Source organism: Streptomyces sp. NPDC058459 (genome assembly GCF_042721685.1).
Classification (GTDB): Bacteria; Actinomycetota; Actinomycetes; order Streptomycetales; family Streptomycetaceae; genus Streptomyces.
Genome location: NZ_JBHXLV010000026.1, coordinates 1 through 45,349 on the forward strand (window position 1 = coordinate 1; position 45,349 = coordinate 45,349).

At 70.6% G+C, this 45,349-nt stretch carries 54 protein-coding genes, 1 tRNA gene and 1 pseudogene; 45 read left to right on the forward strand and 11 right to left on the reverse strand.

The window, feature by feature from the left end:
- Window positions 1–60: 60 nt before the first annotated feature.
- From rplN to truA, 20 genes are all read left to right on the forward strand, one after another.
- Window positions 61–429, forward strand: coding sequence for a 50S ribosomal protein L14 (gene rplN / locus ACFWN1_RS07800; protein WP_003992364.1), 369 nt, complete (start codon window positions 61–63; stop codon window positions 427–429).
- A 2-nt stretch (window positions 430–431) separates the two neighbouring features.
- Window positions 432–755, forward strand: coding sequence for a 50S ribosomal protein L24 (gene rplX / locus ACFWN1_RS07805; RefSeq protein WP_384359238.1), 324 nt, complete (start codon window positions 432–434; stop codon window positions 753–755).
- Window positions 755–1,312, forward strand: coding sequence for a 50S ribosomal protein L5 (gene rplE, locus ACFWN1_RS07810; RefSeq protein ID WP_384359239.1), 558 nt, complete (start codon window positions 755–757; stop codon window positions 1,310–1,312). Before rplX ends, rplE begins: the two co-directional genes overlap by 1 nt.
- A gap of 5 nt (window positions 1,313–1,317) precedes the next feature.
- Entirely contained in the window at window positions 1,318–1,503 is a 186-nt protein-coding gene (locus ACFWN1_RS07815; protein WP_003948630.1) for a type Z 30S ribosomal protein S14, read from the forward strand.
- A gap of 212 nt (window positions 1,504–1,715) precedes the next feature.
- On the forward strand, window positions 1,716–2,114 hold the full coding sequence (gene rpsH / locus ACFWN1_RS07820) for a 30S ribosomal protein S8 (RefSeq protein WP_026248232.1): 399 nt from the start codon (window positions 1,716–1,718) through the stop codon (window positions 2,112–2,114).
- Window positions 2,115–2,138: 24 nt separating this feature from the next.
- Entirely contained in the window at window positions 2,139–2,678 is a 540-nt protein-coding gene (gene rplF, locus ACFWN1_RS07825; RefSeq protein WP_384359240.1) for a 50S ribosomal protein L6, read from the forward strand.
- 3 nt (window positions 2,679–2,681) lie between these two features.
- Window positions 2,682–3,065, forward strand: coding sequence for a 50S ribosomal protein L18 (gene rplR / locus ACFWN1_RS07830; protein WP_018543917.1), 384 nt, complete (start codon window positions 2,682–2,684; stop codon window positions 3,063–3,065).
- Between the two features lie 63 nt (window positions 3,066–3,128).
- Window positions 3,129–3,734, forward strand: coding sequence for a 30S ribosomal protein S5 (gene rpsE / locus ACFWN1_RS07835; RefSeq protein ID WP_350745509.1), 606 nt, complete (start codon window positions 3,129–3,131; stop codon window positions 3,732–3,734).
- Entirely contained in the window at window positions 3,734–3,913 is a 180-nt protein-coding gene (gene rpmD / locus ACFWN1_RS07840) for a 50S ribosomal protein L30 (RefSeq protein WP_052580766.1), read from the forward strand. Before rpsE ends, rpmD begins: the two co-directional genes overlap by 1 nt.
- Before the next feature lie 2 nt (window positions 3,914–3,915).
- Window positions 3,916–4,371, forward strand: a complete 456-nt coding sequence (gene rplO / locus ACFWN1_RS07845; protein WP_384359241.1) for a 50S ribosomal protein L15 — start codon at window positions 3,916–3,918, stop codon at window positions 4,369–4,371.
- Between the two features lie 200 nt (window positions 4,372–4,571).
- Window positions 4,572–5,885, forward strand: coding sequence for a preprotein translocase subunit SecY (gene secY / locus ACFWN1_RS07850; protein ID WP_384359242.1), 1,314 nt, complete (start codon window positions 4,572–4,574; stop codon window positions 5,883–5,885).
- Window positions 5,885–6,535 (forward strand): adenylate kinase, encoded by a 651-nt coding sequence (locus ACFWN1_RS07855; RefSeq protein WP_384359243.1) that lies wholly within the window; start codon window positions 5,885–5,887, stop codon window positions 6,533–6,535. Before secY ends, ACFWN1_RS07855 begins: the two co-directional genes overlap by 1 nt.
- A gap of 134 nt (window positions 6,536–6,669) precedes the next feature.
- A complete protein-coding gene (gene map, locus ACFWN1_RS07860) occupies window positions 6,670–7,506 on the forward strand; it encodes a type I methionyl aminopeptidase (protein WP_384359244.1) in 837 nt (278 codons plus the stop codon).
- Between the two features lie 167 nt (window positions 7,507–7,673).
- Window positions 7,674–7,895 (forward strand): translation initiation factor IF-1, encoded by a 222-nt coding sequence (gene infA / locus ACFWN1_RS07865; RefSeq protein ID WP_003948620.1) that lies wholly within the window; start codon window positions 7,674–7,676, stop codon window positions 7,893–7,895.
- A 60-nt stretch (window positions 7,896–7,955) separates the two neighbouring features.
- Window positions 7,956–8,069, forward strand: a complete 114-nt coding sequence (gene rpmJ, locus ACFWN1_RS07870) for a 50S ribosomal protein L36 (RefSeq protein ID WP_003974245.1) — start codon at window positions 7,956–7,958, stop codon at window positions 8,067–8,069.
- 188 nt (window positions 8,070–8,257) lie between these two features.
- Window positions 8,258–8,638 (forward strand): 30S ribosomal protein S13, encoded by a 381-nt coding sequence (gene rpsM, locus ACFWN1_RS07875; RefSeq protein WP_384359245.1) that lies wholly within the window; start codon window positions 8,258–8,260, stop codon window positions 8,636–8,638.
- Window positions 8,639–8,702: 64 nt separating this feature from the next.
- The gene (rpsK, locus tag ACFWN1_RS07880) at window positions 8,703–9,107 is read left to right on the forward strand and encodes a 30S ribosomal protein S11 (protein WP_003956432.1); all 405 of its coding nucleotides are present in this window, start codon (window positions 8,703–8,705) and stop codon (window positions 9,105–9,107) included.
- Window positions 9,108–9,247: 140 nt separating this feature from the next.
- Entirely contained in the window at window positions 9,248–10,270 is a 1,023-nt protein-coding gene (locus ACFWN1_RS07885) for a DNA-directed RNA polymerase subunit alpha (RefSeq protein WP_384359246.1), read from the forward strand.
- Window positions 10,271–10,448: 178 nt separating this feature from the next.
- On the forward strand, window positions 10,449–10,934 hold the full coding sequence (rplQ, locus tag ACFWN1_RS07890) for a 50S ribosomal protein L17 (RefSeq protein ID WP_384359247.1): 486 nt from the start codon (window positions 10,449–10,451) through the stop codon (window positions 10,932–10,934).
- A gap of 71 nt (window positions 10,935–11,005) precedes the next feature.
- Complete coding sequence (truA, locus tag ACFWN1_RS07895) at window positions 11,006–11,860, forward strand: tRNA pseudouridine(38-40) synthase TruA (RefSeq protein ID WP_384359248.1); 855 nt, start codon at window positions 11,006–11,008, stop codon at window positions 11,858–11,860.
- Between the two features lie 57 nt (window positions 11,861–11,917).
- Here the strand turns inward: truA and ACFWN1_RS07900 are convergent, their stop codons facing one another.
- The gene (locus tag ACFWN1_RS07900) at window positions 11,918–12,790 is read right to left on the reverse strand and encodes a hypothetical protein (protein WP_384359249.1); all 873 of its coding nucleotides are present in this window, start codon (window positions 12,788–12,790) and stop codon (window positions 11,918–11,920) included.
- A gap of 341 nt (window positions 12,791–13,131) precedes the next feature.
- Here ACFWN1_RS07900 and rplM point away from each other — a divergent pair, with 341 nt between their 5' ends.
- The 3 genes from rplM (at window position 13,132) to glmM (ending at window position 15,676) form a co-directional block, all read left to right on the forward strand.
- A complete protein-coding gene (gene rplM, locus ACFWN1_RS07905; protein ID WP_030811719.1) occupies window positions 13,132–13,575 on the forward strand; it encodes a 50S ribosomal protein L13 in 444 nt (147 codons plus the stop codon).
- A 42-nt stretch (window positions 13,576–13,617) separates the two neighbouring features.
- Window positions 13,618–14,139, forward strand: a complete 522-nt coding sequence (gene rpsI / locus ACFWN1_RS07910; RefSeq protein ID WP_384359250.1) for a 30S ribosomal protein S9 — start codon at window positions 13,618–13,620, stop codon at window positions 14,137–14,139.
- Between the two features lie 178 nt (window positions 14,140–14,317).
- Complete coding sequence (gene glmM / locus ACFWN1_RS07915) at window positions 14,318–15,676, forward strand: phosphoglucosamine mutase (protein WP_384359251.1); 1,359 nt, start codon at window positions 14,318–14,320, stop codon at window positions 15,674–15,676.
- A gap of 151 nt (window positions 15,677–15,827) precedes the next feature.
- Here the strand turns inward: glmM and coaA are convergent, their stop codons facing one another.
- A complete protein-coding gene (coaA, locus tag ACFWN1_RS07920; protein ID WP_384359277.1) occupies window positions 15,828–16,796 on the reverse strand; it encodes a type I pantothenate kinase in 969 nt (322 codons plus the stop codon).
- A 212-nt stretch (window positions 16,797–17,008) separates the two neighbouring features.
- On the opposite strand from coaA, the gene ACFWN1_RS07925 reads away from it, so the two are divergent.
- The 9 genes from ACFWN1_RS07925 to ACFWN1_RS07965 all read left to right on the forward strand — a co-directional run bounded on the left by ACFWN1_RS07925 (window position 17,009) and on the right by ACFWN1_RS07965 (window position 25,160).
- Window positions 17,009–17,797 (forward strand): hypothetical protein, encoded by a 789-nt coding sequence (locus ACFWN1_RS07925; protein ID WP_384359252.1) that lies wholly within the window; start codon window positions 17,009–17,011, stop codon window positions 17,795–17,797.
- Between the two features lie 71 nt (window positions 17,798–17,868).
- A complete protein-coding gene (locus ACFWN1_RS07930; RefSeq protein WP_384359253.1) occupies window positions 17,869–18,048 on the forward strand; it encodes a hypothetical protein in 180 nt (59 codons plus the stop codon).
- Window positions 18,049–18,118: 70 nt separating this feature from the next.
- On the forward strand, window positions 18,119–19,966 hold the full coding sequence (gene glmS, locus ACFWN1_RS07935; protein WP_384359254.1) for a glutamine--fructose-6-phosphate transaminase (isomerizing): 1,848 nt from the start codon (window positions 18,119–18,121) through the stop codon (window positions 19,964–19,966).
- Between the two features lie 23 nt (window positions 19,967–19,989).
- Window positions 19,990–20,361: a holo-ACP synthase gene (locus ACFWN1_RS07940; protein ID WP_384359255.1), complete on the forward strand. Its 372-nt coding sequence runs from the start codon at window positions 19,990–19,992 to the stop codon at window positions 20,359–20,361.
- Window positions 20,362–20,407: 46 nt separating this feature from the next.
- A complete protein-coding gene (locus ACFWN1_RS07945) occupies window positions 20,408–21,850 on the forward strand; it encodes an NAD(P)H-hydrate dehydratase (RefSeq protein ID WP_384359256.1) in 1,443 nt (480 codons plus the stop codon).
- Window positions 21,851–21,914: 64 nt separating this feature from the next.
- Window positions 21,915–23,069 carry an alanine racemase gene (gene alr / locus ACFWN1_RS07950; RefSeq protein ID WP_384359257.1) on the forward strand — a complete coding sequence of 385 codons (1,155 nt, stop codon included), beginning with the start codon at window positions 21,915–21,917 and terminating at the stop codon, window positions 23,067–23,069.
- 85 nt (window positions 23,070–23,154) lie between these two features.
- Entirely contained in the window at window positions 23,155–24,396 is a 1,242-nt protein-coding gene (locus ACFWN1_RS07955; RefSeq protein ID WP_384359258.1) for an alpha/beta fold hydrolase, read from the forward strand.
- Complete coding sequence (gene tsaE, locus ACFWN1_RS07960) at window positions 24,362–24,874, forward strand: tRNA (adenosine(37)-N6)-threonylcarbamoyltransferase complex ATPase subunit type 1 TsaE (protein WP_384359259.1); 513 nt, start codon at window positions 24,362–24,364, stop codon at window positions 24,872–24,874. The genes ACFWN1_RS07955 and tsaE overlap by 35 nt, the downstream gene beginning before the upstream one ends.
- A gap of 127 nt (window positions 24,875–25,001) precedes the next feature.
- Complete coding sequence (locus tag ACFWN1_RS07965; protein ID WP_384359260.1) at window positions 25,002–25,160, forward strand: hypothetical protein; 159 nt, start codon at window positions 25,002–25,004, stop codon at window positions 25,158–25,160.
- 6 nt (window positions 25,161–25,166) lie between these two features.
- Here ACFWN1_RS07965 and ACFWN1_RS07970 read toward each other — a convergent pair whose 3' ends face one another.
- The gene (locus ACFWN1_RS07970; RefSeq protein WP_384359261.1) at window positions 25,167–25,718 is read right to left on the reverse strand and encodes a hypothetical protein; all 552 of its coding nucleotides are present in this window, start codon (window positions 25,716–25,718) and stop codon (window positions 25,167–25,169) included.
- Between the two features lie 141 nt (window positions 25,719–25,859).
- On the opposite strand from ACFWN1_RS07970, the gene tsaB reads away from it, so the two are divergent.
- The 5 genes from tsaB to ACFWN1_RS07995 all read left to right on the forward strand — a co-directional run bounded on the left by tsaB (window position 25,860) and on the right by ACFWN1_RS07995 (window position 28,525).
- Window positions 25,860–26,516 (forward strand): tRNA (adenosine(37)-N6)-threonylcarbamoyltransferase complex dimerization subunit type 1 TsaB, encoded by a 657-nt coding sequence (gene tsaB / locus ACFWN1_RS07975; RefSeq protein ID WP_384359262.1) that lies wholly within the window; start codon window positions 25,860–25,862, stop codon window positions 26,514–26,516.
- Between the two features lie 17 nt (window positions 26,517–26,533).
- Complete coding sequence (gene rimI / locus ACFWN1_RS07980) at window positions 26,534–27,028, forward strand: ribosomal protein S18-alanine N-acetyltransferase (protein WP_384359278.1); 495 nt, start codon at window positions 26,534–26,536, stop codon at window positions 27,026–27,028.
- Window positions 27,021–28,112 (forward strand): tRNA (adenosine(37)-N6)-threonylcarbamoyltransferase complex transferase subunit TsaD, encoded by a 1,092-nt coding sequence (tsaD, locus tag ACFWN1_RS07985; protein WP_384359263.1) that lies wholly within the window; start codon window positions 27,021–27,023, stop codon window positions 28,110–28,112. Before rimI ends, tsaD begins: the two co-directional genes overlap by 8 nt.
- Window positions 28,109–28,363, forward strand: a complete 255-nt coding sequence (locus ACFWN1_RS07990; protein ID WP_384359264.1) for a hypothetical protein — start codon at window positions 28,109–28,111, stop codon at window positions 28,361–28,363. The genes tsaD and ACFWN1_RS07990 overlap by 4 nt, the downstream gene beginning before the upstream one ends.
- An 89-nt stretch (window positions 28,364–28,452) precedes the next feature.
- Window positions 28,453–28,525, forward strand: a tRNA-Gly gene (locus ACFWN1_RS07995).
- A gap of 208 nt (window positions 28,526–28,733) precedes the next feature.
- On the opposite strand, the gene ACFWN1_RS08000 is transcribed toward ACFWN1_RS07995, so the two are convergent.
- Entirely contained in the window at window positions 28,734–30,053 is a 1,320-nt protein-coding gene (locus ACFWN1_RS08000) for a methyltransferase domain-containing protein (RefSeq protein WP_384359265.1), read from the reverse strand.
- Between ACFWN1_RS08000 and ACFWN1_RS08005 the strand changes: the two genes are divergently transcribed.
- The 4 genes from ACFWN1_RS08005 to groL all read left to right on the forward strand — a co-directional run bounded on the left by ACFWN1_RS08005 (window position 30,036) and on the right by groL (window position 33,869).
- Window positions 30,036–30,998 (forward strand): polysaccharide deacetylase family protein, encoded by a 963-nt coding sequence (locus ACFWN1_RS08005; protein WP_384359266.1) that lies wholly within the window; start codon window positions 30,036–30,038, stop codon window positions 30,996–30,998. The two genes, ACFWN1_RS08000 and ACFWN1_RS08005, sit on opposite strands and share 18 nt — an antisense overlap.
- Window positions 30,995–31,552 (forward strand): hypothetical protein, encoded by a 558-nt coding sequence (locus ACFWN1_RS08010; protein WP_384359267.1) that lies wholly within the window; start codon window positions 30,995–30,997, stop codon window positions 31,550–31,552. The genes ACFWN1_RS08005 and ACFWN1_RS08010 overlap by 4 nt, the downstream gene beginning before the upstream one ends.
- Window positions 31,553–31,820: 268 nt before the next feature.
- Window positions 31,821–32,129: a co-chaperone GroES gene (gene groES / locus ACFWN1_RS08015; RefSeq protein WP_381101379.1), complete on the forward strand. Its 309-nt coding sequence runs from the start codon at window positions 31,821–31,823 to the stop codon at window positions 32,127–32,129.
- A 117-nt stretch (window positions 32,130–32,246) separates the two neighbouring features.
- Window positions 32,247–33,869 (forward strand): chaperonin GroEL, encoded by a 1,623-nt coding sequence (gene groL / locus ACFWN1_RS08020; RefSeq protein ID WP_384359268.1) that lies wholly within the window; start codon window positions 32,247–32,249, stop codon window positions 33,867–33,869.
- A gap of 151 nt (window positions 33,870–34,020) precedes the next feature.
- On the opposite strand, the gene ACFWN1_RS08025 is transcribed toward groL, so the two are convergent.
- The 4 genes from ACFWN1_RS08025 to ACFWN1_RS08040 all read right to left on the reverse strand — a co-directional run bounded on the left by ACFWN1_RS08025 (window position 34,021) and on the right by ACFWN1_RS08040 (window position 37,530).
- A complete protein-coding gene (locus ACFWN1_RS08025) occupies window positions 34,021–34,686 on the reverse strand; it encodes a hypothetical protein (RefSeq protein WP_384359269.1) in 666 nt (221 codons plus the stop codon).
- 30 nt (window positions 34,687–34,716) lie between these two features.
- Window positions 34,717–35,931 (reverse strand): helix-turn-helix domain-containing protein, encoded by a 1,215-nt coding sequence (locus ACFWN1_RS08030; RefSeq protein WP_384359270.1) that lies wholly within the window; start codon window positions 35,929–35,931, stop codon window positions 34,717–34,719.
- A gap of 103 nt (window positions 35,932–36,034) precedes the next feature.
- A complete protein-coding gene (locus tag ACFWN1_RS08035) occupies window positions 36,035–36,808 on the reverse strand; it encodes an SDR family NAD(P)-dependent oxidoreductase (protein WP_384359271.1) in 774 nt (257 codons plus the stop codon).
- 53 nt (window positions 36,809–36,861) lie between these two features.
- Window positions 36,862–37,530 (reverse strand): MOSC domain-containing protein, encoded by a 669-nt coding sequence (locus ACFWN1_RS08040; protein ID WP_384359272.1) that lies wholly within the window; start codon window positions 37,528–37,530, stop codon window positions 36,862–36,864.
- 80 nt (window positions 37,531–37,610) lie between these two features.
- Here ACFWN1_RS08040 and ACFWN1_RS08045 point away from each other — a divergent pair, with 80 nt between their 5' ends.
- A complete protein-coding gene (locus ACFWN1_RS08045) occupies window positions 37,611–38,510 on the forward strand; it encodes a LysR family transcriptional regulator (RefSeq protein ID WP_384359273.1) in 900 nt (299 codons plus the stop codon).
- A 53-nt stretch (window positions 38,511–38,563) separates the two neighbouring features.
- Here the strand turns inward: ACFWN1_RS08045 and ACFWN1_RS08050 are convergent, their stop codons facing one another.
- Window positions 38,564–38,887 (reverse strand): WhiB family transcriptional regulator, encoded by a 324-nt coding sequence (locus ACFWN1_RS08050; protein WP_384359274.1) that lies wholly within the window; start codon window positions 38,885–38,887, stop codon window positions 38,564–38,566.
- Window positions 38,888–39,268: 381 nt separating this feature from the next.
- Between ACFWN1_RS08050 and ACFWN1_RS08055 the strand changes: the two genes are divergently transcribed.
- From ACFWN1_RS08055 to guaB, 3 genes are all read left to right on the forward strand, one after another.
- Window positions 39,269–39,880: a response regulator transcription factor gene (locus ACFWN1_RS08055; RefSeq protein ID WP_003948568.1), complete on the forward strand. Its 612-nt coding sequence runs from the start codon at window positions 39,269–39,271 to the stop codon at window positions 39,878–39,880.
- A 767-nt stretch (window positions 39,881–40,647) separates the two neighbouring features.
- Window positions 40,648–41,235, forward strand: a complete 588-nt coding sequence (locus ACFWN1_RS08060; protein ID WP_384359275.1) for a sigma-70 family RNA polymerase sigma factor — start codon at window positions 40,648–40,650, stop codon at window positions 41,233–41,235.
- Between the two features lie 238 nt (window positions 41,236–41,473).
- On the forward strand, window positions 41,474–42,982 hold the full coding sequence (guaB, locus tag ACFWN1_RS08065; protein WP_384359276.1) for an IMP dehydrogenase: 1,509 nt from the start codon (window positions 41,474–41,476) through the stop codon (window positions 42,980–42,982).
- A 116-nt stretch (window positions 42,983–43,098) separates the two neighbouring features.
- On the opposite strand, the gene ACFWN1_RS08070 is transcribed toward guaB, so the two are convergent.
- Together ACFWN1_RS08070 and ACFWN1_RS08075 are read right to left on the reverse strand one after the other, a co-directional pair.
- Window positions 43,099–43,470, reverse strand: a complete 372-nt coding sequence (locus tag ACFWN1_RS08070) for a ricin-type beta-trefoil lectin domain protein (protein WP_384359279.1) — start codon at window positions 43,468–43,470, stop codon at window positions 43,099–43,101.
- A gap of 33 nt (window positions 43,471–43,503) precedes the next feature.
- Window positions 43,504–44,697: pseudogene (locus ACFWN1_RS08075) on the reverse strand (glycoside hydrolase family 64 protein); the annotation flags it as partial.
- Between the last annotated feature and the right edge of the window lie 652 nt (window positions 44,698–45,349).

The window sequence follows — 45,349 nt, forward strand, 5'->3', positions numbered from 1 at the left end:
CGGCAGGGGTGCTCGTACTGAGCCCCCTGCCGGGAACCGGCAGACAAACAGGAGATAGACGTGATCCAGCAGGAGTCGCGGCTGCGTGTCGCCGACAACACTGGTGCGAAGGAGATCCTTTGCATCCGTGTGCTCGGTGGCTCCGGTCGCCGCTACGCGGGCATCGGTGACGTCATCGTCGCCACCGTCAAGGACGCGATCCCCGGCGGCAATGTGAAGAAGGGTGACGTCATCAAGGCGGTCATCGTTCGCACCGTCAAGGAGCGCCGCCGTCCGGACGGCTCGTACATCCGCTTCGACGAGAACGCCGCTGTCATTCTCAAGAACGACGGCGACCCTCGCGGCACCCGTATCTTCGGCCCCGTCGGCCGTGAGCTGCGCGAGAAGAAGTTCATGAAGATCATCTCGCTCGCGCCGGAGGTGCTGTAAGCATGAAGATCAAGAAGGGCGACCTGGTCCAGGTCATCACCGGTAAGGACAAGGGCAAGCAGGGCAAGGTCATCGCCGCTTTCCCGCGCGACGAGCGTGTCCTGGTCGAGGGTGTCAACCGGGTCAAGAAGCACACCAAGGCCGGCCCCACCGCCAGCGGTTCGCAGGCGGGCGGCATCGTCACGACCGAGGCGCCCGTCCACGTCTCCAACGTCCAGCTGGTCGTTGAGAAGGACGGCAACAAGGTCGTCACGCGTGTCGGCTACCGCTTCGACGACGAAGGCAACAAGATCCGCGTTGCCAAGCGGACGGGTGAGGACATCTGATGGCTACCACCACCACTCCGCGTCTGAAGACGAAGTACCGCGAGGAGATCGCGGGCAAGCTGCGTGACGAGTTCAGCTACGAGAACGTCATGCAGATCCCCGGCCTCGTCAAGATCGTGGTCAACATGGGTGTGGGCGACGCCGCCCGCGACTCCAAGCTGATCGACGGCGCGATCCGCGACCTCACCACGATCACCGGTCAGAAGCCGGCCGTCACCAAGGCCCGCAAGTCCATCGCGCAGTTCAAGCTGCGTGAGGGTCAGCCGATCGGTGCCCACGTCACGCTCCGTGGCGACCGCATGTGGGAGTTCCTCGACCGCACCCTGTCGCTCGCGCTGCCGCGCATCCGCGACTTCCGCGGCCTGTCCCCCAAGCAGTTCGACGGCCGTGGCAACTACACCTTCGGTCTCACGGAGCAGGTCATGTTCCACGAGATCGACCAGGACAAGATCGACCGCGTCCGGGGTATGGACATCACCGTGGTCACCACGGCGACCAACGACGCTGAGGGCCGCGCGCTCCTTCGTCACCTCGGCTTCCCGTTCAAGGAGGCGTGAGCGAGATGGCGAAGAAGGCTCTTATCGCTAAGGCTGCTCGCAAGCCCAAGTTCGGGGTGCGAGGCTACACGCGCTGCCAGCGCTGCGGCCGTCCGCACTCCGTGTACCGCAAGTTCGGCCTCTGCCGCGTGTGCCTTCGTGAGATGGCTCACCGTGGCGAGCTGCCGGGCGTGACCAAGAGCTCCTGGTAATCCCCCTCATCAGGGATTCCCGAAGCTCTCGGTAAGCAACTGGGCCGACAGGGGCCCGTCCCTCCATGCCGTAGGCTGGGGAGGTCGGGCGCCTGTCGCGCCCGTACGACTTACTACGCCGTAGGTCCACCGCGCCGCACCCGCCCCGTCTCGGATCGGGGAGAGGGATGGCGCACCAGGAAACCCCGGCGAGAGAGGCCGAAGGCCAATTCATGACCATGACTGATCCGATCGCAGACATGCTTACGCGTCTGCGTAACGCGAACTCGGCATACCACGACTCCGTGACGATGCCGGCGTCGAAGATCAAGTCTCACATCGCGGAGATCCTCCAGCAGGAGGGCTTCATCACGGGCTGGAAGACCGAGGACGCCGAGGTCGGCAAGAACCTCGTCCTCGAGCTGAAGTTCGGCCCGAACCGTGAGCGCTCCATCGCGGGCATCAAGCGGATCTCCAAGCCCGGTCTCCGGGTGTACGCGAAGTCCACCAACCTGCCCAAGGTGCTGGGTGGCCTCGGCGTGGCGATCATCTCCACGTCCCACGGGCTCCTCACCGACAAGCAGGCCGGCAAGAAGGGCGTAGGCGGAGAAGTTCTCGCCTACGTCTGGTAGCGGAAGGGAACGGAGGAAACAGCTATGTCGCGTATTGGCAAGCTCCCCATCACGGTTCCCGCCGGCGTGGACGTCACCATCGACGGCCGTACGGTCTCGGTCAAGGGCCCCAAGGGCACCCTGACCCACACCGTCGTGGCGCCGATCGACATCGCCAAGGGTGAGGACGGCGTGCTGAACGTCACCCGCCCCAACGACGAGCGTCAGAACAAGGCCCTGCACGGCCTGTCCCGCACGCTGGTGGCGAACATGATCACCGGCGTGACCCAGGGTTACGTGAAGAAGCTCGAGATCAGCGGTGTCGGTTACCGCGTCGCGGCCAAGGGCTCGAACCTCGAGTTCGCGCTCGGCTACAGCCATTCGATCACCGTCGAGGCGCCCGAGGGCATCACCTTCAAGGTCGAGACCCCGACCCGCTTCCAGGTCGAGGGCATCGACAAGCAGAAGGTCGGCGAGGTTGCGGCGAACATCCGCAAGCTGCGCAAGCCTGACCCGTACAAGGCCAAGGGCGTCAAGTACGAGGGCGAAGTTATCCGCCGCAAGGTCGGAAAGGCGGGTAAGTAAGCCATGGCATACGGACAGAAGATCCTCAAGGGCGACGCCTACAAGCGCGCCGCGATCAAGCGCCGCCACATCCGGATCCGCAAGCACATCTCGGGTACGGCTGAGCGTCCGCGTCTCGTTGTGACGCGCTCCAACCGCCACATCGTGGCCCAGGTCATCGACGACATCAAGGGTCACACCCTGGCGTCGGCGTCGACCCTGGACGCCTCGATCCGCGGTGGAGAGAGCGACAAGTCGGCGCAGGCCAAGTCCGTCGGCGCGCTCGTCGCAGAGCGCGCCAAGGCCGCCGGTGTCGAGGCTGTCGTATTCGACCGTGGTGGCAACCAGTACGCCGGGCGCATCGCCGCCCTGGCGGACGCCGCCCGCGAAGCCGGACTCAAGTTCTGAGTCCCCGTCGCGCAGCGACTCAGGTCACTGCGTAGCTAGCGGAAAAAGAGAGAGGTAATTCCAATGGCTGGACCCCAGCGCCGCGGTGGCGGTGCCGGTGGCGGCGAGCGGCGGGACCGGAAGGGCCGTGACGGTGGCGCAGCTGCCGCCGAGAAGACCGCGTACGTCGAGCGCGTCGTCGCGATCAACCGCGTCGCCAAGGTTGTGAAGGGTGGTCGTCGCTTCAGCTTCACCGCGCTGGTCGTGGTGGGCGACGGTGACGGCACCGTGGGTGTCGGTTACGGCAAGGCCAAGGAGGTGCCGGCCGCCATCGCCAAGGGTGTTGAGGAGGCCAAGAAGCACTTCTTCAAGGTCCCCCGTATCCAGGGCACCATCCCGCACCCGATCACGGGTGAGAAGGCTGCCGGCGTCGTGCTGCTCAAGCCCGCGTCCCCCGGTACCGGCGTCATCGCCGGTGGTCCGGTGCGCGCCGTGCTCGAGTGCGCCGGTATCCACGACATCCTGTCGAAGTCGCTCGGCTCGTCCAACGCGATCAACATCGTGCACGCGACCGTGGAGGCCCTCAAGGGCCTGCAGCGTCCCGAGGAGGTCGCGGCCCGCCGTGGCCTGCCCCTTGAGGACGTCGCTCCCGCGGCTCTGCTCCGTGCGCGTGCCGGGGCTGGTGCGTAATGGCACAGCTCAAGATCACGCAGGTCAAGTCGTACATCGGCAGCAAGCAGAACCACCGCGACACCCTGCGGTCCCTTGGTCTCAAGGGGATCAACACGCAGGTCGTCAAGGAGGACCGCCCCGAGTTCCGCGGCATGGTGCACACCGTCCGCCACCTCGTGACGGTTGAGGAGGTCTGATCATGGCGGAGAACAACCCGCTCAAGATCCACAACCTCCGTCCGGCCCCGGGCGCCAAGACCGCCAAGACCCGTGTCGGTCGTGGTGAGGCGTCGAAGGGTAAGACGGCTGGACGTGGTACCAAGGGCACCAAGGCCCGCTACCAGGTTCCGCAGCGCTTCGAGGGTGGCCAGATGCCCCTCCACATGCGTCTGCCGAAGCTCAAGGGCTTCAAGAACCCGTTCAAGACCGAGTTCCAGGTCGTGAACCTCGAGAAGCTGGCGTCGCTCTACCCCGAGGGTGGCGAGGTCACCGTCGAGGGTCTGGTGGCCAAGGGTGCCGTTCGCAAGAACAGCCTCGTCAAGGTCCTGGGCCAGGGCGAGCTGTCCGTGGCGCTGCAGGTGACGGTCGACGCCGTCTCCGGTTCCGCCAAGGAGAAGATCACCGCCGCCGGCGGTACGGTCACCGAGCTGGTCTGAGGCCCTCAAGGGTTTCTCAAGGTCTCTCGATGACGTAGACGATCCCGACCGGGGATACCTCACAATGGGGTATCCCCGGTTGGTCGTTCCTAGGGGGGCGGTGTCGCCGGTAAGGTGGCTGCGCTGTTCCCTTCCACTTATTCGTCGAACCTCTAGACCGTCACCCTTGACGCAGTTGCGCGGGGGTCGCAGGAGGCACCGTGCTCACCGCGTTCGCCCGGGCGTTCAGGACGCCCGACCTGCGCAAGAAGCTGCTCTTCACGCTGGGCATCATCGTGGTCTACCGGGTCGGTACCCACGTCCCGATCCCCGGCGTCAACTACAAGGCCGTCCAGACCTGTGTGACCGAGGCTTCCGGCAATCAGGGTCTGTTCGGTCTGGTCAACATGTTCAGCGGCGGCGCGCTGCTCCAGATCACGATCTTCGCCCTCGGCATCATGCCGTACATCACGGCGAGCATCATTCTGCAGCTGCTGACCGTGGTGATCCCGCGTCTGGAGGCCCTCAAGAAGGAGGGACAGGCCGGCACCTCGAAGATCACGCAGTACACCCGCTATCTGACCGTGGCGCTCGCCATCCTGCAGGGCACCGGCCTGGTGGCCACCGCCCGCAGCGGCGCCCTGTTCAGCGGCTGCACGGTCGCCGGGAACATCGTCCCGGACCAGGCGATCTTCACCACCATCACCATGGTCATCTGCATGACCGCGGGTACGGCAGTGGTGATGTGGCTCGGTGAGCTGATCACCGACCGCGGTATCGGCAACGGCATGTCGATCCTGATGTTCATCTCGATCGCCGCGACCTTCCCGTCCGCGCTGTGGGCCATCAAGAAGCAGGGCACCCTGGCAGACGGCTGGATCGAGTTCGCCACCGTCATCCTGGTCGGCCTGGTCATGGTCGCCCTCGTGGTCTTCGTGGAGCAGGCCCAGCGCCGCATCCCGGTGCAGTACGCGAAGCGCATGATCGGCCGCCGGTCCTACGGGGGTACGTCGACGTACATCCCGCTGAAGGTCAACCAGGCCGGTGTGATCCCGGTCATCTTCGCCTCGTCGCTGCTCTACATCCCGGCGCTGGTGGCGCAGTTCGCGGGCGGGGACTCGGGCTGGAAGCGCTGGGTCACGGCGAACCTGACCAAGGGCGACCACCCGATCTACATCACGCTGTACTTCCTTCTCATCGTGTTCTTCGCGTTCTTCTACGTGGCGATCTCCTTCAACCCCGAGGAAGTCGCCGACAACATGAAGAAGTATGGTGGCTTCATTCCGGGTATCCGTGCAGGTCGGCCGACCGCTGAGTACCTGAGCTACGTACTCAACCGGATCACCTGGCCGGGCTCGCTGTATCTGGGTCTGATCGCTCTCGTACCGACAGTGGCGTTGGTGGGCTTCGGAGCAAGCCAGAACTTCCCCTTCGGCGGCACCAGCATCCTGATCATCGTGGGTGTCGGCCTGGAGACGGTGAAGCAGATCGAGAGCCAGCTCCAGCAGCGCAATTACGAAGGGTTCCTCCGCTGATGCGTATCGTCCTCGTCGGGCCGCCGGGTGCCGGTAAGGGAACGCAAGCCGTCCGTCTCGCAGAGAAGCTGGTCGTCCCGCACATCTCCACGGGCGACCTGTTCCGGGCCAACATCAGCCGGCAGACGGAACTGGGCAAGCTGGCCAAGTCCTACATGGACGCCGGCAATCTGGTCCCCGACGAGGTCACCATCGCCATGGCCAAGGACCGCATGGAGCAGCCGGACGCGGAGAACGGCTTCCTGCTGGACGGCTTCCCGCGCAACGTGTCCCAGGCCCAGGCGCTGGACGAACTGCTGCAGAGCGAGGGCATCAAGCTGGACGCCGTCCTGGACCTGGAGGTCCCGGAGGACGAGGTCGTGAAGCGGATCGCCGGCCGGCGCATCTGCCGCAACGACTCCGCGCACGTCTTCCATGTGACGTACAGCGCGCCGAAGCGGGAGGGCGTCTGCGACGTCTGCGGCGGTGAGCTGTACCAGCGTGACGACGACTCCGAGGACACCGTCCGCAAGCGGCTGGAGGTCTACCACACCCAGACCGAGCCGATCATCGACTACTTCAAGGCGCAGGGCCTGGTGGTCACGATCTCGGCGCTCGGCAAGGTGGACGAGGTCACCAAGCGCGCGGTGGAGGCGCTGCCGGCCCCCTGAGAGGGTCGCAGGAACGACGACAGAGGCCGCTCCGGCCGGACCGGGGCGGCTTCTGCCTTTCCGGGGGCGGTTCCGGCTGCCGGTAGTGTTGTGGTGTACATAACCGGACTCGCGCGCGTGAGAAGGCAGAGCTGATGGTGCAGATCAAGACCCCCGAGCAGATCGCCAGGATGCGGGCGGCGGGCCTGGTCGTCGCCGCGATCCACGCGGCCACCCGAGAAGCGGCGGTGCCCGGCGCGTCCACGAAGGATCTGGACCAGGTGGCCCGCAAGGTGCTCGACGAGCACGGCGCGAAGTCGAACTTCCTCGGGTACGGCGGTTTCCCCGCGACCATCTGCACCTCGGTCAACGACGTCGTGGTGCACGGCATCCCCTCCGAGGACGTCGTCCTGAACGACGGCGACATCATCTCCGTCGACTGCGGCGCGATCGTGGACGGCTGGCACGGTGACGCCGCCTACACCGCCTTCGTCGGCTCCGGCCACGCCCCGGAGCTGCTGGAGCTGTCCCGGGTGACCGAGGAATCCATGTGGGCGGGGATCGCCGCGATGAAGCCGGGCAACCGGCTGGTCGACATCTCCCGCGCCATCGAGACCTACATCCGCCGCCAGCCGAGGCCGGGCGGCGGCAAGTACGGCATCGTCGAGGACTACGGCGGCCACGGCATCGGCACCGAGATGCACATGGACCCGCACCTGCTGAACTACGTCGAGCGCCGCCGCGGCAAGGGCCCCAAGCTGGTCCCCGGCTTCTGCCTCGCCATCGAGCCCATGGTCTCCCTCGGCACCCCCCGCACGAAGGTCCTTGAGGACGACTGGACAGTCATCACCACGGACGGCACCTGGTCCTCCCACTGGGAGCACTCGGTCGCCCTCACGGAGCAGGGTCCGCTGGTCCTCACGTCCCCGGACGGCGGCAGGGCGAAGCTGGCGGAGCACGGGATCACCACGGCCCCGGACCCGCTCGCGTGAGGATCGGCCGCATAAGGATCAGTGGTATGGGGCAGGATTGTGCGATTCGTTTTTCCGGGTGCGCTGACGTAGACTGACTCGTCGGCTCTCGTGCACCCGCATGTCCGCATGCGCCCGCAAGGGAAAGTGTGAGAGTCGATCAAGGTAGTCGATTCGAAGGGCGAAGCGTGGCCAAGAAGCAAGGTGCCATCGAGATCGAGGGCACTGTCGTCGAGTCTCTGCCGAACGCCATGTTCAAGGTTGAGCTCCAGAACGGCCACCAGGTTCTGGCACACATCAGCGGCAAGATGCGTATGCACTACATCCGCATCCTCCCTGACGACCGGGTCGTGGTGGAGCTGTCTCCGTACGACCTGACGCGTGGCCGGATCGTCTACCGGTACAAGTAGATCTTGCCCGCATCCCGGCGCGAGCCGGGGTGATGGCACTGACCCGGAGAACCTCACCCCATGAAGGTCAAGCCGAGCGTCAAGAAGATCTGCGACAAGTGCAGGGTGATCCGCCGTCACGGCCGGGTCATGGTCATCTGCGACAACCCGCGCCACAAGCAGCGCCAGGGCTGACGCACGGCCGAACCCTCTGCACTCATCGCAGAGTTTCGCGCGACGCAAGCAGAATTCGTTCATACGCAGAGCCCGAGCCAACCAGCTCGACACCCCCGGTCGGAGGCCGAGGACCCGGTTCGTACCTCGTACGGCGGCCGGGAGCAGGTTCTGCGGAAGACCTCCGAAGAATCACCAGGAGCCATTGAATGGCACGCGTTTCCGGTGTTGACATCCCGCGCGAAAAGCGCGTGGAGGTCGCCCTCACCTACGTGTTCGGCATCGGCCGGACCCTGTCCCAGGAGACGCTGGCCGCGACCGGCGTCGACCCGAACACCCGCGTTCGTGACCTGACCGAAGAGCAGCTGGTCTCGATCCGCGAGTACGTCGACGGCAACATCAAGACCGAGGGTGACCTCCGTCGCGAGATCCAGGCCGACATTCGCCGCAAGGTCGAGATCGGCTGCTACCAGGGTCTCCGTCACCGTCGCGGTCTGCCCGTCCGCGGTCAGCGCACCAGCACCAACGCTCGTACCCGCAAGGGCCCGCGTCGCGCCATCGCCGGCAAGAAGAAGCCGGGCAAGAAGTAGTCCGAAGCGGACGACTGTCCACGGTCTTCGCTGAAGGACCGACCACCTCCCGTAGGAGTAATAGATGCCCCCCAAGGGTCGTCAGGGCGCTGCCAAGAAGGTGCGCCGCAAGGAAAAGAAGAACGTCGCTCACGGCCACGCGCACATCAAGAGCACGTTCAACAACACGATCGTCTCGATCACGGACCCGTCCGGCAACGTGATCTCCTGGGCCTCCGCCGGCCACGTCGGCTTCAAGGGTTCCCGGAAGTCGACGCCGTTCGCCGCGCAGATGGCCGCCGAGTCGGCTGCCCGCCGCGCCCAGGAGCACGGCATGCGCAAGGTCGACGTGTTCGTCAAGGGTCCGGGCTCCGGTCGTGAGACCGCGATCCGCTCCCTGCAGGCCACGGGCCTCGAGGTCGGCTCCATCCAGGACGTCACCCCGACCCCGCACAACGGCTGCCGCCCGCCGAAGCGCCGCCGCGTCTGACGCACAGCGCGTCTGAGGCACAGCGCTCCGCCGGTTTCGCGGGTCCGGGCGGTACGGCTCTTCGGGGTCGTGCCGCCCGTACCCTTGCAGTACTGAGTCGGGCGTCAAATAGCGGGCGCCCCTGACTGAAGGATGCACACATGCTGATCGCTCAGCGTCCCTCGTTGACCGAAGAGGTCGTCGACGAGTTCCGCTCCCGGTTCGTGATCGAGCCGCTGGAGCCGGGCTTCGGCTACACCCTCGGCAACTCCCTCCGCCGTACCCTCCTCTCCTCGATCCCCGGTGCCGCTGTCACCAGCATCCGGGTCGACGGTGTCCTGCACGAGTTCACCACCGTGCCGGGTGTCAAGGAGGACGTCACCGACCTGATCCTCAACATCAAGCAGCTGGTCGTCTCCTCGGAGCACGACGAGCCGGTCGTGATGTACCTGCGCAAGCAGGGTCCCGGTCTGGTCACCGCCGCCGACATCGCGCCCCCGGCCGGTGTCGAGGTGCACAACCCCGACCTGGTCCTCGCCACGCTCAACGGCAAGGGCAAGCTGGAGCTGGAGCTGACCGTCGAGCGCGGTCGCGGCTACGTCTCCGCCGTGCAGAACAAGCAGGTGGGCCAGGAGATCGGCCGTATCCCGGTCGACTCCATCTACTCGCCGGTGCTCAAGGTCACGTACAAGGTCGAGGCCACGCGTGTCGAGCAGCGCACCGACTTCGACAAGCTGATCGTCGATGTCGAGACCAAGCAGGCGATGCGTCCCCGTGACGCCATGGCGTCCGCCGGCAAGACGCTGGTCGAGCTGTTCGGTCTCGCCCGCGAGCTGAACATCGACGCCGAGGGCATCGACATGGGTCCGTCTCCGACGGACGCCGCGCTCGCCGCCGATCTTGCGCTGCCGATCGAGGAGCTGGAGCTCACCGTCCGGTCGTACAACTGCCTCAAGCGTGAGGGCATCCACTCCGTGGGTGAGCTGGTCGCCCGCTCCGAGGCGGACCTGCTGGACATCCGCAACTTCGGTGCGAAGTCCATCGACGAGGTCAAGGCCAAGCTGGCCGGTATGGGCCTCGCGCTCAAGGACTCGCCTCCCGGGTTCGACCCGACCGCCGCCGCGGACGCCTTCGGTGCGGACGACGACGCGGACGCCGGGTTCGTGGAGACCGAGCAGTACTGAGCGCTCCGCGGGGAGGCCGTACTGCGTCTGCGGGCCGGTTGTGGCCGGTCGCGCTGTTCCCCGCGCCCCTTCCGAGCGGGCCTCTTCGAGGCCTCTCGGATCTCCGAAGAGCAACCGCTCGCTCGGATACTGACCTCGGTACCTGACACGGCCGGGGCAGACACTTAGGAGAGACATCATGCCGAAGCCCGCCAAGGGTGCCCGTCTGGGCGGCAGCGCCGCGCACGAGAAGCTCCTCCTCGCGAACCTCGCGAAGAGCCTCTTCGAGCACGGCCGTATCACCACCACCGAGGCGAAGGCGCGCCGTCTGCGTCCGTACGCCGAGCGTCTGGTCACCAAGGCGAAGAAGGGCGACCTTCACAACCGCCGTCAGGTGCTCCAGGTGATCACGGACAAGGGCATCGTGCACACGCTCTTCACCGAGATCGGCCCGCGCTACGAGAACCGCCCCGGTGGTTACACCCGCATCACCAAGATCGGTAACCGTCGTGGCGACAACGCGCCCATGGCTGTCATCGAGCTGGTCGAGGCGCTGACCGTCGCGCAGCAGGCCACCGGTGAGGCCGAGGCCGCCACCAAGCGTGCGGTCAAGGAGTCCGACGAGGCGAAGGCCGAGCAGACCGAGGCCACCGAGGCTCCCGCCGAGGAGTCGAAGGACGCCTGAGGCTGACGCCCCGGAAGCGGGTCCGTCCCTGTGGGGGCGGGCCCGTTTTCGTGTTCTGAGAGGATTCCCGCGTGAGTGACGAAGCACAGCCCGGCCATGTCCGTATCCGCCTCGACCTGTCCTACGACGGCAGCGACTTCCACGGGTGGGCCAAGCAGGCCGGCGGGCGGCGGACGGTGCAGGGCGAGATCGAGGACGCCCTGAGCACGGTGACCCGGTCGAAGGAGACGTACGAGCTGACGGTCGCCGGGCGGACGGACGCCGGGGTGCACGCGCGCGGCCAGGTCGCCCATGTCGACCTGCCGGAGACGGTGTGGGCCGGGCACCGGGAGAAGCTGCTGAAGCGGCTGGCCGGCCGGCTGCCCAAGGACGTGCGGGTGTGGTCCCTGACCGAGGCGCCGCCCGGCTTCAACGCCCGTTTCTCCGCAGTCTGGCGGCGTTACGCCTACCGCGTCACCGACGACCCCGGCGGTGTCGACCCGCTGCTGCGCGGCCATGTGCTGTGGCACGACTGGCCGTTGGACGTGGACGCGATGAACGACGCGGCCCGTCTCCTGCTGGGCGAGCACGACTTCGCCGCGTACTGCAAGAAGCGCGAGGGTGCCACCACCATCCGTACCCTCCAGGACCTGAGCCTGGTACGGGGGGCGGACGGTGTGATCACGGCGACGGTGCGCGCGGACGCCTTCTGCCACAACATGGTGCGCTCGCTGATCGGCGCGCTGCTGTTCGTCGGTGACGGACACCGGGGGCCCGACTGGCCGGGGAAGGTGCTCGGCGCCGGGGTGCGGGACTCCGCCGTGCATGTGGTGCGGCCGCACGGGCTGACACTGGAGGAGGTCGGCTACCCCGCCGACGAGTCGCTGGCCGCGCGGAACAAGGAGGCCCGCAACCGGCGCTCGCTGCCGCCGGCGGGGTGCTGCTGAGCGGAGCGGGTGAGCAGGGCGGGGAGCGGGGCGGGGCGGGGCGGGGGAGCGGGGCCGCTACCGGGCCGCCGCCGACGCCTGGGCCTCGCCGCGCCGCCGGAGCTGGCGGAAGGAGAACTGGGCCAGGTCGTTGCCGGCCGCGAAGACCTTGGTGTCCTTGGTCGTCACGTCCTTGCCGTCGGTGAAGCCGGCGATGGTGAAGTAGGCGTACCGGCCCAGGGTGTTGGTGGTGGAGCGGCAGATCGCGGAGTCGCAGAACGCCTTCACGCCCTTGCCGGGCAGCGCGGCCACGATGCTCTTCTTGTCGGCCCGGTCCTTGAAGCGCTGGGCGTCGGTGTCGTTGTCGAACACCGCGACGCCGACCGTGACGGCGACGCCGTCCTTCACGTAGCTGACCCGCATCAGCCGGGTGCACTTGGCCGCCGCGAGTGCCTCGGGCAGGGTGCCGCCCGCGCCGGACGCGCAGTTCTGGCTGTCGCCGGTGGCGCCCTTCTTGTACACCGTCCCGCCCATGGTGAGCTGGGTCCCCGGGAACAGGGTCTCCGGACTCAGCGGGGCGGTGTCCTTGTTGGCGCTGGCTATGAAGTCCCTGGGGTCCAGCGGCGGTGGCGCGCTGGTCGGCGCGAAGGACGGTGCGGTGGCGGCGCCGCCCGGCAGGGAGGCGGTGGCGGGCAGGCCGGCGGAACCGCCGGCCCGGCTGTCGCCGCCCGTGTTCGACACGGCCATGGCGACGGCGGTGCCGATCGCGCCGGTGGCGAGCACGCCGCCCGCGATGAGCAGCACCTTGCGACGCTTCTGCCGGTTCTCCGAGGCGTCCGCCAGCGCGGCCCAGTCCGGGGTTCCGTCGTCGGCGCCGCTCTTCCACGGCTGCTCTGATTGAGGTGTCCAAGGGTCCCACTGAGACTGGGGACCCCCCTGCCCGTAACTCATGGGGCGCATCTTAGAGGGGGGCGGAGGGTCCGGGTACGCCCGAGGGGAGGCGAGCCGGGGGCGATAGGGGGACCTTCGGCGCACGGGGGAACATCTTGCCGGAACGACGCCGGGGAGTGATCCCGGCAAGCTCGTTTTGACCCGTGCGGGGGCGGGCCGGTAAGCTCGTCCCTCGTTGTGTATTGGCTTGCTCATTCTCACGGGACGGGCCCTTACACCGGTCCACCGGGCCGATGACCAGCGATCAGCACGCGGTTGCGTCACCGCAGTGCGATCCAGGCTGTCGTGATCGTTTCGGTGACCTGTTCAGGACCATTCACTCGAAGCGAAGGCTACGAACCGTGCGTACGTACAGCCCCAAGCCCGGCGATGTGACGCGCCAGTGGTACGTCATCGACGCTCAGGACATCGTCCTGGGTCGTCTCGCCACCACCGCCGCGACCCTTCTCCGGGGCAAGCACAAGCCGATCTACGCGCCGCATGTCGACACCGGTGACTTCGTCATCGTCGTCAACGCCGACAAGGTGCACCTGTCCGGCAACAAGCGGACCCAGAAGATGGCGTACCGCCACTCCGGCTACCCGGGTGGTCTGCGCTCGGTCCGTTACGACGAGCTGCTCGACAAGAACCCCGAGAAGGCCGTCGAGAAGGCCGTCAAGGGCATGCTCCCCAAGAACTCCCTGGGCCGTCAGATGCTCTCGAAGCTGAAGGTCTACAAGGGTGACCAGCACCCGCACGCTGCCCAGCAGCCGGTGCCGTTCGAGATCACCCAGGTCGCGCAGTAATTCCGGCCACCCTTTAAGACTGAAGAGAATCTGAGGAGAATCGTGGCCGAGACCACCCCCGAGCAGCCGCTCGAAGAGACCGAGCTCGTCGACATCGAGAGCTACACCACCGAGAGCGAGCTGCCCGTCGAGGGCGAGTACACCTCGGAGTCCCTCGCGTCCCACTTCGGTGAGCCCCAGCCGGCCGCCGGCCTGGGCCGCCGCAAGAACGCCATCGCCCGCGTCCGGATCGTCCCGGGCACCGGCAAGTGGAAGATCAACGGTCGCACCCTTGAGGACTACTTCCCGAACAAGGTGCACCAGCAGGAAGTCAACGAGCCCTTCAAGGTGCTCGAGCTGGACGACCGCTACGACGTCGTGGCCCGCATCGCGGGTGGCGGTGTCTCCGGTCAGGCCGGTGCGCTCCGTCTCGGTGTCGCCCGTGCGCTGAACGAGGCGGACGTCGACAACAACCGCGGCGCCCTGAAGAAGGCCGGCTTCCTCAAGCGCGACGACCGTGCGGTCGAGCGCAAGAAGGCCGGTCTCAAGAAGGCCCGCAAGGCCCCGCAGTACAGCAAGCGCTAACCAGCGGCGCTTCGCGCGTACTCCGAACGCCCCGGCGGCACGCTCCGTGTGCCCCCGGGGCGTTCGTTTATCTCCGCCAAGGGCGTATAACGACACAAGACGCTCAAAGGCTTGTGTGATCGAACGCTCGGGCACATGCCATGATCCTGGCAGCAGTGACGCTTCCTTGGGAGGACAAGTGGGACGACTCTTCGGTACCGACGGCGTGCGTGGCGTCGCCAACGCGGACCTGACGGCCGAGATGGCGCTCGGCCTGTCCGTCGCGGCGGCGCACGTGCTGGCCGAGGCGGGCACGTTCGAGGGGCATCGGCCGACCGCGGTGGTGGGCCGTGACCCGCGTGCGTCCGGAGAGTTCCTGGAGGCGGCCGTGGTCGCCGGGCTGGCCAGCGCGGGCGTGGACGTGCTGCGGGTCGGCGTGCTGCCGACGCCCGCCGTGGCCCACCTGACCGGCGTGCTCGGTGCCGACCTCGGTGTGATGCTGTCCGCCAGCCACAACGCGATGCCGGACAACGGCATCAAGTTCTTCGCCCGGGGCGGCCACAAGCTGGCGGACGAGCTGGAGGGCCGGATCGAGGCCGTCTACGAGTCGCACCGCCACGGCGAGCCCTGGGAGCGTCCCACCGGCGCCGGGGTCGGCCGGGTCCGTGACCACGAGACGGGCTTCGAGACCTACGTCACCCACCTGCTGTCGGTGCTGCCCAACCGGCTGGACGGGCTGAAGATCGTCCTGGACGAGGCGCACGGCGCGGCCGCCGGCGTCTCCCCGGAGGCGTTCACCCGAGCCGGCGCGACGATCGTCACGATCGGCGCCGAGCCGGACGGCCTCAACATCAACGACGGCTGCGGCTCGACCCACCTGGGCCTGCTGAAGGCGGCCGTGCTGGAGCACGGCGCTGACCTCGGCATCGCGCACGACGGCGACGCCGACCGCTGCCTGGCCGTGGACCACACCGGCGAGGAGGTGGACGGCGACCAGATCCTCGCGGTGCTCGCGCTGGCGATGCGGGAGCGCTCCGCGCTGTCCGCCGACACCGTGGTGGCCACCGTCATGTCCAACCTGGGCTTCAAGCTCGCCATGGAGCGGGCCGGCATCCGCCTGGTGCAGACGGCCGTCGGTGACCGGTACGTGCTGGAGGAGATGAAGGAGCACGGCTACACCCTCGGCGGCGAGCAGTCCGGGCACGTCATCATCCTGGACCACGCCACCACCGGTGACGGCACGCTGACCGGCCTGCTGCTGGCGGCGCGGGTCGCCGAGACCGGGCGGGCGCTGCGCGAGCTGGCCTCGGTGATGGACCGGCTGCCGCAGGTCCTGGTCAACGTCCCGGACGTGGACCGCTCTCGGGTGCGCACCTCGGCCGACCTCGCGGCGGCCGTGGGCGAGGCCGAGCGTGAACTCGGTCAGACGGGACGGGTGTTGCTGCGTCCCTCGGGCACCGAGCCGCTGGTCCGGGTCATGGTGGAGGCCGCCGACATCGACCAGGCCCGCACGGTCGCTGGCCGGCTGGCCGACGCGGTGAAGTCGGCGCTGGGCTAGACCGACCTGTGCCTCCTGGCCCAGAACGCCTTCTGGGCCAGGAGAGGGCGGAACGCCGGCCGGGGCTTCCCGCACCGGCGTCGTACCGATGCCAGCCGGCGGGCCGAACTCGGGGTCCACCGCTCGCCGGGCGCCCCGTCCGACGGCCGCGCTACAGCTTGCGCAGACGCAGCCGTTGCACGGTGTGGTCGGCTCCCTTGCGGAGCTGGAGGGTGGCGCGGCCGCGGGTGGGGGCGATGTTCTCGGTCAGGTTGGGCTTGTTGATGGTCCGCCACAGGCCGCGCGCGTAGTCCACCGCCTCCTGCTCGGAGACCTGGGTGTACTTGCGGAAGTACGACGACGGGTTCTGGAAGGCGGTCTGACGCAGCTTCTTGAACCGCTCCAGGTACCAGCGTTCGATGTCCTCGCCGCTCGCGTCGACGTACACGCTGAAGTCGAAGTAGTCGGCGAGTCCCACCCGGGTGCGGCCGTCGCTGCCGGGCAGGGCGGGCTGGAGGACGTTCAGGCCCTCGACGATGAGGATGTCCGGGCGGCGGACGGTGAGGCGCTCGCCGGGGACGATGTCGTAGATCAGGTGGGAGTAGACGGGCGCGGTGACCTCGTCCTTGCCGGCCTTGATGTCGGCGACGAAGCGGGTCAGGGCGCGGCGGTCGTAGGACTCGGGGAAGCCCTTGCGGGACATCAGACCGCGCGCCCGCAGCTCCTCGGTGGGCAGCAGGAAGCCGTCCGTGGTGACCAGCTCGACCCGGGGGTGCTCGGGCCAGCGGGACAGCAGGGCCTGGAGCAGCCGGGCCACGGTGGACTTGCCGACGGCGACCGAGCCGGCCACGCCTATGACGAAGGGGGTGCCGGACTGGGAGCCCTTCTCGCCGAGGAAGGTGTTCAGGGCGCCTCTGAGGCCGTCGGTGGCGCCGACGTAGAGGTTGAGCAGGCGGGAGAGCGGGAGGTAGATGTCCCGCACCTCGTCGAGGTCGATGACGTCGCCGAGGCCGCGCAGCTTCTCCACCTCCTCGGCGGTGAGCGGCTGCGGCGTCTTGTCGCGCAGGGCGCTCCATTCGGCGCGGGTGAGATCGACGTAGGGAGTCGCCTCCGGCCTGTGCCGGTGGGCGCTCCGGGGCATCGCGGAGACCGGTGAGATCACGTTCCATTGTTAACGCTGTTTGAACGGGGGCGGGCGTGGGGTGCGTCACGCGTCCCGTCGTGAAGATCACATCGCCGTCACGGTCGGGTACCGAGTGGCGCCCAGGTGATCATCTGTGCCGCCGCTGTGCGTAATGTGCATGGCAACTGTGCGCAAAGCGCGGGGAAAATACCGAAGAGAAGAGCGTTCACGTGAGTGCCACCGCCGTCCGCCGTACCGTCCTCGCCGCGTCCGCCGCCGCGCTGGCCCTGCTCGCCACCGCGTGCGGCGGCTCGGACGACGCGGACAAGGCGGCCGAGGGCAAGGGTGACGGCGCCTCCCCCGCCGCCGCGTCCGCCCCGGCGGCCAAGGCGCTGACCGCCGCCGAGCTGGAGAAGACCGGGCTCGCCCAGTCGGACGTGAAGAGCGGCAAGGTCACCACCAAGGTCCCGGCCGGCGACGACATCGCCGCGGCCAAGGTCACCGCCGCCGACGCGGCCTGCCTGCCGCTGGCCCGCGCCCAGGCGGGCGTGGCGCAGGGCGAGCCCGCGTCGACGGCGAAGCGGTCCTGGCTCGGCACGCCGAAGAAGCCGGCGTCCGGCACCAAGCCGGAGGACGCGCTGCTGGCCGCGCTCGACGTGAACAAGACGCTGATCGGCCTCGCCTCCTACGACGGCGGTGCCGCCGAGGCCGCTGTCGAGGGCCTGACCACCGCCGCGCAGAAGTGCGCGGGCGGCTTCACGGCCACCGTCGACGGCGAGAAGACGAAGTTCCTCGCGGTCGCCACCGCCGCCGCGCCGCAGGGCGGGGACCAGGGCCTCGCGGTGACCCTGACCATGGCCGCCGACGAGGGCGTCAAGGCCCCGGTCAAGATCGTCGTCGTCCGCGAGGGCGCCACGGTGGCCACCTTCAGCACCGTCAACTTGGCCGCGATGGCCTCGGGCAAGGACTACCAGGCCCCGGCCGACATCATCGCCGCGCAGGTGGCCAAGCTGGGCTGACGGCCCGCTCACCCCGCGAGGTCGAGCCGGCCGGCGAGTTCCGCTACCAGGAGCGGACGGGGGAGCGGAGCGTGAGGGGAGTCCTGTGGCGCAGGGCGCTCCACTCCACGCGGGTGAGGCCGACGTGGGGAGTCGGGTGGCGCGGCCAAGCTTCCTACGACGGCGGCGCCGACGAGGCCGCCGTCGAGGGCCTGACCACCGCCGTGCAGAAGTGCGCGGGCGGCTTCAGGGCCACCATCGGCTTCGTATGACCGTGGGAATTACCGAATTCGGGCACGCTGCGCCTCTTTTGAGCCCGGGTTTGATCGTAGGCTGCCGCGCATGTGCGGAATCGTGGGATACGTGGGAGCGCGGTCGGCGCTCGAAGTCGTGATGGCCGGGCTGAAGAGGCTGGAGTACCGGGGGTACGACTCGGCCGGGGTCGCGGTGCTCGCGGACGGGGGGCCGGCCACGGCCAAGCGGGCCGGGAAGCTGGTCAATCTGGAGAAGGAGCTGGCGGAGCGGCCGCTCCCGGCCGGGACGACCGGCCTCGGGCACACCCGCTGGGCCACGCACGGCGGTCCGACGGACGCCAACGCCCACCCGCACCTGGACGACGCGGGCCGGGTCGCGGTCGTGCACAACGGCATCATCGAGAACTTCGCCGTACTGCGCGCCGAACTGGCCGAGCGGGGCCACGGCCTGGTCTCGGAGACGGACACCGAGGTGGTCGCGCATCTGCTGGCGGAGGAGTACTCCGCGAGCGCCGACCTCGCGGAGGCCATGCGGCTGGTGTGCCGCCGTCTGGAGGGCGCGTTCACCCTGGTCGCGGTGCACGCCGACGAGCCGGACGTGGTCGTGGGCGCCCGCCGCAACTCCCCGCTGGTGGTGGGTGTCGGGGAGGGCGAGGCGTTCCTCGCCTCAGACGTGGCCGCGTTCATCGCGCACACCCGCGAGGCCGTCGAGCTGGGCCAGGACCAGGTGGTCGAGCTGCGCCGCGAGAGCGTCACGGTGACCGGCTTCGACGGCAGCCCGGCCGAGGTCCGCGCCTACCACGTGGACTGGGACGCCTCGGCCGCCGAGAAGGGCGGCTACGACTACTTCATGCTCAAGGAGATCGCCGAGCAGCCCAAGGCCGTCGCGGACACCCTCCTCGGCCGCATCGACCCCGCCGGCTCGCTCACCCTGGACGAGGTGCGGATCGGCGCTGCCGAGATGCGCGAGGTGGACAAGGTCGTCATCGTCGCCTGCGGCACCGCATTCCACGCCGGGATGATCGCCAAGTACGCCATCGAGCACTGGACCCGCATCCCCTGCGAGGTCGAGCTGGCCAGCGAGTTCCGCTACCGGGACCCGATCCTGGACGGGCGTTCGCTGGTCATCGCCATCTCCCAGTCCGGCGAGACCATGGACACCCTGATGGCGCTCAGGCACGCCCGCGAGCAGGGTTCCAAGGTGCTGGCCATCTGCAACACCAACGGCTCGACCATCCCGCGCGAGTCCGACGCCGTGCTCTACACGCACGCCGGCCCCGAGGTCGCCGTGGCCTCCACCAAGGCGTTCCTGACCCAGCTGGTCGCCTGCTACCTCGTCGCCCTCTATCTGGGCCAGGTGCGCGGCACCAAGTGGGGCGACGAGGTCCGGGACGTCGTGCGGGACCTCTCCCGCATCTCGAACGCGGTCGAGAGGGTCCTTGAGACCATGGAGCCGGTACGGGAGCTGGCCCGCTCGCTCGCCGACAAGAACACGGTGCTCTTCCTGGGCCGCCACGTGGGTTACCCCGTCGCCCTGGAGGGCGCCCTCAAGCTCAAGGAACTCGCCTACATGCACGCCGAGGGCTTCGCGGCGGGCGAGCTGAAGCACGGCCCGATCGCGCTGATCGAGCAGGACATGCCGGTCGTCGTGATCGTGCCCTCCCCGCGGGGCCGCTCGGTGCTGCACGACAAGATCGTCTCCAACATCCAGGAGATCCGCGCCCGCGGCGCCCGCACCATCGTCATCGCCGAGGAGGGCGACGAGGCGGTCGTCCCGTACGCCGACCACCTGATCCGCGTCCCGGCCACGCCCACCCTGCTCCAGCCGATGGTCTCCGCGGTGCCGCTCCAGGTGTTCGCCTGCGAACTCGCCACCGCGCGCGGCAACGAGGTGGACCAGCCGAGGAACCTGGCGAAGTCGGTGACGGTCGAGTAGCGGGCCCGCCGTAGGCTCCCGGCATGAGCATCATCGGGGTCGGGATCGATGTGGCCGAGATCGACCGGTTCCAGGCGGCGCTGGAGCGCACACCCAACCTCGCCGCCCGGCTGTTCGTCGCGGCGGAGCTGACGCTGCCGGGCGGGGAGCGGCGCGGGATCGCCTCGCTGGCCGCACGGTTCGCTGCCAAGGAGGCCCTCGCCAAGGCGCTGGGCGCGCCCGCCGGGCTGCTCTGGACCGACGCCGAGGTGTTCGTCGAGGACAACGGGCGGCCCCGGCTGCGGGTCAGGGGCACCGTCGCGGCCCGTGCGGCCGAGCTGGGGGTGCGGTCCTGGCACGTGTCGCTCAGCCATGACGCGGGTGTCGCCTCCGCCGTGGTGATCGCCGAGGCGTGACCCATCCGGGTGCGAGCGCCCGCGCATCGGGGGCAGACTCGGACCCATGCGACGTGCGTACAGCGTGGAGACGGTACGGGCCGCCGAGCGCGCCCTGATGGCCCGGCTGCCCGAGGGCGCCCTGATGCAGCGGGCGGCCGCCGGACTGGCCGCCGCCTCGGCGGAGTTCCTCGGGGTCCTCGGGCGGGTGTACGGCAGCCGGGTGGTGCTGCTCGTCGGCAGCGGCGACAACGGCGGCGACGCGCTGTACGCCGGGGCCCGGCTGCGCCGGCGCGGCGCCGGGGTCACCGCCGTGCTCCTGTCGCCCGACCGCGCCCACGAGGGCGGCCTCGCCGCGCTGCGCCGGGCGGGCGGCGCCGTCATCGGCCCGGAGCGTGCCCCCGCCGCGATCGAGCGGGCCGACCTCGTGATGGACGGCGTCACCGGCATCGGCGGCCGGGGGGGACTGAGGCCGGTCGCCGCCCGGCTCGCCTCGGCCGCCGAGCGCTCGCGGGCCGCGGTCGTCGCCGTGGACCTGCCCAGCGGGGTCGACGCGGACACCGGCGAGGTGTCCGGGGCCGCCGTACGCGCCGACCTCACCGTCACCTTCGGCGCCCACAAGCTCGGCCTGCTGGTCGACCCCGGCCGGGAGTACGCCGGGACGGTGCGGCTGATCGAGATCGGCCTCGACCTGCCCCCGGAGCCGGTGCTTCAGGCCCTTCAGCACGAGGACGTGGCCCGGCTGCTGCCCCGGCCCGGCGCCCAGAGCGACAAGTACCGGCGCGGGGTGGTGGGCATCGCCGCCGGCTCCGCGCGCTACCCCGGCGCGGCCGTCCTCGCCGTCTCCGGCGCGCTGCGCGGCGGCGCGGGCGCCGTACGGTACGTCGGTCCCGCCGGGGACGCGGTCCTCGCCCGCTTCCCCGAGACCCTCGTCTCCGACCAGGGCCCCGGCCACGCGGGCCGGGTGCAGGCATGGGTGGTGGGACCGGGCGCCGGGGAGGACGCGGCGACCGTGGCCGAGGTGCTCGGCGCGGACGTACCCGTGCTGCTGGACGCCGACGGGCTGCGGCTGGCCGGCCGGGACGCCGTACGCGGGCGCACCGCGCCGACCCTGATGACCCCTCATGCCGGTGAGGCCGCCGCCCTGCTGGGGGTGCGCCGCGAGGAGGTCGAGGCGGCCCGGCTGGCCTCGGTGCGCGAACTGGCCGCGAAGTACCGGGCGACGGTGCTGCTGAAGGGCTCCACCACGCTGGTCGCCGACCCCGGCGGCGGCCCGGTCCGGGTCAACGCCACCGGCACCGGCCGGCTGGCCACCGCGGGCAGCGGTGACGTGCTGTCAGGGCTCGCCGGCTCGCTGCTCGCCTCCGGGCTGTCGGCGCTGGACGCGGGCAGCGTCGCCGCCTACCTGCACGGCCTCGCCGGGCGCCTCGCCTCACGGGGCGCCCCCATCGCCGCGCTGGACATCGCCGAGCGGGTCCCCGAGGCGTGGCGGGACGTCGTACGGGACTGAGCGCGCGGATCGCCGAGGAGTGCGGCCGGGGGCCGCCGGCGCCCTCTGAGAGACTGGGGGCGCCATGAACGAGACTTCCGCTGTGCCGACCGCGCCCCTGCGCGCCCGCGCCGAGATCGATCTGGGTGCCCTGCGCGCCAACGTCCGGACGCTGCGCGCCCGCGCGGGAGGCGTGCACCTGATGGCCGTCGTCAAGTCGGACGCGTACGGCCACGGCGCCGTGCCGTGTGCCCGCGCCGCCCTGGACGCCGGCGCGACCTGGCTCGGCACCGCCACCCCGGAGGAGGCGCTCGCGCTGCGCGCGGCCGGGCTGCCGGGCCGGATCATGTGCTGGCTCTGGGTGCCCGGCGGCCCCTGGCGGCAGGCGATCGAGGCCGACCTCGACGTCGCGGTCAGCGGCATGTGGGCGCTGCGCGAGGTCACCGCCGCCGCCCGCGAGGCCGGCCGTCCCGCGCGGGTGCAGCTCAAGGCCGACACCGGCCTCGGCCGCAACGGCTGCCAGCCCGAGGACTGGCCCGAACTGATCGGCGCGGCCCTGGAGGCCGAGGCCGCCGGGCTGATCGAGGTCACCGGACTGTGGTCCCACTTCGCTTGCGCCGACGAGCCCGGCCACCCCTCCATCGCCGCCCAGCTCGTCCTGTTCAGGGAGATGGTGGCGTACGCCGAGGAGCGGGGCGTGCAGCCCGAGGTGCGGCACATCGCCAACTCCCCGGCCACGCTGACCCTTCCGGAGACCCACTTCGACCTCGTCCGCACCGGCATCGCGATGTACGGCATCTCGCCCAGCCCCGAGCTGGGCACCCCGGCCGACTTCGGACTGCGCCCGGTGATGACGCTGAGCGCGTCGCTGGCGCTGGTCAAGCGGGTGCCGGGCGGGCACGGCATCAGCTACGGCCACCACTACGTCACCCCCGGCGAGACCACCCTCGGCCTGGTGCCGCTCGGGTACGCCGACGGCATCCCCCGGCACGCCTCGGGCGGTGGCCCGGTGCTGGTCGACGGCAAGCTGCGGACCGTCGCGGGGCGGGTGGCGATGGACCAGTTCGTGGTCGACCTCGGCGGCGACGAACCCGGACCGGGCACGCGGGCCGTGCTGTTCGGGCCGGGCGACGGGGGCGAGCCCACCGCCGAGGACTGGGCGCAGGTGTGCGGCACGATCGCCTACGAGATCGTCACCCGGATCGGCACGCGCGTGCCCCGCGTCCATGTGAACGGGTGACCCCGCCGGCCCGGGGCACGCTACTGTCCGGTAGCCGCCGGCGCACCGGCCCGGCGGACGGCGGTACGGCGAGGAGGAACGGCACGTGAGCGAGAGCGGTGCGGGAGCCGTGGCGGACGCGGTCGCGGCGACGGCCGCGTCCGGCGGCTGGCGCAAGGCGACCGGCCTCGCCGGCGCCGCGCTGGGCGTCCTGGCCGCCGGCGCGGCGGCCGGGGTCGCCATCGAGCGGATGACGGTCGGGCGCGACATACGCCGCAAGGCGCTGCTGGCGCTGGACTCCTCGGGTCCCTACGGCACCCTGCGCGGCACCCCGGGCAAGGCCGCCGCCGACGACGGCACCGCGCTGTACTACGAGGTCGACGACATCGACCCCGACCCCGGCCCGCACGTCTCCCCGCGCCGCCGCAGGCTCTTCGGCCGCAAGGCGCCCGCCCCGGTGACCGTCGTCTTCTGCCACGGCTACTGCCTCACCCAGGACTCCTGGCACTTCCAGCGGGCCGCCCTGCGCGGCGTCGTCCGCACCGTCCACTGGGACCAGCGCAGCCACGGCGAGTCCGGGCGTGGCGTGGCCCAGACCCGCGACGGGCAGCCGGTCACCATGGACCAGCTGGGCCGGGACCTGAAGGCCGTGCTGGACGCGGCGGTACCCGAGGGGCCGGTGGTGCTGGTGGGGCACTCGATGGGCGGGATGACGGTGATGGCGCTCGCCGCCCAGTACCCGGAGTACGTCCGGGACCGGGTCGTCGCCACCGCGTTCGTCGGCACCTCCTCCGGCAGGCTCGGCGAGGTCAACTTCGGGCTGCCGCTGGCCGGGGTCAACGCGGTGCGCCGGGTGCTGCCGGGCGTGCTGAAGGCGCTCGGGCAGCAGGCGGAGCTGGTGGAGAAGGGGCGCCGGGCCACCGCGGAGCTGTTCGCCGGGGTGATCAAGCGGTACTCGTTCGGGGGGCGGGACATCGACCCGGCGGTCGGGCGGTTCGCGGAGCGGATGATCGAGTCCACGCCGATCGACGTGGTCGCGGAGTTCTACCCGGCCTTCACCGACCACGACAAGACCGAGGCGCTGGCCTGCTTCCGGGACATGCCGGTGCTGGTGCTGGCCGGGGTGCGGGACCTGGTCACCCCGAGCGAGCACAGCGAGGCGATAGCGGACCTGCTGCCCGACAGCGAGCTGGTGCTCGTACCGGAGGCGGGACACCTCGTCATGCTGGAGCATCCGGAGGTCGTCACCGACCGGCTGGCGGACCTGCTGACCCGCGCGGGAGCCGTACCCGCAGGAGCTACCGTTAGCGGCTATGGAAGAGGCAGCAGCGGCGCACAGCCCGACTGAGACCCGGCTCACCGTCACCTCCCCCGAGCGGATGCGGGAGCTGGGCCTGAGACTGGCCGGGCTGCTGCGCGCGGGTGACCTGGTGATGCTCACCGGGGAGCTGGGGGCGGGCAAGACGACGCTGACCCGGGGGCTCGGCGAGGGGCTCGGGGTGCGCGGCGCGGTCACCTCGCCGACCTTCGTCATCGCGCGGGTCCACCCGTCCCTGGTCGACGGGCCTCCACTGGTCCATGTCGACGCCTACCGGCTCTCCGGCGGTCTCGACGACATGGAGGACCTCGATCTCGACGTGTCCCTGCCCGAGTCGGTGATCGTCGTGGAGTGGGGCGAGGGCAAGGTCGAGGAGCTGACCGACGACCGGCTGGAGATCCTCATCCACCGCGCGGCCGGCGACACCACGGACGAGGTCCGGCACGTCACCCTGACCGGCCTCGGCGACCGCTGGGCGAAGGCGGAGCTGGACGCGCTCGCGGGCTGAGGGCGCCGATGTCCCGACAGGGTGTCGGGAACGTGTTGCGCGGGACGTACCAGGCGTGGTCATATGGTACCCAGCCCGAGGTAGGCATACCTAACTTCGCTTGCCCTCGCAGCTCAGGAGGCGCCCCATGCCCGTCACCCCGGCCCGCCCGGAGCGCATCCGGACCACCCCGCGGCCCTCCATGAGCGACCTCCTGGCCTCCTGCGCGGCGGCCCGGACGGTCTCCACCCCGCCCGCACCCCCGGCCCCGGCCGGTCGCGGCCGTGATCATCGCGAGGCGGCCTGACCGGCGTCAGCGGATCACCACCACCGGCACCCCGATCGTGGCGAACCGCCACATCGCGTCGCCGTCCGGGCGGGTCTCACGGATGCCGCCGGTGCGGGGGGAGCCCGGTTCGGCGGGCGCGGCGCGGGTGGCGGCGCTGAAGCCGACCGTCACGCCGTCGACCGCCGTGAAGCGGACGACGTGCTCCACCGGGACGCCGTCGCTGCCGGTCACCGCGTGGGAGCGCGAGGTCACCCAGTAGGAGCCCGGTGCCGGGTCGACGCCGCCGGGGCGGACGCCGAAGGTGCGGGTGACGCGGCCGCGGTCGTCCACCAGCCAGACCCGGTCGTCGTCGACCGAGTACACCACCCGCTCGCCCCTGCCCGAGTCGGCCGGCAGCGCCGTGGGGTGGCGGCGGTCGCGCGGGGCCCTGGTGGCGGCCACCGAGGGGGACGCGCTCGCCGAGGGCGCCCGCAGGCTCGCCGGGACGGTCGCTTCGGCCTGGTAGGCGAGGAGGCCGACGGCGCCGACGGCCACCGCGACGAGTCCGGCCACCATCCCCGAGCTGGTCCCTGCCACGTGCGCCACCTCTGCCTCGTACCGACCCGTCACGGTTCGCGGGACAAGTGAGTTCTCTCCTGGTTCGTACAGACCGTAGCAGTCGGTGACGGTCTGTACGGGACGGGCGTGCGCGAGCCGTCGGCGCCGTAGGCTGTTCGCGTGCTTCTGCTCGCTCTGGATACCGCCACCCCCGCCGTCACCGTCGCCCTGCACGACGGGACGGACGTCGTCGCCTCGTCGAGCCAGGTGGACGCCCGCCGCCACGGAGAGCTGCTGCTGCCCGCCGTGGACCGCGTGCTCGCCGCCGCCGGGGTCCGGCTGGACGCCGTCACCGGCGTCGTCGTCGGCACCGGCCCCGGCCCCTACACCGGGCTGCGGGTCGGCCTGATGACCGCCGACACCTTCGGGCTCGCCCTCGGCGTCCCCGTGCACGGCGTGTGCACCCTGGACGGCCTGGCCCATGCCGCCGACATCGAGAAGGGCCCCTTCGCCGTGGCGACCGACGCCCGGCGCAAGGAGGTCTACTGGGCGACGTACGCCGACTCCCGCACCCGGCTCACCGGCCCGGCCGTGGACCGCCCGGCCGACATCGCCGAGCGCGTCGCGGGACTGCCCGCCGTGGGCGCGGGCGCGCTGCTCTACCCGGACACCTTCCCCGACGCCCACGAGCCGGAGCACGTGTCCGCCGCCGCGCTCGCCTCGCTGGCCGCCGAGCGGCTGGCCGCCGGGGAGGAGCTGGACGAGCCCCGCCCGCTGTATCTGCGCAGGCCCGACGCCCAGGTGCCGAAGAACTACAAGGTGGTCACCCCCAAGTGACCGTGACGCTGCGCGAGATGCGCTGGTGGGACATCGACCGGGTCCTGGGCCTCGAGAAGGACCTCTTCCCCGAGGACGCCTGGTCGCGGGGCATGTTCTGGTCCGAGCTGGCCCACGCCCGGGGCGACGGCGCCACCCGCCGCTACCTCGTCGCCGAGCACGACGGCCGCCTCGTCGGGTACGCCGGGCTCGCCGCCTCCGGTGACCTCGGTGACGTCCAGACCATCGCCGTCGCCCGCGACCAGCAGGGCACCGGCGTCGGCGGCCGGCTGCTGACCGAGCTGCTGCGGGCCGCCACCGCCTTCGAGTGCGCCGAGGTGATGCTGGAGTGCCGGGTGGACAACACCCGCGCCCAGAGGCTCTACGAGCGCTTCGGCTTCGCCCCCATCGGCTTCCGGCGCGGCTACTACCAGCCTGGCAATGTGGACGCCCTGGTGATGCGCCTGACCGACCCCTCCTCCTCCCTGGAAGACGTACAGGGAACCGAGCAAGGAACCGAGATCAATGGCTGACGAACCTCTCGTCCTCGGCATCGAGACCTCCTGCGACGAGACCGGCGTCGGCATCGTGCGCGGCACCACCCTGCTCGCCGACGCGATCGCCTCCAGCGTCGACGAGCACGCCCGCTTCGGCGGGGTCGTGCCCGAGGTGGCGTCCCGCGCGCATCTGGAGGCGATGGTCCCGACCATCGACCGCGCGCTGAAGGAGGCGGGCGTCACCGCCCGCGACCTCGACGGCATCGCGGTGACCGCGGGACCCGGCCTCGCGGGCGCCCTGCTGGTCGGCGTCTCGGCGGCCAAGGCGTACGCCTACGCCCTCGGCAAGCCCCTCTACGGCGTGAACCACCTCGCCTCGCACATCTGCGTGGACCAGCTGGAGCACGGCCCGCTGCCCGAGCCGACCATGGCGCTGCTGGTCTCCGGCGGCCACTCCTCGCTGCTGCTCTCCTCGGACATCACCTCCGACGTCCGGCCGATGGGCGCCACCATCGACGACGCGGCCGGCGAGGCGTTCGACAAGATCGCCCGCGTGCTGGACCTCGGCTTCCCCGGCGGCCCGGTCATCGACCGCTACGCGCGCGAGGGCGACCCGGCGGCCATCAGCTTCCCGCGCGGCCTGACCGGCCCCCGTGACGCCGCCTACGACTTCTCCTTCTCCGGGCTGAAGACCGCCGTGGCCCGCTGGATCGAGGCGAAGCGGGCGGCCGGCGAGGAAGTGCCGGTCCGTGACGTGGCCGCTTCCTTCCAGGAGGCCGTGGTGGACGTGCTGACCCGCAAGGCGGTGCGCGCCTGCAAGGACGAGGGCGTGGACCACCTGATGATCGGCGGCGGTGTCGCGGCCAACTCCCGGCTGCGGGCGCTGGCCCAGGAGCGCTGCGAGGCGGCCGGCATCCGGCTGCGCGTGCCGCGTCCCAAGCTGTGCACGGACAACGGCGCGATGGTCGCCGCCCTCGGCGCCGAGATGGTCGCCCGCAACCGCTCGGCCTCCGACTGGGACCTGTCCGCCGACTCCTCCCTGCCGGTCACCGACCCGCACGTGCCGGGCACCGGGCACGACCATGTGCACGAGGTCAGCAAGGAGAACCTCTACTCATGACCGTCGCCCTGATGTGGGAGGCGAAGGCCGCCGACGGCCGGGGCGGGGAGCTGCTGGACTGGGCCCGCGCGCAGCGACTGCCCATGACCCCGCTGCGCCGCGAGACCTTCCGCGCGCCCGGGGACCGGGTACTGGTCATCACCTGGTGGGAGGCCGCCTACGACGCGGACGTGCCGGAACTGCCCGCGCCGGACGCCGGTCTGGTGTCCCGGCCGGTGCACCGCTGGCGGTTCGAGCCGGTCGCGGACTGATCCGCCGGCTCCGGGTGGCGCGTTGCGGTGATCTCTGGCTATGATCATCACAGAGCGAACGGCCGGAACAACTCCGGTACGAACGCCGTGCGTTGGTGGTCCAAGTCAAGACGCCCCGCTTCCTGCGGGGAAATGCAGGTGCGATCCCTGCCCAGCGCTCCACTTCACCCCGTCCCGGGTATCCGGGGCGGGGTGTTCTCGTTCCCGGGCTCCGGCGAGACCCTCACGGTGCCCGGCCGGGCCGGTGCCGGAATCCGGGGAGCGCATGCGTGGAGCCGTTGCCTCACCGGCTCACTCCCGGCCCGGGACTCCGCCACGGGGCCGCCGGGCACTTTCGCCCTGCCCGGGGAGGTCCGGCAGCGCTGCCCGATCACACGGTCGTGCCGCTCGGCCGGTCGGTCGCCGGGTGACCGATCAGCATCGTCGGCGCTCCCGCCACCCGGGTCATGAACACCGTCGCCGAGTGGGGTCCCTGCGGTTTGACCTTGCGGCGCAGCTCCTCCGGCTCGACCGCCGAGCCGCGCTTCTTCACCGTCAGGTTGCCGACGCCACGCTCCCGCAGCAGGGCCTTCAGCTTCTTGACGTTGAACGGCATCCGGTCGGTGATCTCGTAGGCCGTGGCGTACGGGGTCGGGCGGAGTGCGTCGGCGGTGACGTAGGCGATCGTCTCGTCCAGCAGGCCGCCGTCCAGCTCCTCGGCGACCTCCGCGACCAGGTGGGCGCGGATCACCGCGCCGTCGGGCTCGTACAGGTACCGGCCGGGCGGGCGGACCGCCGGGTAGGGCAGGCCCCGGCCCCGGAGGGTGCGCGGGCCGGGCAGGAGGGTGGCGCGGACACCGCCGGGCGCGCCGGTGCCGAACCAGAGGACGGCCTCCTTCACGTCACCCCCGTCCGAGATCCACTCGGCCTCGGCCTCGGCGGGCACCGCCTCGTGCGGGATGCCGGGGGCGATCTTCAGGGCGGCGCGGGGCGCGGCCAGCGCGGCGGCCACGGCCCAGGACAGGGGCGGTGAGTACGCCTCCGGGTCGAAGACGCGGCCGCGTCCGCCGCGCCGGGCGGGGTCCGCGAACACCGCGTCGTACCCGGCGGTGTCCACCTCGGTGACATCGGCCTCGCGCACCTCGATCAGGTCGCCGAGGCCCAGCACCCCGGCGTTGGCGCGGGCCACGGCCGCCGTCAGCGGGTCCCGGTCCACCGCGAGCACCCGGATGCCGGCGCGGGCCAGCGCGAGCGCGTCGCCGCCGATCCCGCAGCACAGGTCGGCCACCGAGGTGACGCCGAGCGCCCGCATCCGCTCCGCGCGGTACGCGGCCACACTCGCCCGCGTCGACTGCTCGACCCCGTTCGGGGTGAAGAACATCCGCCGCGCGTCCCCGGCGCCGAACTTGGCTTCCGCCCGCTGCCGCAGCCGGGCCTGGCCGAGCGCGGCCGACACGAGCCCGGCCGGGTGGGTGCGGCGCAGCCGGGTGGCCACGGCGAGTTCGTCGGCCGGCGCGGTGCCGCGCACCTCGTCGAGGAGGGCCCGGCCCTCGTCGGTGCGCAGCGCGTGGAATCCCTGGAGTGCGGAGAGCTGGTCGTTCACCGGCTCATTGTGGGCCAGTCGGTGGACCGTGCGCCTCCGGCGGCGGTGTCGGGCCGGGACCGGGGCCGGCGCCTGCCAGAATCCGGCAGCATGGGATATGTAGTACAAAATGACAAATCCCGGACCGGCTCCGGGGCCGGCTCCCGGATCGGTTCCCGGACCGGCCGCCGGCTCCGTCCCCGGTCCCTGGTCGTCCGCTGCTCGCTCGCCGTGCTGGCCACCGCCGCCGCCCTCGCCGGCTGCGCGGACTCCGGCCCCGGCGGCCCCGCCCCCGCCGGGCTGGGCGGCCCCGCCAAGGCCCCTGACGCCGCCTCGGCCCGCCTGGCGGAGCGGCGCCGCATGGTGGCCGCCGCCCGCCGGTGGAAGCTCGCCCAGGTCCCGCTCACGGCCCCGGCCCCACCCGGGGTCAAGCCGAGGATCACCGCCCGCGACGGCTTCGAGGTGGACCACCAGGAGGACGAGGCCCTCCCCCCGGTCTTCACCACCGTCCCCACCGACAAGAAGATCGTCTTCCTCACCATCGACGACGGCGCCGAGAAGGACCCCCGGTTCCTCCGGATGATGCGGGAGCTGAAGGTCCCGTACACCGCCTTCCTCAGCGACTACCTGGTGAAGGACGACTACGGGTACTTCCGCAGGAGCCAGGCGTACGGCAACACGCTGGACAACCACACCCTGACCCACCCCTACCTGCCCGGCCTCTCCTACGAGCAGCAGCGCCACGAGATCTGCGGCATGCAGGACGTCATGGAGGAGCAGTACGGCAAGCGCCCCGAGGTCCTGCGCCCGCCCTACGGCGACTACGACCAGGACACGCTGCGCGCCGCCAAGTCCTGCGGCATCAAGTACGCGCCGATCTGGAACGAGGAGGTCTTCGTCGACCACTGGGAGTACCGCGAGGACGACCAGCGGCTGCACCGCGGCGACATCGTCCTCACCCACTTCCGGGGCACCGACGAGTGGGACGGCACGATGGTCGACGACATGCGCCGCTTCCTGAACAAGGTCACCCGCGAGGGATACGCCGTGGCACGCCTGGAGGACTACCTGTGAGGCGCCCGGCGCGGCCGGCCCACCGTGCGGCGCGGGCCGTCGCGCTCGCCTCGGCCGCGCTGCTGCTCACCGGCTGCGCCCAGTCGGTCGACCCCATCGAGCGCCTCGGCAAGAAGGCCGCCGCGGGCGTCCGCCGCCCGGCCCCCGAACGCGCCTATCTCCGCTGGGGCCTCACCGCCCCCCTGGCCGCCCCGCCCCGCCCCCTCTCCCTGCGTGCCGGGACCCGGGTGGCGGACCACGTGGCCACAGCCGACCGGGTCGTCTTCCTCACCTACGGCGAGGGAGCCGTACGGGACCGGAGGCTGGCCGCACTGGTCGGCGAACTCCGCCTGCCGGTCACCGTGTTCACCCGCGCCGACGCCGCCGTCCACTGGCGCGTCAAGACCACGCGCTACGGCCTCACCTACAGGGGCACCCCCGAACACCTGACCCCCGGCGACATCGTCCGCATCACCCCGGACCACGAGGGCGCCCTGGCCGAGCGCACGGTGCGCGTGCTGAAGGAGGTGCAGCGCAGGGGCCTGACGGCCGGAAGGCTGACGGACTACCGCTAGGCACTTCGACCCGTCCGGCGTCCGAGGCCGCGCGCGCCGACAGCACGGCGCGGCCACGCCGAAGAGGTACGCGATGCCGACGCGCCGCACGTCGATTGGCACTCCGCTTGACCGAGTGCTAACCCCGGTCATAGTCTCGGCACTGGCACTCGGCACACGAGAGTGCCAACACAGCGACGGGCAGGTCCGGCACCCGCGACGACGGATCGACCTGGTCGCCACCTCAGACAGTCAACCCCGTGAATTCTCAGAAGGGGGAGGTCGGATCGTGACGACCGCCAGCTCCAAGGTTGCCATCAAGCCGCTCGAGGACCGCATCGTGGTCCAGCCGCTGGACGCCGAGCAGACCACGGCCTCGGGCCTGGTCATCCCGGACACCGCGAAGGAGAAGCCCCAGGAGGGCGCCGTCCTCGCCGTCGGTCCGGGCCGCTTCGAGAACGGCGAGCGCCTGCCGCTCGACGTCCAGGTCGGCGACATCGTGCTGTACAGCAAGTACGGCGGCACCGAGGTGAAGTACAACGGCGACGAGTACCTCGTCCTCTCGGCTCGCGACGTGCTCGCGATCATCGAGAAGTAGTTCACCCCGAAGCATCTGCTTCACCACTGCGCCCCTGGTTCCCGCGACCGTAAAGAAGCCGGGCGGCCGGGGGCGCAGGCACATCCACCCAGATTTTCCGAGAGGGCTCCCGCTGTCATGGCGAAGACACTGAAGTTCGACGAGGACGCCCGTCGCGCCCTTGAGCGCGGCGTCAACAAGCTTGCCGACACGGTGAAGGTGACGATCGGCCCCCGCGGCCGCAACGTCGTCATCGACAAGAAGTTCGGCGCGCCCACCATCACCAACGACGGTGTCACGATCGCCCGTGAGGTCGAGATCGATGACCCGTTCGAGAACCTCGGCGCCCAGCTGGTGAAGGAGGTGGCGACCAAGACCAACGACATCGCGGGTGACGGCACCACCACCGCCACCGTGCTCGCCCAGGCGCTGGTCCGCGAGGGCCTGAAGAACGTCGCCGCCGGCGCGTCCCCGGCCGCCCTGAAGAAGGGCATCGACGCCGCGGTCAAGGCCATCTCCGAGGAGCTGCTCGCCTCGGCCCGCCCGATCGACGAGAAGTCCGACATCGCCGCCGTCGCCGCGCTGTCCGCCCAGGACCAGCAGGTCGGCGAGCTGATCGCCGAGGCCATGGACAAGGTCGGCAAGGACGGTGTCATCACCGTCGAGGAGTCCAACACCTTCGGTCTGGAGCTGGACTTCACCGAGGGCATGGCCTTCGACAAGGGCTACCTGTCCCCGTACTTCGTCACCGACCAGGAGCGTATGGAGGCCGTCCTCGACGACCCGTACATCCTGATCAACCAGGGCAAGATCTCCTCGATCACCGAGCTGCTCCCGCTGCTCGAGAAGATCATCCAGAGCAACGCCTCCCGGCCGCTGCTGATCATCGCCGAGGACGTCGAGGGCGAGGCCCTGTCGACCCTGGTGGTCAACAAGATCCGTGGCACCTTCAACGCCGTAGCGGTGAAGGCCCCCGGCTTCGGCGACCGCCGCAAGGCGATGCTCCAGGACCTGGCCGTCCTCACCGGCGCCACCGTCATCTCCGAGGAGGTCGGCCTCAAGCTCGACCAGGCCGGTCTGGACGTACTCGGCTCCGCCCGCCGCGTGACCGTCACCAAGGACGACACCACGATCGTGGACGGCGGCGGCAACTCCGCCGACGTGCAGGGCCGCGTCGGCCAGATCAAGGCCGAGATCGAGAACACCGACTCCGACTGGGACCGCGAGAAGCTCCAGGAGCGCCTCGCCAAGCTGGCCGGCGGCGTGTGCGTGATCAAGGTCGGCGCCGCCACCGAGGTGGAGCTGAAGGAGAAGAAGCACCGCCTGGAGGACGCCATCTCCGCGACCCGCGCCGCGGTCGAGGAGGGCATCGTCTCCGGTGGTGGCTCCGCGCTGGTGCACGCCGCGAAGGTCCTCCAGGACGGTCTCGGCAAGACCGGCGACGAGGCCACCGGTGTGACCGTCGTCCGCAACGCGGTCGTCGAGCCGCTGCGCTGGATCGGCGAGAACGCCGGCCAGGAGGGCTACGTCATCGTCTCCAAGGTCAAGGACCTGGAGAAGGGCCACGGCTACAACGCAGCCACCGGCGAGTACGGCGACCTGGTCAAGGCCGGCGTCATCGACCCGGTCAAGGTCACCCGCTCCGCCCTGGAGAACGCCGCCTCCATCGCGTCTCTCCTCCTCACGACCGAGACCCTGGTCGTCGAGAAGAAGGAAGAGGAGCCGGCCGACGCGGGCCACGGCCACGGCCACTCCCACTAGAACAACAGCCCCCTGGGGCAACGGACTTCGCCCCGCCGGATTCTCCTGGCGGGGCGAAGTGCTGTCCGAATCCGGACCGCTGCCCGGCGAAAGCCCACCGGCAACCCGCATGCGACATCCGTGCGTCAGTCACTCGGCACCGCCGGGACCACTATCCCTCTGCCACGTCCTGTTCCCGCCGCCAGCCCTTGTAGGCGAGAGGAAGTTCCGTGTAGGTGTAGGACGGGAGTCCATTTCCGAACTCCCGCAGTTTCGCCCAGTCCTTCTTCAGGTCCCCCTCGGTAGGGAACTTCCCGAATTCGATCGCCATGCAGAGCACGTCCTCCACGGTGACGACCGTGAGATCCCGCTCATTGGCGAGAGCCTGACCGCCCTGATCGTCGATGGCGACATACACCTCGTGGCCCTCGTCCTGGAAGTGCACTCCATGCGCGACGACCACCGCCTCTCCGAGATCCCTCGAATCCCGCAGGGCTTCTTCGAGCTGCCGGCCTCGCACGTCCTCGAAAACCTCGATCACGCGAGCCGATGCCGTCCGCGCCTCGATCGGCGGAAGGACGCGGACGTACGGGCTGCCTGTCAGGCGAGTCCACCTGAGTTTCAGTCCGGGGTACTTCCTGTCCTTGCCCACGATCTCGTCAGAGACCTCCTGCGGCACGAGGAGGACGAGTTCGGCCTGGCGGAGAACATTCACAAGCAGCCTGTGGAGGTTGGCACCGACGAAGTGCACGCAGATAACCGCGTCCAGGATGCACAGCGGCTCCGCCTGTTCCTCCGGAGCGATTTCCCCCAGCGCCGGTTCGTGCTTCTCGGGCAAGCCTCCACCCTTCGACGTCCCCCAACAGGGTCAGTCTACTTGCCTCTTGTCGCCTCTTGTCCGGCCACGAGCGACCAGTCGGTCGCGATCGACTCTCTTGGGCTCCGGCAGGTCAGGGAAGATACCCGCCTCCCTGAGACCCGCTTCGGCTTCTTCCGGCTTTCGCCCCTCAAGCATGGCCAGGGCGCGGACTCCGATGAGATTACGCCGGTACGCCTCAACGGCACGTTCGAGAATGCGCCGAGGGGCACGAGGGGAACGAGACGACTCCTTCTCCTGTTCGTAGGCCGGCCCCCAGCCGTACTTCTGCGCGAGCTGTTCTCCGGTCGGCCGCTGCAACTTCCTCTTCTGCTCCGCGGTGAGCATCGACATGGACTCGAGCTGAATGAGGATCACCGGGAAACTCACTCTGAAGTGCCGTGCCAGGAGCGCTGCGGTGCGTTCCTCGATCCGGCCGGCCGTGTGGTAGCGCTCGGTGGACAGCCATGACCTGATTCCCTCTTCGGGCGCCAGAAGGTGACGGGCGAAGGCGTCGCAGCGTCTCTCCTCAGGTGTCCGCTCTCCGTTCAGCTCGTGAACGCGGATACCGTCCTGCCAGAGAAGGTGGCCCAGTTCATGCGCGAAGGTGAACCTCTGCCGCTCGGGTACATCGCATGTCCGCACCGTGATGAGGGTGGTCCGGCGCACCGGATCGACAGCAGTGATGCCGTCGATCGAGCTGGGGAGTTCGAGTACCGCCGTATCAGCGCCGGTGAGCTGCTCGATCAGTTCGTCCACGTCAGCGATCGGCGCGCAGCCCAGGCGCAGCTTTTGCCGCACCTGTTCGGCCAGCGTTCTCGCCTGCTGCTCCCATGCCAGTCGGGTATCGGGAGCAGGGAGACGCCCCTCCGGTCTCCGTTCGTGCGGCGCGCTCGCTCCCAGCTTGTCCAGCCGGGCGTCCAGTTCCACGACGTCAAGGGCGCGACGAACCGCCACCTGGCGCTCCCCGGCATCGCTCCCGTTGATCCTCGCCGCGACCTGGACCCGCTCGCGCACAGGATCGCCGCTGGTCAGCAGGCGTACGGGAATGTCCAGGGCCACAGCGAGGCGGTCGAGTTCGGCAAGCGTCACGCCCGCTCGGACGCCGTTCTCGATGCGTGTCAAAGTGGGTTGGGAGAGCTGAGCGCGTGCGGCGAGATCGCGCTGGTTGAACCCAGCTCGCTCACGTTCGCCGCGGATCCGCTCCCCCACGAGCTTGAGATCCACGTAGCACCTCCTCGTTGAATCTATTCTACCGGCCTGATTCACACTGGCCAGTCGTACATATAGCACCCCCGACCGACAGTGCGTGGACACCGGACCGCCTTCGTCAGCGGGGTCCGTACTTGCGGCCCGTGCGTGCGCTGATCCCGCCCAGCAGTCCGCGCGGGGCGACCTTGGCCAGGCCCATCAGGGCCTTGTAGCGGGGGTCGGGGATGGAGACGGTCTTGTTGCGGGCGAGGTCGGTCAGGGCGGACGCCACCAGCTTGTCCGCGTCCAGCCACATCCAGCCGGGGATGTTGTCCGTACCCATCCCGGCCCGCGCGTGGAACTCGGTGCGCACGAAGCCGGGGCAGAGGGCCATCAGCCGGACTCCGCTGCCCGCCAGGTCCCTCGCCGCGCCCTGGGTGAACTGCACGACCCACGCCTTCGAGGCGCCGTACGTACCGCGCGGGACGAAGGCCGCCACCGAGGCGACGTTCACCACCCCGCCGCGCCCGCGCTCCCGCATCGCCTCCGTCGCCGCCGAGGTCAGCCGGAGCACCGCCTCGCAGTGCACCTTGATCATCCGCAGCTCGTCCGCCATGGAGACCTCCAGATAGCGGCCCTTGTTGCCGAACCCGGCGTTGTTGACCAGCAGGTCGACCGGGCTGCGGCGGTCGGCGAGCCGCTCGGCCACCGCCTCGATGCCCTCGTCCTCGGCCAGGTCGGCGGTCAGCACCTCCGCCTCGACGCCGTGCAGGTCGTGCAACTCGAGCGCCTGCTCCCGCAGCCGCGCCGTGTCCCGCGCCACCAGCACCAGGTCGTGCCCGTCCGCCGCCAGCCGCCGTGCGAACGCGGCGCCGATGCCCGCGGTCGATCCCGTAATCAGAGCCGTTGTCATGGCCCAAGAGTAGTGACCCGCACCGGCGGCACCCGGCCCGTGGTGACGGCCGTTCAGCGTGGCTGGTCCGCCAGGTACTTGTGGACCTTGGCCAGCGTCTCGGTGTGCAGCGCGTCGCCCGCCGCGAGCAGCGACGGCAGCAGCTCCCGCTCGGTGGTCACCGCGCGGAACTGGGTCGCCGCCGTCACCCCGTGGTCCGGCCGGCGCACGATCTCCACCGCGTCGCCCGCCCGGATCTCACCCGGTTCGATCACCCGCAGGTAGGCACCCGTGACGCCCTTCCGGGTGAACCTCCTCACCCAGCCCCGCTCGGCCATGTGGCCCTGGAACGTACGGCACGGAATCCGTCCCGACGTCACCTCCAGCACCACCCCGGAACCGATCCGCCAGCGCTCCCCGATCAGCGCCCCGGAGACGTCCAGCCCCTCGGTGGTGAGGTTCTCCCCGAAGCAACCGTTGGACAGCGACCGGCCCAGCTCGCGCTCCCAGTCGTCCAGGTCCTCGCGCGCGAAGGCGTACACCGCCTGGTCGTCCCCGCCGTGATGGCGCAGCTCGCACACCGCGTCCCCGGCCAGCCCGCTGCCGCCGGTCCCCTTCGGCCCCGGTGCCGCCACCCGCACCGGCCCGTCGGCGGGCCGCTTGTCGATGCCCGTCACCCCCTCGGCCTGGTCGGTGTACGGCACCGCGCTGGGGCGCCCCAGATTGACGGAGAGAAGCTTCATGCGCGCACGGTACGTGACCGCTGCCCAAAGCGTCGAGGCGATATCGGGACCGGGTCCCAAGCACGCCTTATGCTCGATGGGTGATCGAGGCCCGCCATCTCCGCGTCCTGCGCGCCGTCGCCACCACCGGTTCCTTCTCGGCGGCGGGGCGCGAGCTGGGGTGCACCCAGCCCGCCGTCAGCCAGCAGATGAAGGCGCTCGAGACGTCCGTCGGCACCCCGTTGCTGGTCCGGGGCGGCCGCGAGATGCGGCTGACGCAGGCCGGCGAAGCCCTGGTCAGGCACGCCTCCGGCATCCTCGCCGGACTCACCGCCGCCGAGGAGGAGGTCGCCGCCATCGCGGGCCTGCGCGCGGGGCGGGTCCGGCTGGTCTCCTTCCCGAGCGGCACCTCCACCCTGGTCCCCACCGCCCTCGCCGCCCTGCGCGCCGCCCACCCCGGCACCCGGGTCTCCCTGGAGGAGGCCGAACCACCGGGGTCCGTGGAACTGCTGCGCCAGGGCGACTGCGACCTGGCCCTCGCCTTCCGCTACGAGGGCGACGGCGGCTCGGGGGAGTGGGACGACCTGGTGGTCCGACGGCTGCTGACGGACCGTCTGGTCGCCCTGGTCCCGGAACGGCACCGGCTCGCGGGCGCCGACGCCGTCGCCATCGGGGAGCTTGCCGAGGAGCCCTGGATCGCGGGCTGCCCGCGCTGCCGGGGCCAACTGGTGCGGGTCTGCGAGGGTGCCGGATTCACCCCTCGCATCGACTTCGCCACCGACGACCACCCGGCGGTGGTCGGCCTGGTCGGCGCCGGCCTGGGCGTGGCCGTACTGCCCCGGCTCGCGGTGGAGTCGGTACGGCCCGGGGGGGTGCGCGTGGTCCGGCTGGAGCCCGCGGTGCGACGGGAGATCGTCGCCCTCACCCTGCCCGACCTGGCCCAGGTCCCGGCCGTGGCCGCGACGTTGGAGCAGCTGGGCCGGGCGGCTGCCCGCGCGTAGGCACGGCTCAAGGGCACGCGGCTGCGTGCCCGGGGAGTAGCAGAAACGTTCCTTCAGGCGTGCGGGCCGATGCTCCCGCCGGTGGTGGACACCAGCCGGTTGCGCGCCCGGCCCATCAGCTCCTCGCGCTCGTCCTCGGTCAGCCCGCCCCAGACGCCGTACGGCTCACGCACCGCAAGCGCGTGGGCCGCGCACTGCGCTCGGACCGGGCACCGCATGCAGACCTCCTTGGCCGAGTTCTCACGTGCACTCCGCGCCGCACCGCGCTCGCCCTCCGGGTGGAAGAAGAGTGAGCTGTCCACCCCTCGGCAGGCCGCCAGCAACTGCCAGTCCCACAGGTCCGCGTTCGGTCCGGGAAGGCGGGAGAAATCTGCCATTACGTGACCCCTTGTAGCCGTTCTGGGCGGATACCGTGCCTTCGACCGTACATCTCCGGTCAAAGGAGATGAAAATATGACTCATTGCGAATCTAGCCTCAGACACTAAAAAATGGGACCAAAAACGGCTAAATGGGGCACGAGCGGTGCGTAAAAGCCGTGGGTCCGCCGAGCGCGCCTGCACCGTGTCGGAGCCCTCACGTAGAGTGCCGAAGTCGGTGCGCCGACCCGTAACTCTTTCGGGTGACCGTCGTTGAGAGTGCGGAGGCGGTTGAAAACAGAAGCGCTCGGGCAGGCGTCCGAGACGGTCGACCGCACAGGTGACGATTCCGTACCAGCCTGGAGGCTCAAGGTGACGCGCATCAGCTGCGGAGGGCGGTCATGACTTCCGTCCTCGTCTGCGACGACTCCCCGCTTGCCCGAGAGGCGCTTCGCCGCGCGGTTGCGACCGTGCCCGGCGTCGAGCGCGTGACGACGGCTGCCAACGGCGAGGAAGTCCTCCGCCGGTGGGGCGCCGACCGCTCCGACCTCATTCTCATGGACGTACGCATGCCCGGTCTGGGCGGCGTCGAGACCGTGCGCCGTCTGCTGTCCGCCGATCCGGGCGCGCGCATCATCATGCTGACCGTCGCCGAGGACCTCGACGGCGTCGCCCTCGCGGTCGCGGCGGGCGCGCGGGGCTATCTGCACAAGGACGCCTCCCGCGCGGAACTGCGGGCGACCGTGACGCAGGCCCTCGCCGACCCCACCTGGCGGCTGGCCCCGCGCCGGCTCCGCTCGGCCGAGATGGGCGCCGCGCCCACGCTCACCGCGCGTGAGATCCAGGTGCTCGAGGGCATGAGCCACGGCCGCTCCAACGCGGAGATCGGCCGCGAGCTGTTCCTCTCCGAGGACACCGTCAAGACCCACGCCCGGCGCCTGTTCAAGAAGCTCGGCGCCTCGGACCGCGCCCACGCGGTGGCACTCGGCTTCCGCTGGGGACTGGTCCGGTAAGGGCATGCGCAGCCGCTGCGCTCGGCCGCGGGGTCCCCGGCGGGCTTCGGAGGGTGTCGGGGTGTGCGGTCGGTCGGCCCCGGCGGTGGTGCTCGCCGCGGGCGGGTACCGGACGGTGCCGGTTCCGTCCGGCGCCGGGCCGGGTGTCCTGGCCGGGGTGATCGCGGCCGGTTCCGGTGGGCCTCGCCGGTCCGGCTCGCCGGGAGCACCGGCGGTGGTCGCGGTGTCCGTCGATGCCGGGGACGCGCTCGCGGGCGGTGGCTGGACGGCCGCCGGGCCCGTGCCGCGTCCGTCCGCCGGCGGTGCTCTTCGCGGCGGCGGCCGGGCCGGCCCGGGTGCCCCGCGTGGGAGTCGTCGGGCGGGACCGGTCAAGGCCGGTGCCGGATGCGGCTCGGGCTCGGCGGGTGCCCTTCGTCCGCGTGGCCCAACGGGCTCGCCGTCGGCCGGCGCGGGTCACGCCCAGCCGGGACTGAGCCGCCGCGCAGAAGACGCCGCAGCTCACAGCCGTCCCCGTACCGGCCCCGCCGGAGGCGGGTGTGGCGGATTCCCCTCTGTCCGCCCCGGGCGGGGGACCGCGTGCTGCTTGTTTCGGCGGAGATGGCGCATCCTTGAGGTGTGGAGTCTCTCGGGGACGAGTCGAGCGAACGGAAAACGAGCGGAAGGGGAGGGCGCAGGAGATGAGTGCCGGCGCACCTGCTCATAACGCTTCGGTGCACAACCACGAACGCGATGCGACGGACCGTGCGGCCGCAAGGCACCATGGACCGATGCGCGACGACGAGGCGGGCACGGCCCCCGGGCCGATCGGCGCCCTGGTGCACCGTGCCGTCGACGGGGACGAGCAGGCCACGCACGACCTGCTCGCGCACGTCCACCCCCTCGCGCTGCGCTACTGCCGCACCCGGCTGTCCCGGCTGCCCGGCGACGCCCGCCACTTCGTGGAGGATCTCGCCCAGGAGGTCTGCGTGGCGGTGCTGCTCGCCCTGCCGCGCTACCGCGACACCGGCCGCCCCTTCGAGGCGTTCGTCTTCGCCATCGCCTCCCACAAGGTGGCCGACCTCCAGCGCGCCGCGATGCGCCACCCCGGGTCCACCGTCGTGCCCTCCGACGAGATGCCGGAGCGGCCCGACGACTCCCTCGGCCCCGAGGAGCGCGCCCTGCTCAGCTCCGACGCCGCCTGGGCGAAGAAGCTGCTGGCCAACCTCCCCGAGAACCAGCGCGAACTGCTGCTGCTCCGGATCGCCGTGGGCTTGACCGCGGAGGAGACAGGGCAGATGTTGGGAATGTCACCCGGAGCGGTGCGCGTGGCCCAGCATCGCGCGCTGAGCCGCCTGCGCGCCCTGGCCGAGCAGTAGCCCCCGACCGCGCGCCGAGGTGTCCCGGCGCGCGGGTGGCTGCTCCGGCGTGAACCAGCCGGTGAGCAGCCCGCGAGGTCCTCGTACCGGCTCTTCGCGGGCCGGCGGGTGAGCTGGCGGGCCGTCGGCTCCGTACGAACACACGAAACCTGAAGCGCCCCCTGGTGTGGAATTTGCTCACGTGGCTTCCCGTTAGCATGGACATCCGCACCGATCAAGGCCATATGGGGAAGGTGTCATGACTGCCAACGTCGACGGAGTGCCCGGTAAATTCCAGACGCTCGGGCTGACCTACGACGACGTGCTGCTGCTGCCGGGCGCGTCGGACATGGCGCCCGACGAGATCGACACCGCCTCGTACGTCTCCCGGAACGTGCGGGTCAACATCCCGCTGCTGTCCGCCGCCATGGACAAGGTGACCGAGTCCCGCATGGCGATCGCCATGGCCCGGCAGGGCGGCGTGGGCGTGCTGCACCGCAACCTGTCCATCGAGGACCAGGCGAACCAGGTCGACCTGGTGAAGCGGTCCGAGTCGGGCATGGTCACCGACCCGATCACCATCCACCCGGAGGCCACGCTCGCCGAGGCCGACGCGCTGTGCGCCCGGTTCCGGATCAGCGGTGTGCCGGTGACCGACCCCGACAAGAGGCTGCTCGGCATCGTCACCAACCGTGACATGGCCTTCGAGACCGACCGCACGCGGCGGGTGCACGAGGTCATGACGCCGATGCCGCTGGTCACCGGCAAGGTCGGCATCTCCGGCCCGGAGGCCATGGAGCTGCTGCGCAAGCACAAGATCGAGAAGCTGCCGCTGGTCGACGACCGCGGTGTGCTCAAGGGCCTGATCACGGTTAAGGACTTCGTCAAGGCCGAGCAGTACCCGAACGCGGCCAAGGACGGCGAGGGCAGGCTGCTGGTCGGCGCGGCGGTCGGTGTGGCCGGTGACTCCTTCGAGCGGGCCCAGGCGCTGATCGAGGCGGGCGCCGACTTCATCGTCGTGGACACCGCGCACGGTCACTCCCGGCTGGTCGGCGACATGATCGCCAAGATCAAGTCCAACTCGTCCGGCGTCGACGTCATCGGCGGCAACATCGCCACCCGCGACGGCGCCCAGGCGCTGGTGGACGCGGGCGCGGACGGCATCAAGGTCGGCGTCGGCCCCGGCTCGATCTGTACCACGCGTGTGGTCGCCGGTGTGGGTGTCCCGCAGGTCACCGCGATCTACGAGGCCGCGCTCGCCGCCAGGGAGGCCGGTGTCCCGGTCATCGGCGACGGTGGCCTGCAGTACTCCGGTGACATCGCCAAGGCCCTGGTCGCGGGTGCCGACACGGTGATGCTCGGTTCGCTGCTCGCGGGCTGCGAGGAGTCGCCGGGCGAGCTGCTGTTCATCAACGGCAAGCAGTTCAAGTCGTACCGGGGCATGGGTTCGCTGGGCGCGATGCAGACGCGGGGCGACCGCCGGTCGTTCTCCAAGGACCGCTACTTCCAGGAGGGTGTCGCCTCCGACGACGCGCTCATCCCCGAGGGCATCGAGGGCCAGGTGCCCTACCGGGGTCCGCTGTCCTCCGTGGTGCACCAGCTGGTCGGCGGTCTGCGCCAGTCGATGTTCTACGTCGGCGGCCGTACCGTGCCGGAACTGCAGGACAACGGCCGGTTCGTCCGGATCACCTCGGCGGGGCTCAAGGAGAGCCACCCGCACGACATCCAGATGACGGTCGAGGCGCCGAACTACAGCGGCAAGCGCTAGAAACCACCAGTGTCGCGCTGTCCGGCCTGATCAGAGGCGTCGCTCGGGGCCGGGCCCGCGTTCCTCGCCCGACCAGGGCATGGCCGGGCGAGGGACGCTGGGGCTGGTGACGTGGCTCAGGAGGGCAGGTTCCAGCGCTGGTTGACGCCGCCGTCGCAGTCCCAGATGTCGAGCTGGGTGCCGTTGGTGGTGGAGAAGCCGGGGTCGTCCAGGCAGCGCCCGGAGGCGGGGTTGACCAGGCTGCCGTTCGCACCCGTCTGCCAGACCTGGTTGCCGCCACCGTTGCAGTCCCACAGCTCCACCAGGGAGCCGTTGGCAGTGCCGCCACCGGTGACATCGAGGCACTTGCCGCCCGCGGTCAAGGTGCTGCCGTTGTACGTCCACTGCTGGGCGGCGGTGCCGTTGCAGTCCCACAGGCCGACCTTGGTGCCGTTGGCCGTGGCGCCGCCGAAGTCGTCCAGGCACTTCCCCGCGAGACCCGACGTCACCGGGCCGGTCCTGCCGGACGAGCCGCCCCCTCCGCTGAGCGGGTCGAGGGTGATGGACGCGGAGGCCGGGTTGTCGTCGTGGACCAGCGACTCGTGGTTGCCGACGTCGTCGAAGGCGAAGGCGTAGGCCTTGCCGTCGGCCATCTGCGCGTGCAGGAACTTGGCGTAGTAGTTGGTGACCGCGTCCTGGTAGAAGCCCGCGGTGCCGGTGTCGGGCTGGTTCGGGTTGGTCAGCAGCGTGGTGCGGTTGAAGCCGGCGCACAGGGTGCGGGAGATCGGCCCCCGGACGAGGTCGTTGGGGGCGTCGAGCAGCTTGTAGCAGCCGAAGACGCTGTCGGCGTCAGGCTTCTGGAAGGACGTGACGACGGCGCCGGACGTGTTGGTGAAGTTCATGGTGTTGCCCGAGACGCGCCCGAAGTACTTGGTGCCCGGCTGGTCGGCGAAGGGCGTGACCGTCAGGGTGGAACCGCTGTACTTCGACCACACACGGTTGATGTAGTCGTCCATCACGCCGGCGGGGAGGGCGCCGGACTCGATCCCGTGGCCGGGGCTGAGTGCGCGCAGCACCGAGCCGTCCGAGCGGGTCTGGACGAGGTTGCCCCAGCCGCCGGGCCTGGCACGCAGGGAGTCGAAGAAGGCGTTGTAGCCGCCCGCCTTGAGCGTGCCGGTGGTCCTGGTGCCGCCCGAGCCGGTGACGCCGACGGTGTAGGGGACGGAGAACATGTCGACCTGGGTGCTGTTGATCCACAGCCCGGCGTCGTTGAGCGTGTACTCGGTCCAGTCGAAGAGGATGTCGTGGTTCGGGTCGGACGGGTTCTGGACGGCCGGCTGCACCAGGCCGCCGGTGGTCAGCTTGAAGACCAGTTTCTGCCCGAAGGAGAAGTAGATCCGGCCCGAGAACTTCGGGATGCGGATCGTGGCCGACTGACCGTTGGCCGGGCCGGTGATCGACGCGTCCGGCGCCGGTGTCGGCGGGTTGCCGCCGGCCGGCCAGGCGTGGAAGGTGCCGGACGCGTCTGCCCAGCCCTGTCTGCCGGTGGACAACTGGGTGCCCAGATCGTAGATGTAGACCGGTTCACTGCGCCCGGAGTGGTTGGTGTACGTCAGCGGGATGGTGTCGGGGACCGCCGCCTGTGCGACGGGTGCGGCGAACCCGGCGAGTCCGGCGGCGGTCAGTGCTGAGGCGAGTGCCATCGGCAGCAGTGACATCAGTTTCGTGCGTCTCATGAGCGCGGGCTCCTCGGAGGTGGGGGTGGACTTGCTTCGGAAGGGGCTGACGGGGAGCGCTCTGCGGCCGTCGCCGCCGTCACGGGACCGTGGATCTCGGCTCGGTGTCGCCGGGTGGCCGGGGCCGAGGACGCCCGGGATCGGGCGGGTGGGGAGTGAGGGCGGACGGACCGGCCCCGCCCTTTGAGAGCGCTCTCACGCTGCGACTGGGCTTTGAGAGCGCTCTCACGTTGCGGGGGCGAGACCCCTGAGAGCCGGGCCGGCATCCGTGCCGGCCGGGCCCGCGGAGGGTCAGCCGGTCACATGGTCACGGAGGAGGATCGCGGTGCAGGGCCACACGCCGGTGGGGGCCGGGTGGTCTGCCCTGGGGCGGGCGTGGGGGGTGGCCCTGAGTCGCAGAGCCGCGGCGGAGCTCATCGCTCGATGCACAGCGTGGTCCTTCACCGGTGGGGGGATGAGGACGCGCCGGGACGGCTGTCGGCGCAGGGCGGTGGACTGTCTCCGTCTGTGGGCGACAGTGTGGAGTCGTGTCCGACAGCGGGTCAAGAGTCCGGATGGAAGAAACAGGAACCGACGACCGAGCCGGCCCGAGGCCCGGCCGACCGGGCCTCGTCCGGCCCGGCCGGTGTCGTCCGGCACCGTGGAGGATGCG

Excerpts from the sequence above, each read along its gene's own strand:
- rplX (WP_384359238.1), top strand. The coding sequence starts at position 432 with ATGAAGATCAAGAAGGGCGACCTGGTCCAGGTCATCACCGGTAAGGAC.
- rplE (WP_384359239.1), top strand. The coding sequence starts at position 755 with ATGGCTACCACCACCACTCCGCGTCTGAAGACGAAGTACCGCGAGGAG.
- ACFWN1_RS07815 (WP_003948630.1), top strand. The coding sequence starts at position 1,318 with ATGGCGAAGAAGGCTCTTATCGCTAAGGCTGCTCGCAAGCCCAAGTTC.
- rpsH (WP_026248232.1), top strand. The coding sequence starts at position 1,716 with ATGACCATGACTGATCCGATCGCAGACATGCTTACGCGTCTGCGTAAC.
- rplF (WP_384359240.1), top strand. The coding sequence starts at position 2,139 with ATGTCGCGTATTGGCAAGCTCCCCATCACGGTTCCCGCCGGCGTGGAC.
- rplR (WP_018543917.1), top strand. The coding sequence starts at position 2,682 with ATGGCATACGGACAGAAGATCCTCAAGGGCGACGCCTACAAGCGCGCC.
- rpsE (WP_350745509.1), top strand. The coding sequence starts at position 3,129 with ATGGCTGGACCCCAGCGCCGCGGTGGCGGTGCCGGTGGCGGCGAGCGG.
- rpmD (WP_052580766.1), top strand. The coding sequence starts at position 3,734 with ATGGCACAGCTCAAGATCACGCAGGTCAAGTCGTACATCGGCAGCAAG.
- rplO (WP_384359241.1), top strand. The coding sequence starts at position 3,916 with ATGGCGGAGAACAACCCGCTCAAGATCCACAACCTCCGTCCGGCCCCG.
- ACFWN1_RS07855 (WP_384359243.1), top strand. The coding sequence starts at position 5,885 with ATGCGTATCGTCCTCGTCGGGCCGCCGGGTGCCGGTAAGGGAACGCAA.
- map (WP_384359244.1), top strand. The coding sequence starts at position 6,670 with ATGGTGCAGATCAAGACCCCCGAGCAGATCGCCAGGATGCGGGCGGCG.
- rpmJ (WP_003974245.1), top strand. The coding sequence starts at position 7,956 with ATGAAGGTCAAGCCGAGCGTCAAGAAGATCTGCGACAAGTGCAGGGTG.
- rpsM (WP_384359245.1), top strand. The coding sequence starts at position 8,258 with ATGGCACGCGTTTCCGGTGTTGACATCCCGCGCGAAAAGCGCGTGGAG.
- rpsK (WP_003956432.1), top strand. The coding sequence starts at position 8,703 with ATGCCCCCCAAGGGTCGTCAGGGCGCTGCCAAGAAGGTGCGCCGCAAG.
- ACFWN1_RS07885 (WP_384359246.1), top strand. The coding sequence starts at position 9,248 with ATGCTGATCGCTCAGCGTCCCTCGTTGACCGAAGAGGTCGTCGACGAG.
- rplQ (WP_384359247.1), top strand. The coding sequence starts at position 10,449 with ATGCCGAAGCCCGCCAAGGGTGCCCGTCTGGGCGGCAGCGCCGCGCAC.
- ACFWN1_RS07900 (WP_384359249.1), bottom strand. The coding sequence starts at position 12,790 with ATGAGTTACGGGCAGGGGGGTCCCCAGTCTCAGTGGGACCCTTGGACA.
- coaA (WP_384359277.1), bottom strand. The coding sequence starts at position 16,796 with ATGCCCCGGAGCGCCCACCGGCACAGGCCGGAGGCGACTCCCTACGTC.
- glmS (WP_384359254.1), top strand. The coding sequence starts at position 18,119 with ATGTGCGGAATCGTGGGATACGTGGGAGCGCGGTCGGCGCTCGAAGTC.
- ACFWN1_RS07940 (WP_384359255.1), top strand. The coding sequence starts at position 19,990 with ATGAGCATCATCGGGGTCGGGATCGATGTGGCCGAGATCGACCGGTTC.
- ACFWN1_RS07945 (WP_384359256.1), top strand. The coding sequence starts at position 20,408 with ATGCGACGTGCGTACAGCGTGGAGACGGTACGGGCCGCCGAGCGCGCC.
- alr (WP_384359257.1), top strand. The coding sequence starts at position 21,915 with ATGAACGAGACTTCCGCTGTGCCGACCGCGCCCCTGCGCGCCCGCGCC.
- tsaE (WP_384359259.1), top strand. The coding sequence starts at position 24,362 with ATGGAAGAGGCAGCAGCGGCGCACAGCCCGACTGAGACCCGGCTCACC.
- ACFWN1_RS07965 (WP_384359260.1), top strand. The coding sequence starts at position 25,002 with ATGCCCGTCACCCCGGCCCGCCCGGAGCGCATCCGGACCACCCCGCGG.
- rimI (WP_384359278.1), top strand. The coding sequence starts at position 26,534 with ATGCGCTGGTGGGACATCGACCGGGTCCTGGGCCTCGAGAAGGACCTC.
- tsaD (WP_384359263.1), top strand. The coding sequence starts at position 27,021 with ATGGCTGACGAACCTCTCGTCCTCGGCATCGAGACCTCCTGCGACGAG.
- ACFWN1_RS07990 (WP_384359264.1), top strand. The coding sequence starts at position 28,109 with ATGACCGTCGCCCTGATGTGGGAGGCGAAGGCCGCCGACGGCCGGGGC.
- ACFWN1_RS08005 (WP_384359266.1), top strand. The coding sequence starts at position 30,036 with ATGGGATATGTAGTACAAAATGACAAATCCCGGACCGGCTCCGGGGCC.
- groL (WP_384359268.1), top strand. The coding sequence starts at position 32,247 with ATGGCGAAGACACTGAAGTTCGACGAGGACGCCCGTCGCGCCCTTGAG.
- ACFWN1_RS08035 (WP_384359271.1), bottom strand. The coding sequence starts at position 36,808 with ATGACAACGGCTCTGATTACGGGATCGACCGCGGGCATCGGCGCCGCG.
- ACFWN1_RS08040 (WP_384359272.1), bottom strand. The coding sequence starts at position 37,530 with ATGAAGCTTCTCTCCGTCAATCTGGGGCGCCCCAGCGCGGTGCCGTAC.
- ACFWN1_RS08050 (WP_384359274.1), bottom strand. The coding sequence starts at position 38,887 with ATGGCAGATTTCTCCCGCCTTCCCGGACCGAACGCGGACCTGTGGGAC.
- ACFWN1_RS08055 (WP_003948568.1), top strand. The coding sequence starts at position 39,269 with ATGACTTCCGTCCTCGTCTGCGACGACTCCCCGCTTGCCCGAGAGGCG.
- ACFWN1_RS08060 (WP_384359275.1), top strand. The coding sequence starts at position 40,648 with ATGCGCGACGACGAGGCGGGCACGGCCCCCGGGCCGATCGGCGCCCTG.
- guaB (WP_384359276.1), top strand. The coding sequence starts at position 41,474 with ATGACTGCCAACGTCGACGGAGTGCCCGGTAAATTCCAGACGCTCGGG.